Origin of the sequence: Enterococcus sp. DIV0358 (assembly GCF_051713465.1) — a bacterium.
Lineage (GTDB): Bacteria > Bacillota > Bacilli > Lactobacillales > Enterococcaceae > Enterococcus > Enterococcus faecalis.
In genome coordinates this window covers 217,501-275,171 of the sequence record NZ_JBIOPX010000001.1, presented here as the reverse complement: position 1 = coordinate 275,171, position 57,671 = coordinate 217,501, and the positions used below count along the sequence as shown (strand labels likewise).

Here is a 57,671-nt window from a genome sequence, read left to right as displayed (position 1 = left end):
GCTATTTTACAAAATACACCGCAAAATCCTGACGAGCTAAACAGTTTGCTTCGTGAAGTGCAAATGCAAGAGCTAGATTCTTACCAAGCGATTGCTTTTTCTACCAAAGACACCAATACACAACTCATGAAAGAACGAATTATTGCCTTACTTCGTACCCTGCGTGTGAAATCCATCTTCTTCGATCAGCTAAATTATTCGGCGGTCCTTTTTAACTTCAATGAAAGTGATGGAAAAATTACAAAGCTGCAATTAAGTCGTTTATTAGCTGAACTTTTAGAAGAAAACGACACGCTTACCGTTGCCGTCAGCAGTTTAAAATCACGAGAAGGGATTAAAGAGCTACTGATTGAATGTCTGGACATTCTGCGCTTTAATGAAACTTTTTATAACGGACCAATTGTCACCTTAGCCGATATCGGGGTATTTAAAAATTTTATCCGCGAAGACCAATTGGAAAATTTAGACGAATTAATTCCTCGCGCACTTTATCAATTAGCCGAAAACAACTACGATTTATTTGAAACTTTGTACAGTTTTTTCCAAAATAACCGCAACTATAAACAGACCTCTGAAGCGATGTTCCTCCATTCAAAAACGATTCGTTATCGTTTAAATAAAGTGGAACAACTTCTTGATATTGACTTAGCCAATCCCTTGCAATTGTTAAATTATGAAATTGCCACATACATTATAAAGATGAGGAGACGTGCACTTGAAAAACAATCAAACACTCGCTAATGGCGCAACAGTTACTATCTACCCCACTACGACTGAACCAACGAACTATGTCGTCTATTTACACGGTGGCGGGATGATTTATGGAACCAAAAGTGATTTACCAGAAGAACTGAAGGAGCTGTTTACAAGCAATGGCTATACCGTTTTAGCGCTGGACTATTTGTTGGCTCCAAATACAAAAATCGATCACATCTTAGGGACACTAACAGAAACCTTCCAATTGTTAAACGAAGAGATTATTCAAAACCAGCCATTTGGTTTGTGCGGGCGTTCCGCTGGCGGTTATTTAATGTTACAGTTAACCAAACAATTACAAACACTAAATTTGATGCCACAATTTTTAGTCAATTTTTACGGCTATACAGATTTAGAATTTATTAAAGAGCCACGGAAATTATTAAAGCAAGCCATTTCCGCTAAAGAAATAGCTGCTATCGACCAAACGAAGCCTGTTTGGGATGATCCTTTTCTTTCTCGCTATCTGCTGTATCATTACAGTATTCAGCAAGCGCTATTGCCGCACTTTTACGGATTACCAGAAAATGGGGACTGGTCTGCTTACGCACTGTCAGACGAAACATTAAAAACTTTTCCACCTTGTTTCAGTACAGCTAGCAGTTCAGACGAAGAAGTGCCGTTCCGCTATAGCAAAAAAATCGGACGGACCATTCCTGAGAGTACCTTTAAAGCGGTTTACTATTTAGAACATGATTTTTTAAAACAAACCAAAGATCCTTCGGTCATCACTTTATTTGAGCAATTGGATAGCTGGCTGAAGGAACGATAAGCAATCAAGAAATTTTATTAAAGTATTAGACTTGTGATAGAAACTTTTTTATGATCCATGATATACTGTATATACAATATATACGAAAGGTGGGTTACTAGTGGAAATCAAAGAAAGAAAACTTAGAAAAGTTGGGAATTCTGTTGTTATGACATTGTCAAAAGAGTTTCTAGAAAGCATTGGTGCGACTGCGACAGACATCGTTTATGTAGACGAAGAAAAATTAAAAGATATTATTGTTAAAAAAAATATGTCAGAACATCAAAAAAAATTACAACAAATGATGGAGAACTCAAAACAAAAACATAATGAGCTGTACAAAGAATTGGTTACTAAATGAAAAGTATTTATTATTTATCAGCGGATGATCTATTTCAAATGAATACTTTCTTGATTCAAACGTATTCTCCCGCAGAACAAATTGGCATCAAAGATCGTAATGCATTAGAAATGGCTAGCAACCAACCAGCACAATTCGTCTTTGACGTTGACCTGTACCCAACAATTGAAGAAAAAGCAGCTATTTTAATGATTAACATTGCAACAAAGCATTGTTTTTACAATGCAAATAAACGGACAGCTGTAATGGCAACCGACTTATTTTTACAATTAAACGGTTATGATTTCCAATTAGATACGCAAGAAGGCGTTGATTTATTGGTTTTTATTGCTACTTATAGATCAGATTTTGATCAGTTGAAAAACGATGTATCAAAAGTAATCAGAGCTAAATTAAATCATACTTCTTCTCACTAATTTCATCAATGAAATATAAGATGGATGTCGTTTTCAATTGTAAAATTAAGCGTCTAATCCAAATAAATTTAATAACAAAAAAAGAAGCGAGAAATCTCGCTTCTTTTTGTTATTTTTGATAAAGTGTGGTTCCTTTTACCACACTGATTTCCACCGGTGTCTGACGAGCGACAAAAGCCGCCGCACATTCTGCTTCAGTGAGTAAGTAAGTTGCTTCAGCACCAACTTGCGGCCAATTTGCTTGCCCTTGTTCGTCTAAAGTTGTGACACCATCTGTCACTAAGCCCAATAATTGGGTTAAAGCATCTTGATCTTTCACATTAAAAAGTTCACCTAAACGAGCCAATTTTTCTTGTAATGAACCATCACCATAGGGAGACCAGCAATCGTAGATATTGTCACAACCAAGATGAACATTGACTCCATGACTTAACAATTCCATAATTGGCGGAATCGTATTAGGTGTGATTGGCATGCTGGAATTAATATGAATTTTTTCTGCTGCTAAAGCGTCATAAACTTCGGCACGTTCTTCACCAATGAAATCATTTAACCCGAAGGCATGACTGATAAATACTTTGTCTTGTAGACCATATTCTTTCGTTAAACGAATAATTTCTTTAATCGTTGTTGTCCCAGCTTCATGACGGTCATGTAAATGAATATCCACACCGACACCATGTTTATCTGCTAAGCGGAATGTTTCAGCCAATGATTTTTTGTAATCACCATCCAATGAATAAGGATCCACGCCACCAATAAAATCGGCACCTTTTGCCAATGCTTGATCAACTAATTCAACGGAATCTGAACGTAGTAAGCCGTGCTGTGGAAAGACGACAATTTCTACCGCAAATGGTTTCGTTTGGGCCAATGCTTGGACTTCATCAAAATAACGTAAGTCTGTCATCGGTTCCACGTCAACATGTGTTCTGAAGGCTGTCGCGCCATGTGGTAATTCTAAGTCAATTAAATGATTGGCGCGTTCAGTTAAAGAAAGTTCTAAACTATCTAAATAAGGAATTTCTGCTTCGACACGTTCCACAATTGACTTCGCTGGCGTCACCGGATACCACGGAACACCTAGTTTACTTTTATCAAAGTGACAATGTTTTTCAATCAAACCTGGTAAAATCAATTGATGGTGACCATCAATAATTGTCAACCCAGGTTGTTCTACCAATTCTTCATTGGGAATGATTTTCGTAAATACTCCATCTGTTACTTCAATTGCCACTTCTTTGGTTACTGTCCCAGATAACCAGTCACCTTCTTTTTGATACCCTGTTTCAATTCGAACATTTTTTAACCAATAATTCATGCTTTCCTTCACTCCTACCTGTATTTATTCCTTCCCGAAAGGACACAATACTTAGTTGTACTGTGCTAAAATTTTACTAATTTCCGTATAACCTTTTTGATTGGCATAGTCCATTGCTGTTCGACCAGAATTGTCTTTAATGGATTGATCCGCACCATTTTCCATTAACAATTTTACAATATCTTGGTATAGTTGGTTCCCTTCACGTAACCCCACTGCCTCAATCAACGCTGTATAGCCAAAGTCATTTTGGAAATCTATGTCTTCTCGTCCATCTTCTAACAAGAGCTTCACATTGTCAATATGTCCTTTTTCAGCTGCCGGAATTAACGCATTGCCACCGTAACGGTTATGCTTATTTAAATCTGGTGTCGCATTTTTTAACATATACGCTAAAATCTCCGTACGTCCTTGCGCTCCCGCATAAAGATAGGGACTATCACTAATGCTGTTTTGCAGATTAATATCGGCACCCCGATCAATCAACGCTTTTGCAATTTCAATGTCATTATTGTGCACAGCGATATTGAGCGGTGTATTGCCTTCTGTGTCGACTTCATCCACTTGATAAGTAGTATCTTGTAAAATTTCCTTGACCTTCTTCGTATCTCGTTGATTGGCTGCTTCTAAAAGCGCACCCACTTCATAGGTCTTCATCGGTTCTTTCACTTCCTCTTTTGATGTTGTTTGAGCCACCGAACGGGTTGTACTGGTGCTTTCAGTTTTTGCACTACTTTGAGTAGTCACCGTTTGACTATTTTTTGACGCTGCGGAGGGTGTTTCTCCTCCTTGACACGCAGCAAGTAATGGAATGGTCACGACACTTAATAGCCCCATTAAAATTTTTTTTGTTCATTGTGCTCAACTTCCTTTCCTCGAGAGAAATATGAGATTTTTCTCCAGTGGTTCTAATCTAACGAATCTTTTTTTATTTGTCGATTAAAACGCTTTCTCTGTTTTTCTATTTTAAAAAGAGAGAAACCAAAAGAAGTCGAAACTTTTTTTGGTTTCCATTCGTATGTTTTGTTCTTAAAAGGTAAATTCAGGATTAAAAGTTCCTTGGTATGGTTCATGTTCCACATAGACTTGGATATCGTTTCCTTCGTTATCTTTACCCATTCGTGTGTACGTAAAACGATTATCATTCAATTCTGTTAACTCTAAGACAGCGCCATAGCGATTGGTTCCAATGGACACATGGGCACGGAATTTATTTTGATTCCCTACTTTAAAGTAGCCATAGTCGCCACGAGTTTCACCAGTTTGTAAATTGAAAAATTCATATTTGCTGCTATCTTGGTCAAATTTCGCTAAGCTGATAAAGTTTTGGTTGGCCGAAGTTACGTCATTGCCATCTTTATCCACTACTTTTGTGCCATTCCAAAGAAGTTGCGGTGTCCCATCAAAGGAAGTTTTACCAATAATTTCATCCCCTTGTCGATTTACATCAATCTGGCCTGTTTGTTCTGTCATGGCACGGCGTCCATTCGTGAATTCTAGTGTTCTGGGACGATTATTGGGGTATGGCTGCGGACGACCATAAACTGGTCCTGAGGTTGCTTTGTTTTCTACGAAAACTTCAATATCATTTCCGTTTTTATCTTTCCCCATCTGTCTATACGTAAAAGTATCTTGGTATAAAGTTCTAAGTGGGTATACACCTTGATAATTTTTGGTTTCAGAAATAATTACAAGACGGGAAACATCTGTAATACCCGCGGTCATAAAGAAGGTTCCTTCATCTCCTGTGGATTCTCCAGTCTCTTTATCAAAAAATTCATAGAAACTAGTGGTTGCATCAAACTTGATTGCATGCAATAAATCCTGATTTTCAGCGGTTAAGTCGGTCCCATTTTTATCATAGACACGTTGACCTGCCCAATCTTTTTCCGATAACATTTCATCTTGCCGAATACCAACCGAGCGTAAATACTCAGGTAAATCTCCTAAATTATTGGGATTAGCCATTGCTACAGGCGCATATGCCTGTGCTGTGACAGAACTCCCTACTCCACCAACTAACATTGCACTTAGGGCCAATAATGTAATTGTCCCCACCATTTTTTTCTTCATAAGCTACTACTCCCTTTCCTTTTGATAATTTAAGGATAGCAAGTAGTTATTAACTCCACCTGTCCATAATATGAACAAATTATTAAATAATAATCATTATAATTATCTTAATAATAATGTTTAATTGTAACTAATAACAATTTATTTATAGAAGAAGAGAAAACAAAAGAACGTTGGGGGACGTTCTTTTGTTAAATGAGAGAGAAGACAAGAGGAGACTAGAAAGTAAAGGCTGGCTGATATGTGCCTTGGTAAGGTTCATGTTCCACGAACACTTGAATATCATTACCAGCGTTATCTTTACCCATTCGAGTATACGTAAATCGATCATTGTTTAGTTCCGTTAATTCTAGCGCCGCACCGTAACGATTCGTACCAATAGATACATGGGCCCGAATCTTGTTATTGTCCACCACTTGGAAGTACCCAAAATCGCCGCGGGTTTCACCTGTTTGTAAATTGAAAAATTCATATTTACTTGTGTTTGGATCAAATTTCGCTAAACTAATGAAATTTTGATTGGCCGCTGTCACATCATTACCGTTTTTATCTACGACTTTTGTGCCATTCCACAAGGTTGTTCCTAAAATTTTATCCCCTGATTTATTTGTCACAATTTTGCCAGTTTGATTGGTTAATGCTTCACGTCCATTTGTAAAAGCTAATTTTTTCCCGTGATAAGGGATGTGTTCCACGTAAACTTCAACATCATTCCCCAGTTTATCTTTCCCTAAACGCTTGTAAGTAAATTTGTCTTTACTCACTTCGGTTAAATCCACTACGGCTTGATAATTTTGTGTCCGCGAAATTAAAATTCGTTTTGTGCCATCACCTGTCACAAAAAATGTTCCTTCGTCACCACGGGTTTCCCCAGTATTTTTGTCGAAAAACTCGTAAAAACCGGTTTCACCATCATATTTTGCTAAACCAATAAAATTAGCATTTTCTGCCGTTAAATCATTACCAGCAGCATCATAAACACGGGTTCCTTGCCAGTCCGTGCCAGATAAAATCTTAGTCGCCTTGTCGCCTCTTGTTTGGCCATTGTTTTGATGTTTGCCTAAATTTGCTGTAGCACTATTTGGATTGGCTGCATGACCTGCAAATGCTGGACTTGCATAACCTGCTATAAGTAACGTACTTAATGTTACTAAAGTAATCGAACTTAATACTTTCTTTTTCATAAAGCATCGCTCCTTTTCTTTGATAAACCTATCTTAACAAACGATTCTAAACTACCACTGTCAGAAAAATGAACAATTTATAAACGATTAAAAACAACTATAAACTATTTTTTTGTTAAAAATGAAGCGGTCAAAAGAATCCTTTACTTCCTTTTGACCGCTTCATCCACTCGTGATTGACTAATTAGAACGTGAAGTCTGGCGTAAAGTCTCCTTCATATGGTTCATGTTCTACAAAGACTTTAATTTCTTTGCCATTGTTGTCTTTACCCATTCGTGTATACGTAAAACGTTTATCATTTAATTCTGTTAATTCTAATGCAGCTCCATATTTATTGTCACCAATTGAAACGTGAGCACGGATTTTGTTATTATCAATTACTTGGAAGTAACCAAAATCTCCACGTGTTTTACCCGTTTCTAAATCAAAGAATTCATATTTACTTGTTTTATTATCAAATTTCGCTAAACTAATAAACATTTTATTTGCTTCAGTAACATCGTTACCGTCTTCATCTAAAACTTTCGTGCCATTCCATAATGTAGCCCCTAAAATGTCATCCCCAGGTTCACTGGTAACAATCTTGCCAGTTTCTGTTTCTAAATCTTTACGGCCATTCGTAAAGGTTAATTTCTCGTCAGAATAAGGGATATGTTCTACAAAGACTTCTACATCTTTCCCGTCTTTATCTTTACCCATTCGCTTATAGGTAAATTTATCTTTCGTCACTTCCGTTAAATCGACCACCGCTTGATAGTTTTGTGTATCCGAAATTAAGATACGCTTTTCGCCATCGTCTGTCACAAAGAATGTGCCTTCATCGCCACGGGTTTCACCTGTTTCTTTGTCGAAAAATTCATAAAAACCTGTTTCACCATCATATTTTGCTAAACCAATAAAATTAGCATTTTCTGCTGTTAAATCATTATTATTTTTGTCGTAAACTTTTGTGCCTTGCCAATCAGTACTGGATAAAATTTCTGTTAATTCTTGTCCTTTTGATTGCTCTTTAGCTGCTTCTTCTGAACTAGAGACTGCAGTGCTTGAGCTAGCTGCACTTGATTTATCTGTTGCAGAGTTGGCTCCGCCAGCACAGCCTGCAATCAACAACGTACTAAAGGTTAATAAGGTAAGCGCACTAAAAATTTTTTTCTTTTTCATGGTTGGTAATCCCCTTTTTCTTTTTGATATATTTAGAATAGCAAAGCCTTATAAACTCCTACTTGCCGAAAAATGAACAAATTATAAACAAATGAAAAAAAGTTAATAACAATACTAGCTTTTTTTTGTTCACTTGTAATACACTATAAGTAAGAAATAGATTAAAACCACTAGGAGGGACGCTTTTGACCATTAAACGCCGCTTTTTTATTTCTTATATTAGTGCCATCATTATTACTTTAGCCTCTGTTTTAGCTGTTTTATCCTTAGCTTCTTACATCACGTTAGGAACTGTTCCCAGCTTGCCCCAAGCTTACCGAATGATGAATAAGCAACGACCATTGACCGCTAACGAAGAAGAAAGTTATTTGGCCTTAGATCAATTGTTAAAAAAGTCACCGAAATTACTAGATACGCCTTTAAGTAAAGAATTAAAGGAAACGATTCAAACAATTGAGGCAAAAGGATTAAGTGTGATTATTCGAAAGAATGCACGGTTTCCTTATTATTCGGATAATTTAGTAGAAAAATCTTTGTCTGTACATATTCCAAACTACGAAATGAATAATATTATGCCAACTGGCACACTGGATAATGCAGGGCGTCTATATCATTATGTCAAATCCGATTTTCATTATTTAGATGGTTCTAACGGGAGCTTTATTGTCTTGAAACGCGAAAGCAGCCTTTTTGAATTCTTCACACGCTGGATTATCTGGATGATTTTGTTAATTATCCTTATAGCAATTGCGGCAGCTTGGCTCATCAATAAGCGCTTAACCAAAACCACTATCGAGCCATTAGAAGCATTAGAAAAAGCGACTAAAACATTGGGTAAGGATGCCCAAAAAGAAAATCCATTTACACCAACTAGCCACCAAACCGTCTCAACAGAAGTCAAACAGCTCCAACTTAGTTTTGAACAAATGTGGCAAGATTTAGAAGAAGCCAATGCGGAACGCGAAAAATATGAAGCTAATCGGAAAGAATTAATTGCAAATATTTCTCATGACTTAAAAACACCAATTACTTCTATTATTGGTTACGTTGAAGGTTTGATGGATGGCGTTGCCAATACTGAAGAAAAAAAACAGCGCTATTTAACGGTCATTCATGAAAAAAGTTTAGGCCTCAATGATTTAATTGAAGAATTATTTTTGTATTCTAAATTAGACCTAGACCGTGCTGTCTTTACAATGGAAAAGACCAATTTCACTCGTTTTATTGCACATATTCTTGAAGAATACCGTTTGGAACAAGAACTCGTGATCACTTCTGTACTTCCCACCGAAGCTTTATACGTTCAAATGGATCCCACGCAGATGAATCGCGTGATTACCAATCTAATTCAAAATAGCATTAAATTTGCGGATCCCACTAAAGAACAACTAGCCTTTACGATTTCTTTAACGCATAATCAAACAGACTTAGTTTTAACCATTACAGATAACGGCATTGGTATCGATAAAAAAGAATTACCTTATTTATTCGAACGCTTCTATCGTGTAGACAAATCTCGAACCCCAACAGTTAAAGGAAGCGGCTTGGGATTAAGTATTGTCAAACAAATTATTGACTATCATCAGGGAACAATCACTGTCACAAGTAAAAAAGGAGACGGCACCAACGTGATAATTACGCTGCCGTTGTTGGAGGATGAAAAATGAAACCACATGTATTAATTATTGAAGATGATCCAAGCATTGCTGATTTGCAAAAAGATTATTTAGAAATTAACGATATGACTGTCACAATTGAACATGATGGAAAAAAAGGATTGGAAGCAGCTTTAAATGAGCCCTTTGATTTAATTATTTTAGATGTGATGCTGCCAACTATGGATGGTTTTGAAATCTGTCGTGCAATTCGGAAAAAAAAGCAAACGCCGATCATGATTGTTTCGGCTAAAAAAGAAGATATTGATAAAATTCGTGGGCTTGGCTTAGGTGCGGATGATTATATAATCAAGCCGTTTAGTCCCAATGAATTAGTCGCTCGAGCAAAAGCCCATATGAACCGTTATCAATTGTTAAGCAAAGCAGAACAACCACCACAATTACTAAAAATCAATGAAATCGCTGTCGACACTGCCGCCCACAAAGTGTTTGTTTTAGAAAATGAAGTTATTTTTACTAGTAAAGAATACAAATTGCTGGTTTTCTTGATGGAACATCCTAACCGTGTGTGGAATAAAGAAGAACTTTTTGAAAGTGTCTGGGGGTTTGATGCCTTAGATACTGAGGTTTCGACTGTCGTTGTTCACATTAAACGGATTCGGGAAAAATTAAAAAAAGCCAATCTTTCTGACTCTCCAATTGAAACACTCTGGGGAAGTGGCTACCGCTTCAATCGATAAAGAGAGCAAAAATAAGTCGGAGCCTATTTCTAGGCTCCGACTTATTTTTTTATTAATTTACACGAGAAAATTTTTGATAAAGTTGGTTGAAAACAATCATAAATTGTTCAATCTCTGCCATTGTATTGCTTTCATCTAAACTAATGCGCACAGCGGAAGTCGCTAATTCCCCTGGCACATGCATGGCATATAAGGTGCTGCTAGCCATTTTTTTCCGACTAGAACAAGCACTCGTAGTAGAAATATAAATCTGTTTTTCTTCCAATGCATGGACTAGCACTTCGCCGCGAATCCCTTTCAAAGCAAAACATAAAATGTGTGGCGCAAAATGTTCATTATCTTGTGAAAAAACAGTCACATTTTGAAATTCTTCTAGCGCCTTTAATAAATAACTCCGTAATGTCGCCACATGTTGCGGCCGTTGTTGTTCGTTCTCTAAATGCAAACGCAACGCTTTGGCCATTGCCACAATTGCTGGTACGTTTTCTGTCCCACTGCGTTGGTTGTTTTCTTGCCCGCCTCCTGTTAAAAGCGGCGCTAAACGTTTTCCTTGTTTCCAATACATAAAACCAATGCCTCGTGGTCCATGAAATTTATGTGCAGAAAATGTTGCAAAATCCACCCGATCCGTTAACCACTCTGAGTCATTGACTTTCCCAATTGCTTGAACCGCGTCTACATGAAAATGAATTTTAGGAAACTCCGCTAAAACCTCGCTGATTTCTTTAATTGGTTGAATCGTTCCCACTTCATTGTTGACTGCCATAACAGAAACCAAAATCGTTTCTTTTCTAATTAATTTCTGTAATTCCTCGACTTTCACACGACCTTCTTTATCCACTGGCGCATAAGAAAGTTCAAAACCTAGTTCGACTAATTGTTCCGCTGTTTCTGTAACTGCTGGATGTTCCACTGCAGAAATAATAATATGATTACCAAATTCTCGTTTTTCGATTGCCGTTCCTTTTAAAACCCAGTTATCTCCTTCAGTTCCGCCACTTGTAAAATAGATTTCATTTGCTGAAACATTGATTAGCTCCGCAATCTGCTTCCGTGCTTGTTGTAAGAGCCGATTCGCTTGGCTGCCTAAGTCATGCAGACTAGACGGATTGCCAATAATCCGCTGACTGGTTTTTACATATGTATCTAAAGCCTGGGGGTAAATCGGTGTAGTTGCACTATTATCAAAATAAATCATTTGTCACCCTTCTTTTTTAAAATTCTTTCCCATTATATACTTTCTAAAGTATCACTTCAAGTCACCACCACGCCATAAAAACAGAGGCTTGTCTGTCGACAAACCTCTGTTTAGTGATTGTTTAATTAAATTGCTGTTAAATTAGGGTTATTGATATTTTTAAAATAAAAATCTTCGATTCGTTTGAACGCCCCTGGCTCAACAGCTTCCAATGCTGTTCCAATTTCATCTAATGCATCTTGATAACGGAATTCTGTCGAGAATAAATACATGCTTTTATCTAAAGCCGTTCGGATGTTCTCGTGAGTATGACGATAGCGGTTTGCATATTGCATCATTTGTTCTGTCAGAGCTGCTGCATTGACTAAATCTTTTGTTTTCTTATCTAATAACTCTAAATCATCTTCGCATAAGTCACACAAACGATTGATTTCATCCATGTTAATGCGCATTTTATTTAAGGCTCGGCTTAAATCTTCAATTCGATCCGTTGCCACATAGAAAAATTCTAAGTAATCAGCAGACAAACCTGGTAATCGTTGCTTTTCAACATACCGTTTGATACTCCGTAAACGGAATTCGTATTCGTCGACTTTTTCTTGGGCGACTTTTTCGCCTTTTCTTAGTTCTTTCAATGAAGCATCAATTTCTAATTGTTGATTTTCAATATCATCTAAAATCTTATAGCATTCTTTATAGAACGCTTGAATTTCAGAGTAAGGAACGGTATGTTCTTTCATTCGAGGTTCCAAGTCTTTTTGACGGCGGATAATTTCTTCAATTTCCGTTTGGAAGCCACGACTACGTCCTAGCTCGTTGTTGTTTAAGGTATAGCTTTGTGATACATGGTCCAATTCAATCATTAATTGACGGTTATTTTTTAAGGAATGAGAAATATAATCGTCAATAATTTTTTGATTGGTTACGACATATTTCTTCGCTTCAATCTCACGTTCCATCACTTCATATAATGCATCAATCGCCGTTGCTGTGTCGCGGTTCGCAACCTCTACTGCGGCAATCTCTGTTTTTTCTAAATCAGCCATTGAATTCTCGACACGTTTTTTCGCATGTTGAATTTCTTCAGCAAAGTTTTGTTCAGGGAACACGTAATCGTCAGCTAATAATTGGTTATAGCCTTCTTCGATTTCTTTTAATTGATCTGGGAAAGTTTCATTTAATTCTTCATACATTGGTGGAATCCGTTTCATTAAGTCTTCCAATTCATACGTATGACGTTCCGCATCTTCTAGGACTTCTCGAGCCTCGATTGGGTCCCCCGATGTATTTAGTGTGACAAATTGTGTGAATTCAATTTCGACGTTTCTTAATTGTTTTTGGATTTCGGAGTAAGCTGGACCAAAGCTAGCTTTATCATCTTTTAGTGATTTACTTAATTCTTCATAGACATCCAAAGCTTTTTGAACTTCTAATGAATTGCGCTCTTCACTTTCACGTAATTCTTTCAAGCCATTACGAATGACTTCCACTTCGGCTTCCATTTCGGTCATCGTTTCATTCGCTTCCACGACTGCTTTCTTCGCTTTCATGAAACGGAAAATTTCATTTTGATTTTCGACTTCATAAATTTGACTCTCTAGTTCGGCGAAAGAACGCGTTGATAGTTCTACCCAGCGTTGATTCCATTCACGGAAACTATTTTGACTCTGTCCAACTAGATGCATTTTTTTAATGTCATCGATTTCTTCAAAGACTGGCAAGTCAAACAGGGCTTCTTTACGAACTTCTAATTCATCTAATTGTTCTTGATTTTTTTTGCGCATAAAATAACCAATTAAGTATAGCACCGCAGCAATAATAACGATTACTAGTACTAAAATGATAATCCAATTATTCTTCATTTTGGCTCCTCCGATAATTTTTCTATAATAAAAGAAAGGTTGTTTGTTCTCTTCACACGGTTATCTATTGTTCCTGACCCTTGAAAAAGGGCATTCTTGCAGAAATACCTATAGAAAATTATAGCACAAACTGTATATTCATTCACTAGTTATAACAAACTTTTTTAAGAAAACCCGCGATCTTCTTACGAAGGGGTTGATTCACTGCCTTCATCGATCCGATTTTCACTAATTTTTTTACAAATATCACTTAGTTGTGTTAAGAAGGCATCCGCTTGACTTTGATCCATCCCAAAGTGTTCATCGCGCATAGCCCAAACTTCTAGCCCAGCTTCTTTGGCAGAGGCAATGCCTTTTTCTGAATCTTCAATGGCTATACATTCCTGTGGCGCAACAGCTAATTCTTGTAACGTGTGCAGATAAATATCCGGCGCCGGTTTACTTTCTTCGAAATCTTCCCCACTCACGACCGCATCAAAATAACTACTTAATTGCCCCACTGTCAAAACCTCTTCAATTGCGTCTTTTGTGGAAGAAGAAGCTAATCCGATTTTATAGCCTTGTCTTTTTAAAAATTGTAAAACACGTTTCGCATTTTCATCAAGCACAGCTAAATAATCTATCGGATGCGCTTTTTTATAGGCTATGTATTGTTCATTTAAAAAAGCAATATCTAGCTCTTTTTTGTTGACTTGTTCAATCTTTTGCCATAATGAACGCATATCCGCACCGACTAATTCTGGCAAGGTTAGGTCCTCAATGGTCAAATCAAATTCCGCTAAAAATGCTTTACGTCGCTCATAATAATAAGCTTCGCTATCTACTAGGACACCGTCCATATCAAAAATAATGGCAGTTTTGGATTCTGTCATACTATTTAACTCCTTCGTTACGACTCATATCTTTACAGTTTAACAAAATTTTAAGGAAAAATGAAGAACAAATATTTTCATGATTTCCTAACTTTCTGAAAATAAGTGGTTGCTTTTCTAAATGTTTTTCGGTATCCTTTTACTAATCTACAAATGAGAAAATAATTAAAAACAGGAGTGATAAACGTGAACGTAGTTAAATTCGGCGGTAGCTCGCTAGCATCAGCACCACAGTTACAGAAAGTCTTACAAATCGTCAAGGAAGAGCCGCGCCGAACGTTTGTCGTTGTATCCGCTCCTGGAAAGCGAACCCCGCAAGATATTAAAGTGACTGATTTATTGATTCAATACTATCAGCGCTACTTAAATAATGAGGAAATTGAATCGACAATCTCTGCCATCATTCGTCGTTATGAAGATCTTTTTGATGAATTACACTTGGATAAAGCAGTTTTAGCTGATATTGCTATTTCGATTCGCCAATTAGCCACTTTACCAAAAGAAAACAATGCTTTTTTATTTGACTATTTTTTAGCTAGCGGTGAGGACAATAATGCAAAAGTTGTTGCCAGTTTTTTCAAGCAAAATGGCTTAGATGCTCGCTACATTAGTCCAAAAGAATTAGGTCTCCTAGTGACACCTGAGCCAGGCAATGCCCGCATTTTACCAAAAGCTTTAGAGAAAATTAGTGTCTATCGTGAGACTCAACAAATCTTGGTTATTCCAGGTTTCTTTGGTTATACAGAAGCCGGCGAAATTTGTACTTTTTCTCGTGGCGGTTCCGATATCACAGGGTCCATTGTTGCCGCAGGTGTTCAAGCAGATTTGTATGAAAACTTTACCGATGTGGACGGAATTTATGTCGCCCATCCTGGAATTATTGAACAGCCTCAAACGATTCAAGAATTGACCTACAGAGAAATGCGGGAGTTAGCTTATGCAGGCTTTGCCGTCCTCCACGACGAAGCCTTAATGCCTGCCTATCGCGCAAATATTCCAGTCGTTATCAAAAATACCAACAACCCACATCATCCTGGCACCCTAATTACCACCTCTCGCAAAGTGAAGCATGCTCCTGTTGTAGGAATTGCTAGTGATCAAGGGTTCGCAAGTATTTACATTAGTAAGTATTTAATGAATAGAGAATTAGGTTTTGGGCGACGGCTCTTAGAAGTACTAGAAAAATTAGCCTTGAGCTATGAGCATATGCCCTCAGGAATTGATGACATCACGATTGTTTTAAGAGAAGACCAGTTAACAACTGAAATTGAAAATCGACTGATGGCTCAACTCCAAGAAGTTTTAGCGCCTGATGAGTTACGCATCACGCATCATCTTTCTATGATTATGATTGTCGGGGAAGGCATGCGCCAACGAATTGGGGTTACTGCTGAAAGTACAATGGCGTTAGCCAAAGAAAAAATCAACTTAGAAATGATTAACCAAGGATCTTCGGAAGTAAGTATTATGTTTGGTATCAAAAAAGAACAAGAGGAAAAAGCCATCAAAGCCTTATATCGGACGTTCTTCCATGATTAATGAAAAAGACGAATGAGTTTTCTCATTCGTCTTTTTCATTGGTTTCAGTAATTTTCAATTGGCGTTGAATTTCCGCTTTAATTTTAGCTTCTGGCGCAAAATCTTGTTCCCAATTTTCAGGTTTCAATACTTTATTTGTTTCTGGATCATAATGTGGCTGCCCATCTGGAAATAATTTCCCCATATTGGCTTGATGAACGATTTCAATAATTTTTGTTGGATTGACGCCCATTAAGCAAAACGAACCATAAGTAAAATACAATAAATCAACTAGTGCATCCACTTCCTCCACTAAAGGATCAGATACTGGTTTGCCTTTCGCCAAGACTTTCTGCTCTGCTTTATCGACAGATTTTTTTAATCCGTTGACCAATTGTTGAAAAAGCACTTGGTCATTATCAGCAGCACTATATAAAAATTCTACAAGTTCTTCGACTTTAAACTCTGCTCGTCGACTGGCTAGCTCTGGCGAAAAAGCAGTTGGTTGCTCTGGTTGTTGTGGATTAAAAACCTCGTGGAAGGCACAAGCCATTTCATAAGGGGATTGCTTTTCAGACATTCAGCTACCTTCTTTCTCAAAATAAATCTAATTGTTTTGGATTCAAATCATCGTAACTCAAATTCAAGACTTTTTGCATCTGTAGAGCGTTTTCTGCGGCATCGCCGCCAGAATTATTATTAAAAATTACGCCCACTTCTTTAGCTTCTTGCGACATTTTTAAAACAGCTTCGCTTAAATCAGCGATTTCCTGCGTATTATAATGATAAAGGGTTCTTTTTTTTCGCCACTCTGCATCATTGGCTAACCAGCCAGCCGCATTACGTCCGTGAAACCGGAAGAGCACGAGATTAGGATTCGTTACATAAGGATAAAAGGGCACTGGATTCGTAGGAATCTGCGGTTCATCTACAATCACAAGTGAAAATTGATTTTCTTTCATAAATTGCAACATTTGTTTTACAAAGTTTGGTTGATACCATGAATTATTTCGTAATTCAATGGCGATGGGTAGGTCTTTAAACCAGTGACGAATTTTTTGCAAGTAAGCGACATTTTCTTTCGTACAACCAAATGTTCCTGAAAATTGTACCAGAAAGGCAAATAATTTTTTACTTTCAATTAATGGGGCCATACTTTCTAAAAAGGCGGTGATCATTTCTTCTTCACTTGCATAATAAGTCTGCCACTCACCTTGACAACTGATTCCACTATAAACTTTCATGACAAAGCGAAAGCTTTCAGGAACTGCTTTGACCCATTCAGCTACTCGTTCTTTGGGAGGAATCCCGTAATACGCCGTGTCCATTTCAACTAGCGGTAAATGACTGGCATATTCATAAAGCGTGGCCCGTTTTTTTCCAGTTAAATAGTCGTGTTCACTAAAAGATGTTAATCCTAAGCGAATCATGTCCTTCCTCCTCTGCGTAACTTTTTATTTTTTAAATCGTCATCTTAACTTAGTTGGTCCAATCGATATTCGCTTCACAATAGGTTTGACCATCAATCCGAATCTCATGGCGCGTTTTCAACTGATTTTCTTGTTCGACAATTTCGTAATGACTTTCGACTTCTTGGCCGTATTCTACTTCTTTATCAAATTTCACAAGAATTTTTTTCGGTTGATGCGTTGTTAAAAAGTCATACCCTAACACATCCAATAACCAATTAAAGTAAATCGCATTATTAACATGTTGATTGCCATCAATATCAAAAAAACGCACACGATAAGGTAAAAAGTTCCCCTCTGTGACTTTTTCAATTTTTTCATGGCGATAAATTTTAGTGATTTTTTCAGAATCAAAAGGTGCAATAATTTCTGGTAACACACTACTGATTTTCCGATTTTTTTGATCCATTAAGACAAAGGTTGATTTCACAAAGACACATTCATTGCCTTTTTCATCATGAACCCAAAAGTTACGATAACAAAAATATTTGTTATAACTCATAGCTTGCGTTGTAATTGCTACTTTTTCACCAACTTTTGGTAAGCGGTGAATCTCTATTTCATAATTGGTGATGACCCAGCCTAGGCCAAATTGAGCGACATAAGCCGCATCTCTTCCTAGTAATTCTGTTTGTTCTTCTGATACTTTAATGACAACCGCTAACAAAGCCGGTATCTTCATTGCACCAGTAAAATCGCCGTCATAGTAGGCAACTTCATAAGAGGATGTATGTTTTTTTCCCACGAAATAATCTCCTTTTTCCAATGGCTACTTTCGTGTCATTGTTTCTTCTTAAAAGTATACCACGTGATTTCTTCAATTGCGATTCCGAATGAAAAATTAACAAAACTTTGAAAAACACTATTATTTATATTATTTAAAAACGTTCTTAATATTACTTAAAAAATATTGTTTTATTTTTAAAAATAACATTTCTTATTATTTGTATCCGAAAGATTATTATGTTATATCCCTATCTGTAAGAGCATACAAAATAATTTTTTAGGAGGTTTTTTCATGAAAAAGAGTTTATTAACAATCGTCCGGGCTTTTAGTTTTGTTTTAGGTGGCGCTGCATTGGCCCCTACTGTTTCAGAGGCTCATGGTTACGTAGCAAGTCCTGGAAGTCGTGCTTTCTTTGGTAGTTCTGCTGGTGGTAACTTAAATACAAATGTTGGTCGTGCACAATGGGAACCTCAAAGTATCGAAGCGCCCAAAAATACGTTTATTACTGGTAAATTAGCCAGTGCAGGTGTCTCAGGTTTTGAACCTTTGGATGAACAAACAGCTACTCGTTGGCACAAAACAAACATTACAACAGGTCCCCTTGACATCACTTGGAACTTAACTGCCCAACATAGAACTGCTTCTTGGGATTACTATATTACTAAAAATGGCTGGAATCCAAATCAACCATTAGACATTAAAAACTTCGACAAAATTGCTTCAATTGACGGCAAACAAGAAGTTCCTAATAAAGTTGTTAAACAAACAATTAATATTCCGACAGACCGCAAAGGTTATCATGTCATTTACGCTGTCTGGGGCATTGGTGATACGGTGAACGCCTTTTACCAAGCGATTGATGTGAACATTCAGTAAAAATACTCACATCTTAAACTAAATTAAAGGAGTTCTCAAAAAATGAAGCTAAAAAAAATAATCCCTGCTTTTCTGCTTCTTTCAACCGTAGCAGTTGGCTTGTGGTTAACGCCTACTCAAGCTTCTGCAGATGCTGCGGATACGATGGTAGATATCTCTGGCAAAAAAGTGTTGGTTGGATATTGGCATAACTGGGCCTCAAAAGGACGCGATGGTTACAAACAAGGAACATCAGCATCACTGAACCTTTCAGAAGTAAATCAAGCCTACAATGTCGTACCGGTTTCCTTCATGAAAAGCGATGGTACGACACGGATTCCTACGTTCAAGCCTTATAACCAAACGGACACTGCCTTCCGACAAGAAGTCGCACAATTAAATAGTCAAGGTCGCGCAGTTTTATTGGCACTTGGTGGAGCAGATGCACATATCCAATTAGTCAAAGGCGATGAACAAGCCTTTGCGAATGAAATCATTCGTCAAGTGGAAACATACGGCTTTGATGGTTTAGACATCGACTTAGAGCAATTGGCGATTACTGCTGGCGACAACCAAACCGTCATCCCTGCTGCGTTGAAAATAGTCAAAGACCATTATCGAGCACAAGGAAAAAATTTCATCATTACGATGGCGCCAGAATTCCCTTATTTAAAACCTGGTGCCGCTTATGAAACATACATTACTTCCCTAAATGGTTATTATGATTACATTGCTCCACAATTATATAACCAAGGCGGCGACGGTGTCTGGGTTGATGAAATTATGACTTGGGTTGCTCAAAGCAACGATGCTCTAAAATACGAGTTCCTCTATTATATGTCTGATTCATTAATCCATGGCACGCGCGGCTATCTACAGATACCAAACGATAAATTAGTCCTTGGTTTACCAGCAAATCGGGATGCTGCTGGTAGCGGCTATGTCGTTGAGGTTACCCCTGTAGCCAAAACTTTTGATCAGTTAGCAAAAGACGGTAATCCTATCCGTGGCTTAATGACCTGGTCTGCAAATTGGGACGTTGGTCAAGATGTCAACGGCAAGTCCTACAACAATGAATTTGCGACACGTTATAGTAACCTCGTAAAATAAAAGCTATTTTGAGACAGAACACCGCATTTGGTTCTGTCTCTTTTTAAATTTTACTCACCGATCTTTCAATAATCCAAACAATGTTCTCTCGCTTTCTAACCAATTAATTTTAAACCAATCACAGAAACAATGATTAAAAAAATAAAAAATATCCGGCGTGGGTCTTTTGATTCACCTAAGAGCATTCCTAAAATAGCGCCTCCTGCTGTACCAATTCCTGTCCAAACTGCATAAGAAACGCCCATCGGCAGTTGTCTCATCCCTAAATATAAAAATAAAAAACTACCACTAAACGCTAGAATTAAAATTAACAATGAACGTAAGTCTTTTTTTGTTGTAAATAATTTAATTGAACCTACGCCAAAGATTTCAAAACAGCCTGCAATAACTAAGTATAACCAACTCATCTTGTTTCCTCCTCTTTATTTCCAGTTACCATTTTTAAGCCAATTACACCTATTAATAACAGCAACAGAAAAAGAACTTTTCCTATGCCCAATGGTGTGTGGAATAAAAAATGATCTGTCACAATAGTTCCAGCGCTACCTAAGCCGACAAATACAGCATAGGCTGTGCCGACTGGCAATTCCTCTCCTGCTTTAATCAACGCATAGAAACTGATAAAGATTGCGATTACTGTCCCTAAAATCTCCCACCATGTTGTGCTATGCTTCATGCCAATGACCCAAATCACTTCACAAAAAGCGCCAAAAATAACTTTTAACCAAGCTTTACTCATCTTGTTTCCCTTCCCTTCCAAACAAAAAAAGTGCCAACAAACAGTTCAGCTATGGCCTAAGAACTGTTCATTAACACTTTAGTCGCAAGCATCCGGCGATGTTTACGAAAGTTTATGTATTAAAATATCTCAGGCTATTATATTCTTATTTTAAAAAAAAATCAACTAAAAAATAATAGTTCGAATTCGAGACATTTCTTTTGCATTTTTAGGACTAATCATTTAAACTTACTTTTAGTAAGTTAGTTAATTAAAAAATTATTTTTCTTTTAGGAGGATTTTTATTATGAATACACAAATTTTAGGTTTACACCACGTCACTGCCATGACTTCAAGTGCTGAAAAAATTTATCACTTTTTCACCGATATTTTAGGTCTACGTTTAATTAAGAAGACTGTCAACCAAGACGATATTGAAACATATCATTTATTTTTTGCTGATGATGCCGGCTCTCCCGGAACAGATATGACTTTCTTTGACTTCCCAGGCTTACCTAAAGGAACCAAAGGAACCAATACAATTTCTCGTACTTCCTTCCGTGTAAAAGATGATGCTGCTTTGGATTACTGGGTATCACGCTTTAATAAATATGAAATTGATCATGGAGAAATTCAAGAACGTTTTGGTAAAAAGTATTTAGAATTTGAAGATTTTGACAATCAACGTTACCAACTTATTTCTGATGAAAAGAACCAAGGTGTCGAAGCCGGCACGCCTTGGAAAAAATCTAACGTTCCTAGTGAACATGCTTTAATCGGCTTAGGACCAGCCTTTGTAACTGTCGAAAATTACGAACATCTGCAACTAGTTTTAACTGAAGTTTTAGGGTTCAAATTGATTGATGCTGAAGGTAGTTTCCATTTATTTGAAGTTGGCGAAGGTGGGAATGGTGCCAGCATTATCGTAGAGCATCGGGAAGATTTGCCAGCGGCTCAAGAAGGCTACGGCAATGTCCATCACTTAGCCTTGCGTGTTGCCGATGAGGAAGCACTACGTTTCTGGATTGAAAAAATTAATCGTTTGGAATTTCCTAATTCTGGCTTTGTGGAACGTTTTTACTTTAAATCTGAATATTTCTTGGCAGCAACACATGTTTTATTTGAACTGGCAACCGATGGTCCTGGATTTTTAGAGGATGAAACCTATGAACACGCTGGCGAAAAATTATCATTACCGCCATTTTTAGAACCAAAACGGGCAGGGATTGAAGAATTTGTGCGTCCTTTCGATACTTCAGATGCGAATATTCAACGAAATTAGTATTTTTTCTAGGAGGCTCCTATGATTCATTACAATAGTAACGAGTTATCTGCAAAAACAGCGTATAAATTTTTATCAGGAAGCATTATTCCTCGACCAATCGCTTGGGTTACGACACAAGATACAGCCACAGGTGTCGTCAACGCTGCTCCCTTTAGTTTCTTTAATGCGGCGGCAGCTGAAATTCCTTTAGCAACGTTGTCCATTTTACGACCAGACAAAGAGCCTAAAGATACGGCACGAAATATCTTGGCTACTAAAGAACTTGTCATCCATTTCGTTAACGAAGACGTTCTTACTCAAATGAATCAGACTTCGGCGTCTTTAGCAGCAGAGATCAGTGAAATTGACACATTCGGTATTGAAACCATTGCTAGCCAGACTGTTGCTGTTCCAGCAATCAAAGCCGCGCCGATTCGGATGGAAGCTCGCTTACATCAATATGTACCTATTGCTAACCATGAAGGTCAAATTATTACGGATTTATTCATTGTAGAAATTACCGATTTCTATTTTGATTCAGCCGTTTTTGATGAAGAACATCAGTACATTTTACCTGAAAAACTCCAACCGATTGCTCGTTTAGCAGGCAATGATTATACAACATTGGGCGAAATCCGTGAAGTTCGCCGCCCAACGTAAAAAGAAGGCCCCGCCATGACGGCGGGGGCCTTCTTTTTCTGTTTTATGCTAATGCTCCCATTGGATCCCAAGGTGCCAAAACAGTTGGCGCTTGTTCCCAAGCTTTTTTCTGTTCGTCAGTTAATAAATCTTTGTGCACAACGATTTGATAAGTGTATTCGTCCATCCACGCATCGCTCATAACGAAGAAGCCATTTTCACCGACTTTTTCGCCCCAGCTATTTTCCACTTTCCATTTTGTTGTTTGGCCATCCACGATATCAACACCTGTTAAAACCATGGCGTGTGTCATTAAGCTTTCACCAAAGTCTAAACGTTCTGCTTTAGTCATCGTAAAATCAATATCAAAAAGATCGTTCATATCGTAAACGTCTAATGCCATAATTCCTGTGTCACGTGTTGAAGATTGTCCGACATCACAACCAAACCAAACAGATTCGCCTTGTTCCAATTGTGCAGCAGCTAATTTTTTGAAAGCAGCCATTTCTACATTTAAATATTTAACTTCTTTGCCGCCGACAACATTCCCTAACATTTCAACAGTGTATGTTTTGTTGAAGGGTTTATCTTCTGTAGGAGCATTAATAATACTTACATAATCATGTAAATTAACGCCAACGTATTTTTCAAAGAATGTTTGCGGTGTTAGATTTTGATCCAAATGATAATTTTTTTCTTCGTCACGGTATTCAAAATCAAAGGTTTCTGGCGGCGTTCCTAAAGAGATTGCTAAGAAATTATAAATTTCTTGTAACATTGCTTCTTTGTTTTTTTGGACTTCTTCAGCAGAAGCGCCTTTTTCAATTAAACTACGTAAAATTGTTGCATCTTTGCGTAATTTTTTATTTAAATAGTTGTTTAAATCACGTGAATTGGAACTGTTGCTGCTTTCAGGCATTGCCGTTTTAGGCACTACGCCATATTTATCAAAAATTGAAACGATCATATCCCATTGCCCACCATCTTGTTGTGGTGTAGCTAATAAAAAGGCCACTTTACGACTAGTCAACGGTTGATCGGCTGTTGCAATAATATTTTCATAGAAATAATTTGATTTTTCATATTTATCCCAGAAAAATGTATAGTTTTGTGATAATTCAAAATCTTTTAATTGAAACGCATTTAACATTCTATGTCTAAATGTATTTAATGCCGCAAACATCCAGCAGCGACCGCTTTGTTTTTGATTGGCCACTTTTCCAGTAGCTAAGTCGACTGAAAAGACGGGTACGTTATTCACGGCTCCTTGTACAGATTCACCAGAAGCGCTGATACCATTTTTTACTACACTACGTTGTAAGGCATTTTGTTTATTATTGTTCAAGAAATCTTGATGGAATTTCTCTGTTAATTTTGGTTCAATTGCTGTCATATTTTCATCGTCCTTTCATTTTACGTTCTTCTTCATTATATGCTTCTCTTTAAACAGAAACAACCATTTACTCTAAATTCCTTGCTTTCCAACTCTTTTTGTATTAGTATATATAATACATATAGCACAAATAAGACAGGAGTGATTCGATGCTTTTAGAAATAGATGAACAAAGCGAACAGCCCATCTATCAGCAACTCATTGATCAAATCATTGTAGGCATTGCCAAAGGTGAACTGGTTCCCAATGAAAGTTTGCCTTCTATCCGACAATTGGCGGACGAAATCGGGGTCAATATGATGACTGTTTCAAAAGCTTATAACAAGTTAAAGCAATCAGGTTATATTGTGACTGACCGTCGTAACGGCACCAAAATTGCCGCAAAGTTACCTGCTACCGCTGTTTGGCAACAGCAATTGCATGAGCGTTTAGAACTTCTGTTGGCTGAAAGTTTTTTACATCAGCAATCCGAAGCAGAAATCCAAGCACTTATTCAGAAAATTTATCAAAATTTTGATTCGAAAGGGCGTGCACTATAATGGCGGTATTCTTTTATTTCATCCTAGTTTCTGTCGCTTTTTTTATGGCATTTACTATGGGGATTTATGCAAATCCTCACAAAAATATTATTTTGGAAAACACTTTACCAGAAGATAAACTACAAGATCCCAGCGTTCAAGCAATCCGAAAACGTTATAAAAAACGCTTGGTTCAACTAGCAGCCGTTTTTAGTGTTCTTAGTTTACCTTTGTTATTTATTCCTTATGATTCGATTTTATTGTTCCTTTTTCTGTTACTTTTATTTAGTTTTATTGGCAGTGGCTACTATCTGCAAATCGTTTATATTCGAAAAATGGCCGCTTTAAAAATGCAAAACGGCTGGTTGCTACCTAAGCGTCCTCTCTTAATCGATACGCAATTAGTTTTAAATAAAAACCAGAAACTTATTTCATTTTGGTGGTTTTTACCTGCAATTATTCTTACTTTTGCTGGGGGCTTTTATTCCTTGCAAACGGCGATTGGTTCCTGGATTCTTTTCTTAATTACTGTTTTGATGTTAAGTTTGTTCATTGGCGGCTATTATTTTATTGCGCGCTTACCTGTCAAACCGCTAACTAGCGACTCAAAAATTAATCAGCAAATCAATGACTTATTTCGGCATCATTGGTCTGTTTTAATGGTTTTATCCGCCTTAGTTTTTGCACCGCTAACCATTTTACCAACTTTCACAATTGTCATTGATTATACGGTTGCGATGGCCCTTACTTTTTGTTATTTTATTCTTTTGTTTGTTTATGTAGGCTTTCTCTTCTACTACCTATTTTCAATGCGCAAAAAACAAGATCAATTCGTTTTACAGGCTGGCGATTATCGCTATGGGGATGATGATCAATATTGGCGGTATGGGATTTATATCAATCCAAAGGACCCCAAAATCATGGTTCCTGATCGCATTGGTATGAATTTATCTATTAACCTAGGACGGCCTGCTGGGAAAATTATTCTAGCCGCTACTGGTATTTTAACGATTGCAGTGCTGTTCTTTGCCACAGTACCAATGTTTATAAATGATTTTTCTAGTCATGCCTTTCAAGCAACTATTGAAAAGAAACAAATTGAGTTATCTGCCCCATTAGCAAAAACAAGGTCAATTCCTTTTAACCAAATCACTGCTGTTTCTTTGATTGATGACTTACCTCAAGAACGCATCCGCACAATGGGTGCTGCGACAGATAGTTACTTAACAGGAGAATTTAAAGTCGCTGGAAAACCTGCTTATTTACTAATTTATACAAAAAGTCATCCGATTCTGAAAATAGAAACGCGGGAGAAAGTTTATTATTATACTGCGCGTGATGGTCAAGAAACGACTAAGATTTATCAGGAAATCAAAGCAAAACTTCCATAACAAAAAAACAGGGCCTACTCATGATGGTAGGCCCTGTTTTTTGTTATTCGCTGACAACCTTGAATTTTGTATCTGCCAACGTGGTATTCAGTTCATCCTGGCTTACTTCACGATCTGCTGTCACAACGGCTGTTTGATCTGCCAAGTGAACCGCAACATTCGTTACGCCGTCAATTCCACTAAATTTTTCAGTGACCGCTTGAACACAGCCATCACATTTCATCCCATCAATTTTTACTGTTTTTTCCATTTCACTTCATCCTTTTCAATTTTATTTTTGACTTCCACTAGTTCTTTTCACCGTCGAAGGTTTAAATCCTTTTAAGCGTAAAGCGTTTAGTAAGACAGAGACTGAACTAAAACTCATAGCTGCTGCTGCAATCATCGGACTTAACAAAGGTCCACCAAATAAGTGTAACACACCCATAGCCACTGGAATACCTAATGTATTATAGGCAAATGCCCAGAAAAGATTTTCTTTGATGTTTTTGATGGTCGCTTTACTTAATTCAACTGCTGTAGGCACATCCATTAAATCACTACGCATTAGCACAATATCGGCCGATTCCATTGCAACATCTGTGCCTGAACCAATAGCAATCCCCACATCCGCTTGGGCAAGTGCTGGTGCATCATTAATACCGTCACCCACCATCGCAACTTTTTTGCCTTCTGCTTGTAGTTTTTTCACTTCTAACGCTTTATCTTCTGGTAAAACTTCACTTAAGACACGATCGATACCTACTTGTTTCGCAATCGCCTCTGCAGTACGCTTGTTGTCTCCCGTAATCATCACGGCTTCGATCCCCATTTTATGCAAACGTGCAATGGCTGTTTGACTGCTATCCTTCACAGTATCTGCTACCGCAATGATACCCGCAAACGAACCATCTTTTGCCACAAACATTGGGGTTTTCCCTTCTTCTGCCAAGCGATCCGCTTGTTGAACAAACGTTGATAGCTCGATGGCCTCTTCTTTCATTAATTTTATATTGCCCAAAAGTAGGACTCGTTCGTTGACTGTCACACGGATGCCGTGACCTGGAATCGCTGAAAAATCGCTTCCTTCTGCTAATGGCAATTGACGTTCTTTAGCCGCCCCCACAATTGCTTCACCTAGAGGATGTTCTGATCCTTGTTCTGCAGAAGCTGCTAATGTTAGTAACTCAGCTTCTGAAAGTGCTGAATCAGCAACTAAAATATCCGTAACCACCGGTTTGCCTTCTGTAATAGTTCCTGTTTTATCAAACACGATTGTTTGAATTTTGTGAGTGGTTTCTAAAGCATCCCCACTTTTAATTAAAACGCCATTTTCAGCGCCCTTACCTGTCCCCACCATAATCGCAGTCGGCGTTGCCAAGCCGAGCGCACAAGGACAAGCAATCACTAACACAGAAATGGTAATTGTCAAAGCGAAAATCCATGACTCTTGTCCTAAAAAGAACCAAGCCAAGCCAGAAAGAACAGCCAAACCAATAACGATTGGGACAAAAACACCCGAAATTTTATCAGCTAATTGTGCAATCGGCGCTTTTGAGCCTTGCGCATCTTCCACTAATTGAATGATTTGGGCAAGGGCCGTCTCTTTTCCCACTTTTGTCGCCTTGAATTGAAAGCTGCCATTTTTATTGATGCTAGCACCAATTACTGCATCACCGACTTTCTTTTCAACAGGCAAACTTTCGCCCGTTAACATGGCTTCATCCACAGAACTACTGCCTGAAACAATCACTCCATCAACAGGGATTTTATCTCCTGGGCGAACAATCACAATGTCATCCAACTGAACAGCATCAACTGGCACTTCAATTTCTGCGCCATCACGTAAAATATGAGCAGTTTTCGGCGCCAAACCCATTAATTTTTTTATCGCATCTGAGGTTTTCCCTTTTGAAACAGCTTCGAAATATTTTCCTAATGTAATTAAAGTTAAAATAACACCCGCTGATTCATAATAAAGAGCCATTGTAAAACTTGTATCTCCTAAGAATATCATGACTGTGCCATATAAACTATACACAAAAGCAGCACTGGTTCCTAAAGCTACCAAAGAAAACATATTCGGATGCCCTTTAAATAATGCTTTAAAACCAACTGTGAAAAATTCTCTGCCGACATATAGAACGGGTAACGTCAAAATCAATTGAACCATTGCAAAGGTCGTCGCATGTGTCATTGGATTCAAAAAATCCGGCAATGGTAAGCCTACCATATGTCCCATCGCAATATAAAGAAGGGGTACTGTAAACACCGCTGAGATCCAAAAACGTTGCCACATCTCAGCAATATGTTTTTGTTTCTTTTCACGATCTTGGTCCGCTGTTGCACCTGCAGCGACTTCTTCTGTCGCTTGATAACCTGCATCCGTAACTGCTTTGATAATTTCAGCACTCGTTACTTGATGGTCGTCATAACTAACCACCAGTTTTTCCGTGGCTAAATTAACAATCGCTTGTTGAACACCAGATAATTGGTTCACAGCTTTTTCAATCGTTTGGGCACAGGAAGCACAACTCATTCCTTCAATCGCAAACGTTCGTTGCTGGGCTGGGCTAATCGCCTTGTAGCCAGCATCTGACACAGCTTCCTTAATTTCTTCTTCTGTGACTTCCGTCTGATCATACGTGACACTTAATTTTTCCGTAGCTAAATTGACACTTGCCTTTGCCATCCCAGGTAACTTCGTCGTAGCCTTTTCAATCGTTTGGGCACAGGAAGCACAGCTCATCCCTTCAATATCAAACGTTTTACTTTCCATTTTTTTCACTCCTTTTTAAATTAAATGACATTGGCATTGACCAGGAATACAGTTGCAAGGGACGGATTCAACCGCCGTCTTGCGCTTCTCTTTCAAGAGTTCCTCTAATCGATCCAAATCGTCATAACTCAACTGACTCTCTGTTAAAATTGTTTCTACCACGGAACCAACTTTACGGCTGCACACCTTAGCTAAAAGTTCGTCTGCCACCGTTTCAACGCTCCGACGTTCTTCTACTAGCGGATAATAAATATATTTATTGCCTGCTTTCTCCGTTCCAACTAACCCTTTATCTGTTAAACGACTTAGTAACGTCTTGACGGTCGTTGATTTCCATTCTTTCTTCTCATTTAAAAGTGTATGCACTTCACGACTCGTGGTCTTGCCTTGGGTCCAAATAACCCGCATGACTTCCCACTCTGCATCTGTAATTGTCGCTAATTTATCTTTTGCCATACTCGTTAAATTCCTCCTTCATCAATAAAAAAGAGTTCAAGGTTATCGACTACAAACGTAGTCGTTTATCTTGAACTCATCATATAGCTATTTTATTTTTTTGTCAACAACTTCTGCTCATCTTTTTTTATTGCAACGCAGATTCTTGTTTTTTAACAAAGTATTTCAATAAGAACGGTGCAACTAAGGTCGTTAAGATAATTACCACAATCATGCTCGTATAATACGCTTCTGAAAGTAATTTAGATTGGTAGCCAATTTGCGCAATGATTAATGCCATTTCCCCACGCGAAACCATCCCAGCACCGACCATTAAAGAACTTGTATTGGAGAAACCAACCATTTTCGCTCCCCAGGCGCCGCCCAGTAATTTCGTTAAAATCGCCATAATCGTCATTACCAAAATAAAAGGTAAATCTTTTCCTAACGTGTTAAATGTCACTGATAAGCCAATGCTGGCAAAGAAGACGGGAATAAACACGGCATAGCCAATAGCTTCAATATTGAAATCAATTTCTGTTTTTGCATCCGTTTGTCCCACAGCAATCCCTGCAAAAAAGGCACCTACGACAGAACTTAAACCAACTAAATCAGCCAAATAAGCCATGCCCAAACAGATAATCAATGACATGATAATAACAGACGACCCAATGTTCATTTTTTGACTTAAACGTAGTAAATAGGGAGCGATAAAGCGGACCAAAAAGAAAATCCCAATAAAGAATAAGCCTTGTTCAATTAACTTAACAATAAAGCTGACTTCTGTATTGCCGCCTGTACTTGCACCAATCATGCCGACAGCGACACTTAAAATAATCACGACCACGATATCGTCAACGACGGAAGCCCCAAGAATCGTTGCACCTTCTTTACTACTTAAAACATTCAACTCTCTTAATACTTCTACTGAAATGCTGACCGACGTTGCTGCTAAAACTAACCCAAGGAAAAAAGCTTCTTTCCAAGAAAAAGCAAACAGCTGACCAATCAACATAGTAAAACCAACCGGTAAAACGATGCCCAAAATAGCGACCATGACACTAGGTTTCGCATATTTTTTCAATAATTCCAATTCACATTCCATTCCAGCAATAAACATCAGCATAATGACACCAATTTCTGAAAAGTCATGCACAAACACATCTTGATGCACAATATTTAACATCGCTGGACCTAACACAATCCCTACTAGCAATTGCCCAATTACTGCAGGAATTCCTACTCTTTTACAAGCAACACCTGCTAAAGTCGTTGTAATTAAAATCAAACATAAAATACCTAAAAATTCCATTCTATTTCCCTCTTTCTCTATTAACCAATCATCACTGATTCTTTTGGATATTGAACTTTCGACTGACTTTCCAAGCCTTTCTTAATTAATGACAATAACACCGTGTACACACCCACACGACCGACGAACATTAGAAAAATAATCACCAGTTTACCAAAAACAGTTAAATCTGGTGTTAACCCCATTGTTAAACCAACCGTTCCAAATGCAGAAATCACTTCAAAAACAATATACTCAATCCCGTTTTTTAAAGGTAATGTTTCTGTAAACGAGAGAATAACCGAAGCAGTTACACATAAAAAAGTTGCCAAGAAGAACAAAGTAAACGCTTGGAGCACTACTCGCTCAGGAATTGTGCGTTCATGGAATTCCACTCGCTGTTTCCCTTTAAAAATTGCACGAAATTGTAAAAATAACACACCAAACGTAGTGGTTTTCAAGCCGCCAGCGGTTGATCCTGAAGTGCCACCAATAAACATCCACAAAATCGTGACAATCAGGCCTGGATTACTCATTTTCAAATAATCAACTGAATAAAAGCCAGCCGTTCTTGGTGTAACCGACAAGAACCAACTGTTGACAAGACGCTGCCAAAAAGACATGTCAGCTGGAAAATGGCGATATTCCGAAATGTAAAAAATAACGGTCCCTAAGACTAAAAAGGTGGCGGTCACCGTTAAAGCAAGGCGTGTATGAATACTAACACGGTGCTTAATTTTATTTTTATAACCTTTAATCATTGCAAAAATATCGCGCCACACAATAAATCCTAAGCCACCAGCTATAATTAAAAAGCTAATGACTAGTAAAAGATAAGGCGAATTTTGATAAGGAACCATACTATCCCCTAGCAAATCAAAGCCAGCATTACAAAATGCCGAAACGGCATGGAAGAGACTAAAAAACATCCCTTTTTTCCACCCAAATGTTGGCACAAATTGAAAGGACAACAAGAAGGCTCCAAGTAATTGAATAATGGCCGCAAACTTCATAATATATTTCATTAAACGAAAAACTCCGGAAACTTCACTAACATTTAAAGCTTCTTGATACAACATCCGTACACTTAGTGACGCTTTTTTCCGCAGCAAACTAAAGAAAATCGTGGCAACGGTTAAAAAGCCTAAGCCGCCTAATTCAATCAAAATCATAATAATAACTTGCCCGATAGGACTCCAATGTTCCGCCGTATTCAAAGGCGAAAGCCCTGTAACACAGACGGCGGAAGTTGCCACGAAAAAAGCATCAATCCATTGCGTTTTTTGTCCAGCTTGTGCAGAAAAAGGCATCATTAATAAGATTGTGCCTACAACAATTAATAGAAAAAAGCCTAAGACAATTGTTTGAACAGGTGAAATATACAACCTTCTTTTGATCTGATGTTTCATTTTTTTCTCCTCTACCATTTCTTTGTCAATCAAAAACAACACAAACGGCTAGACAACTGTTGCTTTGTTCCTCTCGCCCTATGAGAAACTCAAAACCTTGAAAGCAACTTGCCCAACCGAATAATTATTTTTTAATTTTTGTTTTCACGTTGATAAATCGAATAAACCAACTCATTTTTTTGATAAACCTGTTTTAAACGAACTGGGATTGATTGATCCATTGTCTCGTATAGAGCAATGCCCTCACCCAGAAACAGTGGTATTGTCGTCAAAATGAAGGTATCAATTAAATCAGCTGCCAAAAGCGGTTGAACCACTTTCGGGCCTCCAACAATCCAAATTCCCGCGCCGTCTTCTTCTTTGATACGACGAATTAATGTGACGGGATCTTCCTTTGTAAAAGTTCTTGAAGCAGTTGATGGTTCTGGATGAGAGGTAATGATATAAGAATGCTTGTCTTCATAAAAATACACATCTGGGGACAATTCTTGTGTCACTTGATCATAAGTAGTCCGCCCCATTACCACAGTGTCTATTTTTTCATACATTTCATCGTAACTACGATCTTCTTCATCGCCACGAATATTCTCTTCTAACCAAGCAACACCGCCCGCTTTGTCCGCAATGAAACCATCAATACTCGCTGCAATAAATAAAATTACTTCCCGTGCCACATCAACGCCTCCTTTTCTCTTCTTATCTATTTTAGCTTGTTTTCACAAAAAACTCTAGGGGTGCGCATTGTTATTTTTAAAAGAAAAAAGAGAAAAACTAGGATAATTGGGCTACTTTTTGTAAAATAGGAAATAAGAAACTTTTTATTGAGTTATTTTACATTTTTTTCAAGAAAAATAAGAATTGGTTTATTTGATTTACACAAAAAAATAACATATTCAGTTTTTATATAAAGGAGGATTACTTTGTTTGATTTAGAGAAGGTTCAGACCTTGAATGAATTAGAAATGCTCGTTTACCATTATGTATTGGAACACCTGCACCAAATCCCTCAACAGACCATTCGCCAACTGGCTACTTCCTGTCATGTCTCCACCTCAACGATTCTACGATTTTGTAACAAAATGGGTTATGCTGGTTTTTCCGAATTAAAATATGCAGTGAAAGAAGAAGCCAAACAAACACAAACGTTTGAAAATTTTTATGATGCCACAGTTCACGTCGATGCTTTTTTGAAAAAATTAAACCAAGAAACCTATTACGAAATGCTTCGTCCAGCAATTCAAATGATTGTTCAAGCACGTCACGTTGCCTTTACTGGCATTGGTACCAGCGGAATTTTAGGTAGTTATGGCAGTCGTTATTTTGCCAACTTAAATATCAATTCTTACAGTATTGCTGACCCCTTTACGCCTATCCCCAAGCGCGGATTTGAAAATACATTAGCCTTGATTCTGTCTGTATCTGGGGAAACCAATGAAATGATTAAACAAATGACCGACTTTAAAACAGCTGGCGCCAAAGTGCTAAGCATTACCAACAATCAACATTCAACTATTGCCCGCTTGGCTGACTACAACATCTCCTATTATATGCCCGACGAACGTTCTCCATTTGCAGATAAATCAGTTAATACAACCACTCAAATCCCTGTCATTGCTTTAATTGAACTCCTAGCTCATCAAGCAAGTCAACTTTTAAAGGAACTAGATGAAACACCTTTCTAGTTGTTTTTCACAAAAGCTCATGCTGTCTAAAACACCATGAGCTTTTTTGTTTTTTTTCTTGGTACATGTTTCTCATTCAGGCAAAAGTCTATTTTTTCTTCAAATAACCTTATATAGTAAATATGTAAACGGATACATTTGCATTTATATTATTCTTCAAAGGAGAGATTTTTATGAACGAATGGATTAACGAGAAATTATTACCTCCAGTACTAAAATTCGTCAATACCAAAGCAATTACTGCCTTACGGAACGGGATGCTTTACACGATGCCTTTTACCATTGTTGGTTCCGTGTTTCTTCTATTAGCGAATTTCCCAGTTACAGCTATTTCTGAATGGGTTAACGCAAGCGGTCTGGCTGTTTATTTCAATCAAGCATATGGGGCATCTTTTGCGATTATGTCTTTATTTGCGGTCATCGGTATTGCCTACTCGTATGTAAAAAGCGAGGGATTTGAAGGCCTCCCAGCGGGCATGATTGCCATGGTAGTTTTCATTTTGTTTATGTCATCTGAAGTCAAAGATGCGGTTTCTGGCGCAGTAGTTGGCAATGTCATCAACAAAGATTGGACAGCTGGTAAAGGGATGATTACAGCTATTATTGTTGGTTTGTTAGTCGGCGTTGTATATAGTTGGTTTTTACGTCATGATATTCGTATCAAATTACCAGAAGCTGTACCAGAAAATGTGGCCAATTCCTTTACTGCGTTAATTCCTGCCAGCGTCATTGTAACTGGTGCAATGCTAATTTTCATTCTTCTAGATAAAGTCTTCAATACGACATTCTTTGACTTTATTTACGAAGTGCTACAATCACCACTTCAAGGAGTCACAGATTCACTAGGTGGCGCATTACTATTAGGTTTTGTCATTCCCCTCTTTTGGTTTTTCGGTGTTCACGGGTCAACAATCGTTGGCGGCATCATGGGTCCTATTTTACAAGCAAACTCTTTAGAAAACACCGAAATTTTGAAATCTGGAAAAGACTTAACACTGGCTAATGGTGGCCATATTGTTACACAACAATTTTTAGATCAATTTTTAACGGTCACTGGTGCGGGCATGACAATCGGGTTAGTCGTGTTCATGGTTTTCTTTGCCAAATCAGCTCAGTTTAAGCAATTAGGTCGGCTTTCAATTGGGCCAGCTGTTTTCAATATTAACGAGCCAATTGTCTTTGCTACACCTATCGTGATGAACCCAATCATGGCTGTGCCATTCATTATCACACCGATTGTTTCTTCTGTTGTGACATATTTTGCCTTGTACACAGGACTGGTTCCTCTCTTTACTGCGGTACAAGTTCCCTGGACTACTCCTCCAATCATTTCTGGACTTTTAGTTGGTGGTTGGCAAGCCGCGTTGCTTCAAGTAGTAGTACTGACGATGAGTTTCTTTATCTATTTACCGTTTGCTAAAAAAATGGATGCACTTAACTACGCAGAAGAAACCAATCAACCGATTACTGAAGAAACCCTTGAAAAAGTCGAAGCACAAAACGTATAAAAATTTGAACAAAGGACTGAAACGATATGTCAATTTTGAAAAATGATTTTCTTTGGGGCGGCGCTGTCGCTGCTCATCAATTAGAAGGAGGCTGGGACCAAGGCGGTAAAGGGGTGAGCGTGGCGGATGTAATGACTGCCGGTGCACATGGCGTCCCTCGTAAAATTACCGCAGGCGTTTTACCAGATGAACACTATCCTAACCATGAAGCGATTGATTTTTACCATCGCTATCAAGAAGATATTCAACTATTCAAAGAACTTGGTTTAAATTGTTTCCGAACCTCTATTGCTTGGACACGAATTTTTCCTAACGGAGATGAAGAAACGCCCAATGAAGAAGGTCTCCGTTTTTATGATGCACTTTTTGACGAGTGTTTGAAAAATGGTATTGAGCCAGTCGTGACACTGTCTCACTTTGAAATGCCTTATCATTTAGTCACAAAATATGGCGGCTTTCGCAATCGCCAGGTCATTGATTTTTTTGTCAAATTTGCTGAAGTCTGTTTCACTCGTTACCAGAAAAAAGTCAAATATTGGATGACCTTTAACGAAATTAACAACCAAGCCAATTATGAAGAAGATTTTGCACCTTTTACTAACTCTGGTATTGCTTACCAGGAAGGAGAAGACCGCGAAGCAATTATGTATCAGGCTGCTCATTATGAACTAGTCGCTAGCGCACGTGCAGTGAAAATTGGCCACGCTATCAATCCCGACTTCCAAATTGGCTGTATGATTGCGATGGTGCCTATTTATCCTTATTCTTGTAATCCTGAGGATATGATGATGAGTGTTAGCGCAATGCAAAAACGTTATTGGTTTACCGATGTTCATGTCCGCGGTCATTATCCAAGTGCAATTCAATGCTATTTGAAACGAAAAAACATTTCATTAGATGTCACAAAAGAAGATTTAACTGATTTAGCTAATGGCTGTGTTGATTATATTGGCTTTAGCTATTACATGTCGTTTGCTGTAAAAGGTGCAGAAAAGGCCCCTACTTTTGACTACAATGAAGCAAAAGACTTGGTGCGAAATCCTTATGTAGCAACATCTGATTGGGGCTGGCAAATCGATCCTATGGGCTTACGCTATGCAATGAATTGGTTCAATGATCGGTATGAATTACCACTTTTTATTGTCGAAAATGGCTTTGGTGCTATTGATGAGTTAGAACCAGACGGAACGATTAACGACACTTACCGAATCGCTTATTTACGTGAACATATTGAGATGATGAAAGAAGCCGTTGCGTATGACGGCATTGATTTGATGGGCTACACACCTTGGGGATTCATCGATTTAGTGAGCGCTAGTACAGGCGAAATGAAGAAACGGTATGGCTTCATTTATGTAGATAAAGACAACGATGGTCACGGAACGTTGGAGCGGCGAAAGAAAAAATCGTTTGCTTGGTATCAACAAGTGATTGCTACGAATGGAGAAGAATTATAAACAAAAGGCCTTCGTCTAAAGACGAGGGCCTTTTGTTTATGCTTGTAATCCCTTTTCTAAATCAGTCAACAAATCTTCGACTGCTTCAATTCCTACAGATAAACGAATGAGTCCATCTTTAATTCCCACGGCTTCACGATTTTCTTTGGGGATAGATGCGTGAGTCATAATGGCAGGTACTTCAATTAAACTTTCTACGCCACCTAAACTTTCCGCTAAAGTAAAAATTTCCAACGCTTCTACGAAAGGAACGACTTGCTCATCCTTGGCTAATTCAAAAGAAATCATGCCACTAAATCCCGACATCTGTTTTTGCGCAATTTCGTGACCAGGATGACTCGCTAGTCCTGGATAATACACCGTTGCTACCGCTGGATGCGCTTCTAAAAATTCTGCGATTTTTTGAGCATTTTGGGCATGCGCTGCCATCCGGACGCCTAATGTTTTTAAACTACGTTGGACCAACCAACTATCATGTGGTCCTAAAACAGCGCCAATCGCATTTTGTAAAAAGGCAATCTTTTCTGCGCTTTCTGGATGATTCGTTACGACTAAACCAGAAACTACATCACTATGGCCCCCTAAATATTTTGTCCCGCTGTGAACCACAATATCAGCACCTAACGCTAACGGCCGTTGAAAATAAGGCGTTGCAAACGTATTATCGACAATGGTTAACAACTGATGTTTTTTAGCAAGCTTAGCCGCCGCTTCAATATCTGTAATTTTTAACAGTGGATTACTTGGTGTTTCCAAAAACAAGGCTTTTGTATTTGGCTGAATTGCGGCTTCAATTGTTGATAAGTCACTGGCGTTTACAATCGTGTAGCTTAACCCATTTGCTACAAATACTTTGTCCAATAAACGGAAACTGCCCCCATAGACATCGTCACCTAATAAAATATGATCTTCGGGTCCAAACATAGAAATGATTGCATGGATACCAGCTAAGCCTGAGCTAAACGCAAAGCCATGGCTCCCACCTTCTAACTCAGCGATTAAGGTTTCTAACGCGTGACGTGTGGGATTACCTGAACGAGAATATTCATATTCTTTTGGCTGGCCCACGCCATTTTGTTCAAAGGTTGACGTTTGATAAATAGGAACACTCACTGCACCTGTTGTTGTGTCTTTGCTAATGCCGCCATGAATTAATTTGGTATTGAATTTCATAAAAGTTTTCCTCCTAAGAATAAATATTTTTTGATAAATAACGGTCACTACCGTCAGGAAAAATAGTTACAATTGTGCTGCCTGCTGGTAAGCGGCGCGCCTCTCTTAATGCCGCCGCAAATGCTGCGCCGCTGGAGCTTCCCACCAGCAAAGCGCTTTTCTTGGCTAATTGTTTGACCCAGAAAAAACCATCCTCGTCTGAAATGGTATAAAAGCCGTCCACAGGAATCTGTTTAAGAAAAGGCGGCACGAACTCCACGCCAATGCCTTCGATTTCATGTCCGTGTGCAGGTCCGCCATTTAAAATTGAACCTTCTGGCTCCACGCCCCATAATTGCGTCTTACTATTTTGTTCTTTGAGATATCTGCCAACACCTGCAAACGTTCCACCACTGCCTAAACCTGCGACAAAGCTAGTAATCTTTCCGCCTAAGTCTTGAACAATTTCAGGCCCTAATCCTTCGTAGTAAGCAGCAGGATTATCCGGATTTTCAAATTGTAACGGCACGTAACTATTAGGAATTTCCTTGGCTAAGTCTTGGGCACTAGTTATCGCTCCGACAATCCCTTGCTCTGTTGGCGAAGGGACAATTTTAGCACCTAACGCTTGCATCAGCTGTTGTTTTTCCTGACTAAATTTTTCTGGCACAACAAAGATTGTCTTGAGGCCCAGTTGACTGGCAGCTAATGCAAGTCCAATCCCTGTATTCCCAGCTGTCGGTTCAATAATTGTTGTGGCTTGATTTATCTTTCCCGTTTTCATTGCCTCTTTGAGAAGATGCACACCAAGCCGATCTTTGACACTGCCACCTGGATTCAAATATTCTAGTTTCGCATAAATTTTAGTGCCTTCTGGCATAGGATATTGTTCACTTGTAAATTCAAATAATGGTGTTGCTCCGATTGTGTCTAAAATTGACTGAACAATCATAGCGAATTCCTCCTTCTAATACATGTACATAAAACAAAAAGGTGCTGATCGCATCAGCACCTTTTTTGTTTATTTCTGGTTGTCTAGATTCAGAGAGGAATCGTGTTAGGCAATTTTTCAGAAATAACGGAGGTTTTCCCCATCACAAAAGAGTATGCTGCACTATTTTGCACCATACAACAACAGCTTTCCGTTTCTAAAAAAGGGCTAGCTTGTTTTTTCGTCATGGTTGATTTCCTCCTTCGTCATGTGTTGACCAAACTATACCATTTCCCATTTTCTAGTGTCAACGATTCTAACGATTGCTATTTCCTATCACACCAATGGTTTTCTTATAGGTAAAAGAATTAATAGACCAAAAAAAACAGAAGGCTAGCCTTCTGTTTTTCTGCTACTTATTTAGCACGTTTTAAATACGTACCTTCCGCAGTATTGATTTCTAATAATTCGTCTGCTTCAACAAAATCTGGAACGTTAACAACTAATCCTGTTTCCATTGTAGCAGGTTTACCAGAACCAGTTACTGTTGCGCCTTTGATTGAAGGTTGCGTTTCAGCAACACGTAAGATTACCGTTGTTGGTAAAGTTAAACCAATGACTTCTTCACCATAAAATTGAATTTTTACTTCCATATTTTCTAATAAATATTTTAATTCTTCTTCAATTAAAGCAGTTGGTACTTCATATTGTTCATATGTTTCTAAATCCATGAAAATAGCCATATCATCTTGGCTGTATAAATATTGAACCGGTTTTGTATCGATGTGCGCTTTTTTCACTTTTTCATCTGGGCGCATTGTTGTATCTGTTGTTGAACCCGTACGAACATCTTTTAATTTCATACGCATAACTGTGTTACCTTTACCTGGTTTGTGGTGGCTAGCTTCCATTACTTTAATTAATTTGCCGTCTTGCTCAAAAGTCATACCGGCTTTTAAATCGCTTGCTGCAATCATTGTAATTTCTCCTTTTCTCTGGTTAATTCTTCATTATTGTAGCAAATAACCTAGGATTAATCTAGGAAATCACGTATCTTTTTTAGAAGTTTATCACTCCCCAGACATTGAATTGGGAAATAAAACGAGTTTAACTTGCCTTTTTTCTTGAATTGCGTTAGAATTACCAAGCTTTCATCAATTATTTTCACTTTTTACATAGAAAAAATCAATCATTAAAGGGGGTGATGATATGATACGTCAAACGCTATCTTTATCAAAAACACATGAGGTTGTCTGTCACTAAACATACGTTGGTGAGACAAATTGCCTTTCAGCGTATGTACTCGGTCTATTTGAAAGGAATTTAAAATCATGAACCCAACTATTCAACCTTACCAATTTAACATAATTAAAGAACAAGTCGCTGTGTTACTAAACACCTATACGTCTGTTAACGATGCTACGACTGTCAAAACTGTCCAGGCCCTATGTGCCGAAAAAATCAATGGGTTATTTCCAGAAGAACACCCTGCTGTTACGATTTTGTTGGACAAAGTGATGGATCGTCGTTTAACACGCGCACGTGCTGAAAAATATTTAGACGAATTAAAAGAAACCGTGCTGCCCTTTAAGGAACCTTCAACACCACAAGTCACGAAAGTCTTTCGCAAAGTGAAAAAGTTAAAGATTCCTGAGTGGGAAAACATGGATTTACGGAACAATACCTATGTCGGTTGGAACGACGCTGGGACTCAGAAAAAATTTATCTTAGCTTATCGAGAAAATAAATTAATCGGCGTCCACGGCACCCTTTCACCCACCATTGTTAAAGGTGTTTGCTCCATCTGTCAAACAATCACGAATGTGTCTATGTTCCTAGCTACCACCAAATCAGGCGGTGACGGAACCTACACGAAAAAAGGCAATTACATTTGCCATGATAGCGACACCTGTAACCAACAATTAACACAACCTGAATATTTGGAAGCCTTTATGGAAAATGTTAAGGCTGTGAAATAACAAAAAAGAGCGTGGGACAAAAATCACTTTGGATTTTTGCTCCACGCTCAAAAACTGATAAACGGCGGGAACAGAACCAACTCCTTCGGAAATAAGCCGAAATTCTCCAAAAATTAAAGAGCAATTTTCGGAAATTTCTTCTTATTTCTCGGAGCTAAACGGTTCTGTCCCGACCTCTTTTTTGTTACATCTCTTTCAATTTCCCACGAAATTCTTCAATACTTTCATAACCTTTTGCTGCCATGATTTCTTGTAATTCTTTGGCTAGACGCTCAAAAACTTGTGGACCTTCTTGATGCAATTGTGTGCCGACTTGTACTAATGTCGCACCACATAAAAGATGCTCAAAAACATCTTTTCCACATGTAATACCGCCCGTTCCAATAATTTTGATTTCTGGTTTCAAACGTTGCGCAAACGCACGAACATTGGCTAACGCTGTTGGTTTGACATATTCGCCGCCCAGTCCACCGAAGCCTCCTTTTGGTTTAATGACCACTTCTTCCTTGTCACTGTCAATATATAAACCATTACCGATGCTATTAATACTATTCACGTATACTAAAGGGAATTTATTTAAAATTTCAGCCATTGCGTCAAAATGTGCAATATCAAAAAATGGGGGTAATTTTACACCTAATGGTTTAGTAAAAAATTGGAAAACTTCTGTTAAAAGCTTTTCTGTTAATTCAAAATCATAAGCAATTTGCGGTTTACCAGGCAAATTGGGACAAGACAAATTAAATTCTGTCACTCCTGTGTATTCACTTTCTTGCACTTTTTTTAAAATAGCGATATTTTCCTCATAATTCATACCAGATACAGATAAAAAGCGTAACTCCTCAGGAAATTCCTTTTGACGTGCAATCTGATAATCTAAATAATAATCAATCCCTAAATTAGGCAAGCCCATTGAGTTAATACTTCCTAATGGTGTATCAAAATACCGAGGCTCCTCATTGCCCTGACGAGGATTAGGTGTTGCCGTCTTAGCGACAAAAGCACCTGCTTGAGAAGCCGCTAACTCGTCCATTTCCTTAATTGTCATACAATGAATGCCTGATGCGTTCATTAACACATTCGCCAATTTATGTCCCGAAAACTCTACTGAAATATCCAAAAGAAAAACCCTCCTGTAAATTGTTTTACTCATAAGCTTACCACCTTCACGTAAGCTTTTTATGATTATAGCATGTTTTTTTGCGTTAGTGTTATTTATATAAATTTAAAAAGGAATAAGCCATTGTGACTTATTCCTTTTCTTAGGGAAACTAACGTATCCAAAATTGATTGATTCTTATCGTCCCACAATAAACGTCAATTCACATTCGCAGACCTTTTTATCTTCCACATAAGCAGTCGCTTTGCCGATGCCGACAAAGTCACGTAATTTGACGATTTCAAAATGTAATTTCAAGACATCACCAGGGACCACTTTTTGACGGAATTTGGCTTTGTTGATACCGCCAATATAGGCTGTTTCACCTTCAAATTGATCCATTTTTAAGATTAAAATCGAACCTACTTGTGCCAATGCTTCAATAATCAAAACGCCTGGCATTGTTGGATTTCCAGGGAAATGTCCTTGGAAAAATTCTTCGTTAATTGTTACATTTTTTGTTGCAATAATCTTTTCATTTGGAATAATTTCATCCACATAATCAATATAACAAATCGGATAGCGATTAGGAATCATTTCCATAATTTCTGTTGCAGTCATTACTTTTTTCATACTAGTTTTCCTCCCATTTCTTCAAGCAAATTACACCATTATGGCCACCAAAGCCAAACGAATTACTAATTGTATAGTCCGCTGTAATGTCACGTGCACCTTCTGTGACATAATCTAAATCACAATCTGGATCAGCAACTTGGTAGCCTACTGTCGGATGAGCTTTTCCTTCTTGCAATGTTTGCACACAAGCGATCGCTTCGATACCGCCAGCCGCGCCCAATAAATGTCCAGTCATACTCTTTGTACTTGAAATTGGAATTTGCGATGCTCGCTCACCAAAGACACGCTTGATGGCCGTTGTTTCCGCAGCGTCATTCGCTGGGGTTGACGTACCATGAGCATTGATATACCCAATTTGTTCCGGCGTAATCCCTGCTTCCGCAATCGCCATTTCCATCGCAGCCGCCGCGCCACTACCGTCTTTTAAAGGAGCGGTCATGTGGCTAGCATCACAGTTGCTGCCATATCCAACAATTTCGCCGTAGATAGTTGCGCCACGTTTCTGTGCATGCTCGAGTTCTTCTAAAACCAGCATTCCTGCGCCTTCACCCATCACAAAACCTTTTCGTTCTTTATCAAAAGGAATCGAAGCCCGAGTCGCATCTTCTGTTGTATTTAAAGCATTCAATGCTGCAAAACCGGCAATCCCAATTTCACATACTGTGGCTTCTGTGCCACCAGTTACCATCATGTCCGCTAAACCATATTTAATCGTGCGAAAAGCTTCACCAATCGCATTCGTCGCAGAAGCACAAGCAGTCACGATAGTTTGAGAAGGTCCTTTTGCACCTAAACGAATCGAAATATTTCCCGCTGCCATATTAGCAATTACCATGGGCACGAAAAATGGTGTTACGCGTTTTGCGCCTTTTTTATCCATTACCCGTACTTGGTCTTGTAAGGTAGTCATCCCGCCGATCCCACTACCGACAATCACACCTAAACGAGTCGGGTCAATCGTTGCTTCTGTTAAACCACTCATTTCCCATGCTTCTAAAGCAGCGACCAAACCATATTGAGAAAATAAGTCCATTCTTTTTTGCTCTTTGCGTTCTAAAACAGCACTTGGGTCAAACTCTTTCACTTCGCCAGCCAAAGCTACCCCAGTATCTTCAGAATCAAATTTAGTAATTTTGCCAATTCCTAGCTTGCCATCCACTAGATTATGCCAAAATTCTTTTACGGTATTGCCTAATGGTGTTACGGCACCCATGCCGGTTATAACCACTCTTTTCATACTGTACCTCCGAGTTTATTTTGATTATCAAACTATTATTTCATGCGGTTTCCAGCACTTTTTCTTAAAAAATAAGAAAAATAGTTTGACTTTCAAAGTATTTTGGTTAATAATTCAGACATCAGGAAAAATGTCTGTTTTTTTCAAGATTAGAAAATTGAGAAGATTTTGTTATCATTCTCACACAGATAATACCAGTTGAAATTTTATTCGTCAACTCAATAAATGTAACTTTTACATTTTGATGAAGAAAAGCCTATTCTATCAACAAAAATTTTTTATTAAAGGAGATTTTATATGTTTTTACAAAATAAGAATGTCGTCGTAATGGGTGTTGCCAACAAAAAAAGTATTGCTTGGGGCTGTGCAAAAGCATTAAAAGATCAAGGGGCCAATGTTATTTATACGTATCAAAACGAACGCATGAAAAAGCAAGTGGTTAAATTAGCAGATGAAAATGATTTGTTGGTGGAGTGCGATGTTGCTTCTGATGCGTCCATTCAAGCAGCCTTTGAAACAATTAAAAACGAAGTGGGCACAATCGATGGACTAGTCCATGCGATTGCTTTTGCCAAAAAAGAAGAATTGTCTGGAAACGTTAGTGACATCACTCGTGATGGTTTCCTATTAGCACAAGATATTAGTAGCTACTCTCTTTTAGCAGTCACTCATTATGCGAAACCTTTGTTAAATCCTGGTTCAGGAATTGTCACATTGACGTATTTAGGTTCCGAACGTGCGATTCCTAACTACAATATGATGGGGATTGCTAAAGCTTCTTTAGAAACTGCCGTGAAATATCTAGCTTTTGAATTAGCTGCAGATAAAATTCGTGTCAACGGAATCTCCGCAGGAGCGATTAAAACATTGGCTGTGACTGGTGTAAAAGACTACGATCAATTGATTAGTATTTCTAATGAGCGGACACCAGATAAAACAGGTGTAACCATTGAAGAAGTCGGAAACACTTGTGCCTTTTTAGTCAGTGAACTAGCTAGTGGTGTGGTCGGTGACATCATTTATGTCGATAAAGGCGTTCACTTAACTTAATCATTTTTTGTCTTTATTTTCTATTTATACATTAAAAAACAGAGATTGGACAATCTCTTTCACTCATTGATTGTCCAATTTCTGTTCTATTTTTTACTTTATTCTATAATAAAATTGACAGTTTCAATTCCAAAAACAGTTGTTAGGATTTGATTGACTTGTTCAAAAAGTTTTGGTAAATCTTCCAGTTTATTTTTAGATTGGATTTTTTCAGAACCGTTATCGTAGCTTAAATGATTGTACGTTTCTTTAAAGGTTACTGCTGTGTCTTCTTTTCGATAAAGGATATATTCGTCATCTAGCATATCCATTTGCAGCTCCTGTTTAAATCCATTTCTGGCAACAACAGCAGAAACTAGATGAGCAACTGTCAAGCCATCTAACGGAATGTCCACTCCATTCATTGCTAATGTGTAGACGGTATCTTCCACTAAACCACAGGCGTTGCAACCACCACTGGTTAAATCTACTGTACTTGTTATAATTGCCTCTTGCATCGTTTCTTCCCCCATATTGTTTTTTAAAGTTATTCTTTCATTTGTTATTTACGAACGTAATTCACATCATAATCGTCAACTTCAATATAGATATAGATTTTTTTATCAGGCATTTTACTGCGAATGTCTCGTTCAATCGCATTCACAACATCAGGTGCATCTTCTTCCATTGGTTCTACTACATCAATTTTTGCCGCTACTAAAATTTCAGTTGGGCCTAAATGAACGGTTTTTACATCAATTAGTTTTTCAACATCCGCCCGATCAAATGCAGTTTTAATTTTTGCTAAATCTTTAGCGGTCACACTTTCACCAATAATCAAACTATAAAATTCTTTCGCTAAGAAAATGGCTGCACACATTAATAGTAAACCAATCAGTAAACCACTGATAGCATCAAATGCAGCAATCCCAGTTACCATCGTTAAAAGGGTCCCCACCAAAGCTAAACACAAACCAATAACCGCACAAAAGTCTTCCGTAAAAATAATTAAAATTTCACTGTGACGACTTTCTCGCAAAAATTTTAAGAGCGATAACTTCTCTGTATTCAATTCTTTGATTTCTTTCATCGCTACACGCAACGAGCTACCTTCCACAAGCAAACCAAAAATTAAAATACCAATGACAATAGCCACATTTTCTACTTCGTGAGAGGGATGCAGTAACTTCTGAATAGCCTCCATTACGCCTAACGCACCCCCACCAAAAAAGAGCATCGTTGCAACAATTGTACTAAAAAAGTATTTTGCACGGCCTTCTCCAAATTGATGTAACGCACTTTGTCCACGAGAAGCGCGCTTATTCCCAAAAAGTAATAACACCTGATTACTACAGTCCACGACACTGTGGATACTTTCATTCATCATAGCGGTACTACCACTTAAAGCAAAACCAACAAATTTACTAATCGCTACTAAAATATTCGCAATCAGTGCGGCAATAACTGCAAACATGCCACTCGATTTTTTTGTCTCCATAATTACCTCCTATATGTAACGTAAAACTAAGATAAACCACCCGTTTATTCATCCATCATTTTACCACTTCTGAGGTATTTGTAAAAAAGAGTTCTCTTAAAATTCAAAAAGAAATGTACTGACTGTTTTAGTTGGCCCTCATTTATCGGTGTCCGTCCCACTCTTGATAAAATTCCTCCAGATAAAGTTCCATAAATTGATGACGCTTTTCCGCCAATAAGCGACCATAATTTGTATTCATTTGTTCCTTTAACTTTAAAAGTTTCTCATAAAAATGCATAATGGCAGTATCTTCCCCATTCCGGTATTCTTCTTGGGTTAACTGTTCACGAGGTTGTTTGTGAGGATCGTGAATTAGACGGCCTTTATTTCCCGAATAAGCCATCACCCGTGCAATTCCAATCGCGCCGATGGCATCTAATCGATCCGCATCCTGGATCACTTTTCCTTCTAATGTAGTAACTGTTTTCCCAGTATTTCCTCCTTTAAAGGACATATTAGCAATAATAGAAAGGATGTGATTCGTTTGCTCTGTTGATACGTCATTCGCTTCCAGCCATTGTTGCACCTTTAGTAAGCCAGCCTCTTCACTTTCGTTAAATTTTTCATCGCCAATATCATGTAACAATGCTGTTAATATACATAAAAATAAATTTGCTTGTTCTTTCTCTGCAATTGTTTTTGCTAATTGTGTCACCCGATAAATATGCCACCAGTCATGGCCACTTGCTTCGTTGGCTAATTCTTGTTGAACATAACGCTCTGCTGCTTGAATAATTATTTTTTCTTCAAAACTAAGAGATTCATTTTCAAACATCCTAACACTCCTTTATTCTGGATTTAAAATTTCCACTTGGATAATCCCACTAGCTTTCAGAAACATATTGGTGACAATCGGACCTACAAAAGAAAATCCTCTTTTTTTTAAGTCTTTTGCTACGTTATCTGACAAAAGCTGTGTGCGTGGGACTTGGTATGCTTCTTCATAAATAGATAAAACGGGGACGTTTTTTACAAATTGCCATAGATAATTGGCAAAACTGCCAAATTCTTCTTGTACTTTTAAAATTGCTTGCGCATTTTTAATGGTTGCTTCAATTTTGCGCCGATTGCGAATCATATCTGGATCAGCTACTATTCGATCGACTTCGTCAGGCAACAGCGCGGCAACTTTTTCCGGCTTCATTTGGCAAAAATTTTTCATGAATGCTACTTTTTTCCCTGCTGCTGCTTTCCAACTTAAACCAACTTGAAAAACACCCACCGTCAACAATAAAAACAGCAAATCATCCTCTCTTGTAGGTTTTCCCCATTGTTCTGTATACCATTGATAGTTGTTCATCGCCGCCTCCTTTTAAGACTGTTCAAATGTTAATAATGCTTGTTTCATTGCTAAACCACCACGGTAACCGGTTAATTGTCCCTTGCTGCCGATGACTCGATGGCAAGGAATGACCATTAATAAAGGATTTTTCCCAATCGCTGTGCCAACTGCTCGAACCGCACGTGGACGCCCAATTTTTTCTGAAATTTCTTGATAGGTCATTGTCTCACCATAAGGGATTTCTTGCAACGCCTGCCAAACTTCTTTTTGAAAGGGCGTTCCTTCGATGTCTATGGGGCAAGCAAACGTTGTCGAATGTTGGTTAAGATAACTTATTAATGCTTCTTTATAAGGCGCAGTTTTCTTTTCAGAAGCTTCTAATTGTGCTTGAGGGTACCAGTTTTTCAGCTCTTCTATCGATTGATTGGCTGAACCTACAAAAGCTAGTCCAGCGTCTGTCACACCAAGATAATAGTGATCGTTCTGCCATTCTTGTTGCGCATAATAAATCTTTTTTACCATATGTCTACACTTCTTTCTCGTGTTTTCTTATCTTCATTATAATTCTTTTGGCTTTCAAAATCTTGCGCTCCTATCACTTTTTACTTGTTTTTATTAGGGATTCTTTTACAATGAAGAAAACGGGAGGTGTGCTTACAATGAAAACAACGTATCGACTTACTCAGAAACGTTGGGAAGCCATTCAAAATAATAATACGCAATTTGATGGTGATTTTTTTTATGGTGTGACCACAACTAAAATTTTTTGTCGTCCTTCGTGCCCTTCCCGTGTGCCCAACAAGAACCACGTTCTGATTTTCAAAACGGCTCAGGAAGCTTTAACACTTGGTTTTCGTCCATGTAAAAGATGTCAACCAACCGGGCAAGTCGTTCCTAACGAGGAATGGGTTGCTCAAATTAAGCAATTTATTGATCGGCATTCAGCGGAACCTTTAAGTTTAGACTATTTAGCGCAAGCCTGCCACGGTAGTCCCTTTCATTTGCAGCGAACCTTTAAGGAACAGACGAAACAAACCCCATTAGCTTATTTAACAAGTGTCCGAATTAGGCAAGCCCAAGAATTGCTTCTCCATTCACCCCTTACGATTCAACAAATCGCGAAAAAAGTTGGCTTCCAAACCGCAGCATATTTTGCCACCACTTTTAAAAAAGAAACAGGCGTAACCCCCTCTGTTTATCGCAGTAAAAATGAGCCGAAAAAATAACATTTCGGCTCATCGGATTATTTATTGGGGCGTGATTGTAGCCACGCTACAATCAATTGACTGATTTCTGTTTGCTGTTGCTCGTTAGAAATTGTCGCTTTGTTGTCTCCTTTTTGGACACCGTAATTACCAAACCCTGCATGGTTACCACCTTTGATAGATACATACTGCGTATCTTTTGGCAAAAACTGTTTGGCTTTTTGGTAGCTAGTCCAATTTAAAACACCATCGTTTGTGGCTGTTATTGACAGAACCGGCAGTTTTTGCTTGTTTAGTGCACCTTTTTCGTCAGGATAGCTGGCTAAATAAATCATGCCTTTGATTCGTTGCTCATTTTCCGCTACAAAACGACTAGCCATCACACCACCCAGGGAATGCCCAGCCAAAACGAAGTTTTGTTGTGGATGATCCTTTATAATTTGTTCTGCAGCATTTGGTGCAAGAACCGCTAAATTCAAAGGAAAATGAACAACATAGACATCATAACCTTTCGTAGCAACTTCTTGCGCCCATTCACTATAACTAGCTGGCACAACCAATGCACCTGGATAAAAAATCAGTGCTGTATCATTTTTTTGCCCGTTTGTGTAATAATCATAGTTTTTTTCTTGCGTGGCACTTTGACTTATTTTTAAGGCCGAATCGGTCGCTTGATACGTACTATTTTTAATAAAAATAGTCAGGCCGATGACTAAGATTACTAAAAAAAGCCCAAGTCCTAGGACAATTTTTTTCCAGCGTGATTTTGTTCTATTTTTCATCTCATTTCCTCCCAATGAAAAAATTCTTCTTTCTGATTCTACCTTTAATAAAAAAAGAACACAACAATAGGAGTTGGTGGAGCAACCCTTTTCTTGCTCCACCAACTCCTAAATAAACTGTTTCTCGACGCCTTAGATTATTTTGATTCTTTTTTGCCTGCTTCTAAGTAGCTGACATCATTGACTTTATCCAAAGTATACTCGCCATTTTTGTAATGAATCGTTGTAACACTAGCATTCTTCAAACCGCCTTCTGGGACTTTAAAATCATCAAATAAAGTTGCTAACAACGCTGAAATACTCAAGCCATGAGAGACCACTAAAACATTGCCATTTCCGGGATTGGCTGATTCTGTGGCAACAATTTTATCTAAGCCTTTTTTCAAACGTTTGGTAATTGTAGCATAGTCTTCTGCAGGCCAGTTATTCTTGCTTTCCTCGCGCTGTTGATCCAGTTTAGCTACACTGTTGGCAAAGGATTCAGGGGTCATGTTTTTCATAAATTCTTCTAAGGAAACACCTTGATCATCAGCAATATCCTGCCACATTGTCTTGTTTAAATCCCCTTCATAGCTACCAAAATTAAATTCACGTAAATCTGGGTCACGCACGGCTTCAAGGTCTTTGCCTGCTTTATTTTGATCTAAAATAAGTTGAGCAGTTTGCAAGGCGCGGCCACTATCACTACTATATGCATTTTGAAAGGCAACATCTTTCAGGCCAATCCCAGTTGCGGTCACAACTTTTTCACCTTCTGGTGTTAGGACCGCATCTGACCATCCTTGTACGCGGTCCGTCGTATTTAACATGGTTTTTCCGTGGCGCACAATGTAAAGAGTTAGTTCTTCAGGTTTTGTCTCTTTTTCTTTTGTCGTTGCTTGCTGATTTTTACCACAACCAACCATTACTAAAATGGCCAGAAAAAGCATCCCCACAATCGTCAATCGTTTTTTCATTTTTTATTTCCCCTCATTTTCTACTCAGTTGTTAAGTTTTCACCATTACTAGCGATAACTTGTTTGTACCAATTAAATGATTTTTTCTTAGTTCGTTTCAAGGTTCCCTGACCTTCGTCATCCATATCTACATAGATAAAACCGTAACGTTTTTTCATTTCGCCAGTCCCTGCTGAAACTAAATCAATACAACCCCAAGGCGTATAACCAATTAAGTTAACTCCGTCTTCTTCTACTGCGGTTCTCATGGCTTCAATATGTTGTTTAAAATAATCAATGCGGTAATCGTCGACAATCGAGCCATCCTCTTGCAATGTGTCCACCGCACCAAACCCGTTTTCAACCACAAACAATGGCATATTGTAACGATCTGACAGCTGACACAATGAAATTCTTAACCCTAAAGGATCGACAGCCCAGCCCCATTCAGATTCTTGCAAATAAGGATTTTTAACCGCAGGCATTTGGTTGCCTCCGACATATTTTACTTCTTCGGGATAAGCAGTCGAAACAGTCGACATATAATAACTAAACCCGATATAATCAACTGTTCCTTTTTGAATAATCGCTAAATCCTCTGACTCCATTTGAATTGTCATTCCTTCACGCTCAAATTCTTTGAGCTTATGCGCTGGATAATAGCCCTTAGCCTGGACATCCATATAAAATTCTTGCTCTCGGTTAAATTGAACAGCTGCCATCACGTCCTCAGGTTTGCAGGACAAAGGATAACTTGGAATATAAGCCACCATCATACCAATTTGGAAATCTGGATTGATGGAATGTCCTAATTCAACTGCTTTCGCACTTGCTACAAATAGATGATGCGCTGCTTGATATTTACTTTGTTTATCATTATTGTGAATCCCAATTTGCGTCCAACTTCTTAAAAAATTAATTTCATTAAAAGTCATCCAATACTTCACTTTATCCTGATAACGTGTAAAAATGGTTTCGCAAAAGAAAACAAAGAAATCAATCACTTCACGATTTTTCCAACCATCATATTCATCGGCCAAATACATCGGAATATCAAAATGGTTAATCGTCACAACGGGCTCAATTCCATGGCGCAGCAAAGTATCAAAAACTTTATCATAAAAGGCTAAGCCTTCTTCATTAATCTCTTTTGTTCCATTTGGGCAAATCCGGCTCCAGGCGATAGACAGCCGAAAACATTTGAAACCCATTTCTGCAAATAAGGCGATATCTTCTTCGTAATGATGGTAAAAGTCCGTCGCTACATGACTAGGGTAGTATAACTCTTCATCGATATAGCCAATCGCTCCTTCGGGTAATGCTTGATCGCGCGTACACGAAGCCTTTTGGCCCTCTTTAGTTAGATACGTAATCCGTCGCGGTTCTGTTTGACTACCACCAGTAATTGCATCTAATGTACTCAGACCTTTGCCTCCTGAAAGGTAGCCACCTTCATATTGGTTAGCAGCTGTTGCGCCGCCCCATAAAAAATTTTCTGGAAATCCCATAAAATCCCTCTTTCCCTCTGTTTTTAGGCATCACAAAGAAACCATCAAGGGAATTGACGCTAGCAGAAGAGTCCTTGTTTTTTCTGCCAACGTCAAACGCCCTTTAATAGTTGCTAATTTTATTAATTACTTAAATCTTCACCATTTGTTGCGATTACTTTTTTGTACCAATCAAACGATTTCTTCTTGCTTCGTTTTAACGTCCCATTTCCTTCGTTATCGCGATCCACATAGATAAAGCCATAGCGTTTTTTCATTTCACCTGTTCCAGCTGATACTAAATCAATACAGCCCCAAGTCGTATAGCCTAACAAGTCGACACCATCTTGTTCAACGGCATCTTTCATCGCTTGAATATGCGCCGCCAAATAATCGATACGATAATCATCGACTACATAACCATTTTCGTCTGGTGTGTCTACCGCTCCTAAGCCATTTTCAACAATGAATAGTGGTTTTTGATAACGATCATATAAGTCATTCATCGTAATTCTCAAACCAAGTGGATCAATTTGCCAACCCCATTCACTGGCTTTTAGATAAGGATTTTTCACAGAGGCAAAGATGTTACCAGCTGTTTGTTCATTAATTTCTGGATCTGTTGATGTGACACGAGAAGAATAATAAGAGAACGAAATGAAGTCCACCGTATGTTCTTTTAAAAGTTCTTCGTCGCCTTCTTCCATTTCAATTTGAATACCTTTACGGGCCATTTCTTTTAAAGCATACGCAGGGTATTCCCCACGTGATTGGACATCAATAAAGAAATAATTTTCACGATCTGCTTGTCGAGCAGCGAAAACATCTTCTGGTTTACAAGTATAAGCGTAGTTGGAACCAGCCGCTAACATACAACCTACTTGGTTTTCAGGATCTACCTCATGAGCAATTTTTGTCGCAATTGCACTTGCTAGTAGTTCATGATGAGCCGCTTGGTATTTCACTTGTTCTTTGTTTTCGCCTTCTTCAAAGTATAGACCTGCTCCCATAAATGGTGCATGTAAAATCATATTAATTTCGTTAAATGTTAACCAATATTTGACTAATCCTTTATATCGGTTGAAAATTACACGGCAAAGATTTTCATAGAAACCTACTAACTTACGACTACGCCAAGCGCCATATTCTTCCACTAAGTGCATTGGACAGTCAAAGTGTGTAATCGTTACTAGTGGCTCAATCCCATATTTATGACATTCTTTGAATAAGTCTTCATAGAACTTCAAGCCTTCTTCATTCGGCTCTGTTTCATCTCCCATTGGAAAAATTCGACTCCAAGCAATGGATAAACGGTATGTTTTAAAACCCATTTCACCAAACAAGGCGATATCTTCTTTATAGCGATGATACATATCAATCGCCTCTTGTGCAGGATAGAAATGTTCCTCATCAAAGTTAAACATTTTCTTTTCACCAGTGATTACTGGAAAACGATCTGGACCAGTTGGCGCTAAATCGACGTTTGCCAAACCGCGTCCGCCTTCGTTATAGCCACCTTCACATTGATTGGCTGCTGTTGCGCCACCCCATAAAAAGTCTTTTCTAAATGCCATAAATTCTCTTCCTCCACATCTTTTTATATTAAAGCGGTCAGCAAATCATCGCTTGTTGAAACTTCATTACTGCCGACTTCCAAAATATCTAAATAATCCGCTGTATTCGTCACAACGATTGGGATTTGTGTACTAAACCCAGCTTTTTTAATTCCTTCTAAATCAAAGGTTACTAATGTTTGACCTTTTTTCACGCGATCACCTTGTTTTACAAAAGCTTCAAAGCCTTCGCCTTCTAATTGAACTGTATCAATCCCAATATGAATCAATAATTCTGTGCCGTTATCTGAAATCAAACCTAATGCGTGTTTTGTTGGGAATAGTGTGACAATCGTTCCATCAAAGGGTGCAACCACTTTGCCTTCCGTTGGTTCAATCACGACCCCATTTCCTAATGCTCCATTTGCAAAAGCAGGATCCTCTGCATTTTTTAAAGATAACACTCGTCCTTTGACTGGACTTGTAATATTTTCTTTTTTAATCGTTGTTTTATCAATAATCACTTCTTCTTCCTCAACTGTATTGTCTTTCCAGAAGAAGAATGTTAGACCAAAACCAACGACCGCTGCAATGGCAATTGCAATAAAGGACTGAATCATCCCACTTGCATCATCACCATTGATAAAGTTTAGCACACCGAAAATTCCTAAACCACCCATTGTATAAGCTGTCACATTGTTGATCATCAAATATAAACCACCGACAGCGCCACCAATCATTGAATAAATAAATGGCCATTTTTTCGGTAAAGTGATTCCATAAATCGCTGGCTCTGTTACACCAAAAATACCAGAGATAATTGCTGGCGGACACAAAGCTTTTAACTTTTTATCTTTCAATTTGAAGAACATCGCTAAAACAACCGCTGTTTGCGCAAAACTAGCTGCAAATGATCCCGTTAATACTTGGCTTGAGCCTTCTTGTGTCACTTGCATAATAGCTAATGGCACAACGCTCCAATGTAAACCAAAAATAACTAAGACTTGCCAGAAGAAACCAAGAATCAAACCATACAAAGCTGGTGAGAAACTCATTAATGCTGTAAAGCCAGCGCTTAATAAATCTGTTAGCATGCTAACGATTGGCCCAATTACTAAGAAACCAATTGGTAAGGCAATCAACAAGACGAAAAACGGTACTAAGAACGTTTGAACAACTTCTGGAATAATCCGTTTAAACACTTTTTGAACTTGTGCCGCAAAAGCAATAATGAAGATGATTGGTACGACACTACTTGTATAGTTCGCACCGACCCAAGGAATCCCCATAAATGTATTATAGGCAGGTAAGCCGAATAAATTATACGGTGCTGCGGCTCCGGCACCCGCTGTTGTTTCAAAGGCCGTTTGTAATGCACTTCCTTGAATCGTTGGGTAACATAAAGCTGCGCCAATCACGATCCCTACCATCGGATGCAACCGGAATTTTTTAGCTGCTGTATAACCTAAAATAACTGGCATAAAGTAGAAAATTGCATCGCCAATCCCATTTAACATGGTATAAGTCCCTGACGTAGCCGTATAGAGCTTTAAGAAAACCAATAAGGCATTTAACCCTTTGACCATCCCAGCCGCTGCTAACGCCCCTAAAAAGGGTTGGAAACAACCACTTAAAATATCTATTAAGCGATCAAATAAATTCCCACTGGAAGCTTCTTCTTCACGTTCTCCTGACAAGCCTGCAATACTAACTACTTCTTCATAAACGGCTGGAACATGGTTCCCAATAACGACTTGGTATTGTCCACCGCTTTTCATAACAGTTACCACACCGTCCATATTTTTTAAGACATCATCATTCGCTTGACTCTCATCTTTTAATTTGAAGCGAAGACGTGTGATACAATGTGTCAAACTATTAATATTCTCTTGCCCACCGACATTTTTTACAATTTTTTCTGCTAGTTCATGATATTTTCCCATCTTTTTTTCCTCCAAAAATTTATTTTCATTTGAAGGTTTAGCCAACTGAATGTCACTATCCAAAGTGGTGCGTTTATTGTTCCGTTGTTTGTACAATTCGTGCAATGTGAATCGTTAGGTACAAGCGTTCTTCATTTGAAACTTGATAGTCATAGTTCTCATTTAAATACAAGCTGATCTTTTCCACGCAACGATAGGCGTTGAGATATTTCTTTTTAATTACCGCATACAGTTCTTCATCATCATTTTCGACAACTTCACGTTGGTGTAATAAGCGATAACAGAAAAATTTTAAATGTGTGCTAAATCGATAAAAGTAGACAGAGTCCTCATCAAAACTTACCTTAAAATAGTATTTGACGATATTTGTAATCTCTTGCATCAACTTTGTCAATTCGTAAATATTACCGACTTCTTCCTCCATCTCCGCATTCACCAAGTGCAATGCGATAAAACCTGCCTCATCCGTTGACAATTCCATTCCTACGCGCTTTTGTACCATTTTTAAAGCATTTACTCCTACTTCGTACTCTTCAGGAAAAAAACGTTTAATATCCCATAATAATAAATTCTTAATTGCAATTCCTTGTTTTTTTCTTTCTAAAGCTGTGTACAAATGATCCGTCAGAGAAATATAAATGGTATCATTCAAACTCTTTTTCAACGTTGATTTTGCATAAACAATAATGTCATCCGAGAGTTTCATCATCTCTAAAGGAATATTTCCTAACAATTCTTGAAACTTAAGTGATGTTTCTTGATTGGCTAAATAAAAAACTTGATCGATACTTTCATCAGGAACCCAATCACCAATGCGTTTCTTAAAAGCAATTCCTTTGCCCATAACAATTTGCTCTCGTTTATCATCATCTAATGTAATAACCACATTATTGTTTAAAATTTTGTGAATAATCAATGCCCCACCTCCTTTGTGTTTCGTTGAAAAAAGAAAAACCCAATTTCTTCAAAAAGAACGACACATATGTCGCTTCATGAAGAAATTAGGTTTAGCTTGTCTTTAAACAATCACTATCCATCTATTTACTTATCCCTACATCCAAAGAATAACATATTTACAACAAATGTCAACGCTTTCAACAACATTTTTTTGTAATAAAAATAAAAAAAGCATACAAACAATGTTTGTATGCTTCACTATGACCCGTACGGGACTCGAACCCGTGTTACCGCCGTGAAAGGGCGGTGTCTTAACCGCTTGACCAACGGGCCATTAAAAAGAAAAAACGGAGAAGGAGGGATTTGAACCCTCGCGCCGGTTTCCCGACCTACACCCTTAGCAGGGGCGCCTCTTCAGCCACTTGAGTACTTCCCCAAGAAATAAATGGGCCTAAATGGACTCGAACCATCGACCTCACGCTTATCAGGCGTGCGCTCTAACCAGCTGAGCTATAGGCCCCAAATAAGAAAAAAGCGGGTGACGAGAATCGAACTCGCGACAACAGCTTGGAAGGCTGTGGTTTTACCACTAAACTACACCCGCAAATTTTTCTTGGATGGCGCGGGACAGAATCGAACTGCCGACACATGGAGCTTCAATCCATTGCTCTACCAACTGAGCTACCGAGCCAAAAACGGTCTGGACGGGACTCGAACCCGCGACCTCCTGCGTGACAGGCAGGCATTCTAACCAGCTGAACTACCAAACCAATTCGTTTTTGCTTTATGCAAATGTATGCTTTAAAAAATAAAAGCAATTGCGGGGGCAGGATTTGAACCTACGACCTTCGGGTTATGAGCCCGACGAGCTACCTGACTGCTCCACCCCGCGATAATTAGACTAAGGAAATTTAATTCCTAAGAAAGGAGGATAAGGGATTCGAACCCTTGCACGGTTTTACCCGCCTGACGGTTTTCAAGACCGTTCCCTTCAGCCGGACTTGGGTAATCCTCCGTAACAAAACTATGACCCGTACGGGACTCGAACCCGTGTTACCGCCGTGAAAGGGCGGTGTCTTAACCGCTTGACCAACGGGCCATTTTATAAAATTATGGGCCTAAATGGACTCGAACCATCGACCTCACGCTTATCAGGCGTGCGCTCTAACCAGCTGAGCTATAGGCCCAAAAAGAAAAGCGGGTGACGAGAATCGAACTCGCGACAACAGCTTGGAAGGCTGTGGTTTTACCACTAAACTACACCCGCATGGCGGTCTGGACGGGACTCGAACCCGCGACCTCCTGCGTGACAGGCAGGCATTCTAACCAGCTGAACTACCAAACCATACTTTTCTTTTTATGTGCTTTTGAATTCAAAAGCAATTGCGGGGGCAGGATTTGAACCTACGACCTTCGGGTTATGAGCCCGACGAGCTACCTGACTGCTCCACCCCGCGATAATTAGACCAAGGAAATTTAATTCCTAAGAAAGGAGGATAAGGGATTCGAACCCTTGCACGGTTTTACCCG

Annotated in this window: 57 protein-coding genes and 14 tRNA genes (2 of these 71 only partly in view); 19 read left to right on the top strand and 52 right to left on the bottom strand. The window is 38.4% G+C overall.

The genetic code is table 11. From position 1 onward, the window contains the following. The 4 genes from IGK70_RS01455 to IGK70_RS01440 form a co-directional block, all read left to right on the top strand. Nucleotides 1-741, top strand: partial view of a PucR family transcriptional regulator gene (locus IGK70_RS01455; protein WP_002355248.1) — the end only. 852 nt of this gene lie to the left of the window's left edge; 741 of the gene's 1,593 nt are visible here — the last part of the coding sequence; its start codon lies off the left edge, out of view; the stop codon is at nt 739-741. Further along, the gene (locus tag IGK70_RS01450; RefSeq protein WP_002397026.1) at nt 716-1,528 is read left to right on the top strand and encodes an alpha/beta hydrolase; all 813 of its coding nucleotides are present in this window, start codon (nt 716-718) and stop codon (nt 1,526-1,528) included. The genes IGK70_RS01455 and IGK70_RS01450 overlap by 26 nt, the downstream gene beginning before the upstream one ends. 100 nt (nt 1,529-1,628) lie before the next feature. After that, the gene (locus tag IGK70_RS01445) at nt 1,629-1,868 is read left to right on the top strand and encodes an AbrB/MazE/SpoVT family DNA-binding domain-containing protein (protein ID WP_220421670.1); all 240 of its coding nucleotides are present in this window, start codon (nt 1,629-1,631) and stop codon (nt 1,866-1,868) included. Continuing rightward, nucleotides 1,865-2,284: a type II toxin-antitoxin system death-on-curing family toxin gene (locus tag IGK70_RS01440; RefSeq protein WP_002355245.1), complete on the top strand. Its 420-nt coding sequence runs from the start codon at nt 1,865-1,867 to the stop codon at nt 2,282-2,284. The genes IGK70_RS01445 and IGK70_RS01440 overlap by 4 nt, the downstream gene beginning before the upstream one ends. 109 nt (nt 2,285-2,393) lie before the next feature. On the opposite strand, the gene IGK70_RS01435 is transcribed toward IGK70_RS01440, so the two are convergent. From IGK70_RS01435 to IGK70_RS01415, 5 genes are all read right to left on the bottom strand, one after another. Further along, nucleotides 2,394-3,605, bottom strand: a complete 1,212-nt coding sequence (locus IGK70_RS01435; protein ID WP_438775149.1) for an amidohydrolase family protein — start codon at nt 3,603-3,605, stop codon at nt 2,394-2,396. Nucleotides 3,606-3,656: 51 nt separating this feature from the next. Continuing rightward, nucleotides 3,657-4,442, bottom strand: coding sequence for an ankyrin repeat domain-containing protein (locus IGK70_RS01430; RefSeq protein WP_202573303.1), 786 nt, complete (start codon nt 4,440-4,442; stop codon nt 3,657-3,659). A gap of 192 nt (nt 4,443-4,634) precedes the next feature. Next, complete coding sequence (locus IGK70_RS01425; protein WP_104855595.1) at nt 4,635-5,678, bottom strand: DUF4822 domain-containing protein; 1,044 nt, start codon at nt 5,676-5,678, stop codon at nt 4,635-4,637. A gap of 218 nt (nt 5,679-5,896) precedes the next feature. Then, a complete protein-coding gene (locus IGK70_RS01420; RefSeq protein WP_104855594.1) occupies nt 5,897-6,862 on the bottom strand; it encodes a DUF4822 domain-containing protein in 966 nt (321 codons plus the stop codon). 184 nt (nt 6,863-7,046) lie between these two features. After that, nucleotides 7,047-8,024 (bottom strand): DUF4822 domain-containing protein, encoded by a 978-nt coding sequence (locus tag IGK70_RS01415; RefSeq protein ID WP_002380015.1) that lies wholly within the window; start codon nt 8,022-8,024, stop codon nt 7,047-7,049. 323 nt (nt 8,025-8,347) lie between these two features. Here IGK70_RS01415 and IGK70_RS01410 point away from each other — a divergent pair, with 323 nt between their 5' ends. Beyond that, a complete protein-coding gene (locus IGK70_RS01410) occupies nt 8,348-9,691 on the top strand; it encodes a sensor histidine kinase (protein ID WP_025190950.1) in 1,344 nt (447 codons plus the stop codon). Continuing rightward, entirely contained in the window at nt 9,688-10,380 is a 693-nt protein-coding gene (locus tag IGK70_RS01405; RefSeq protein ID WP_002355236.1) for a response regulator transcription factor, read from the top strand. The genes IGK70_RS01410 and IGK70_RS01405 overlap by 4 nt, the downstream gene beginning before the upstream one ends. A gap of 52 nt (nt 10,381-10,432) precedes the next feature. On the opposite strand, the gene IGK70_RS01400 is transcribed toward IGK70_RS01405, so the two are convergent. The 3 genes from IGK70_RS01400 to IGK70_RS01390 form a co-directional block, all read right to left on the bottom strand. Then, entirely contained in the window at nt 10,433-11,578 is a 1,146-nt protein-coding gene (locus IGK70_RS01400; protein WP_002375791.1) for a cysteine desulfurase family protein, read from the bottom strand. Nucleotides 11,579-11,703: 125 nt separating this feature from the next. Then, nucleotides 11,704-13,440, bottom strand: a complete 1,737-nt coding sequence (ezrA, locus tag IGK70_RS01395) for a septation ring formation regulator EzrA (protein ID WP_002375789.1) — start codon at nt 13,438-13,440, stop codon at nt 11,704-11,706. A gap of 185 nt (nt 13,441-13,625) precedes the next feature. Continuing rightward, nucleotides 13,626-14,312, bottom strand: coding sequence for an HAD family hydrolase (locus IGK70_RS01390; RefSeq protein ID WP_104855593.1), 687 nt, complete (start codon nt 14,310-14,312; stop codon nt 13,626-13,628). Between the two features lie 186 nt (nt 14,313-14,498). Between IGK70_RS01390 and IGK70_RS01385 the strand changes: the two genes are divergently transcribed. Next, complete coding sequence (locus tag IGK70_RS01385) at nt 14,499-15,851, top strand: aspartate kinase (RefSeq protein ID WP_002391510.1); 1,353 nt, start codon at nt 14,499-14,501, stop codon at nt 15,849-15,851. Between the two features lie 22 nt (nt 15,852-15,873). Here IGK70_RS01385 and IGK70_RS01380 read toward each other — a convergent pair whose 3' ends face one another. From IGK70_RS01380 to IGK70_RS01370, 3 genes are read right to left on the bottom strand one after another with little or no spacing between them, the layout of a single operon-like run. Next, nucleotides 15,874-16,410 carry a haloacid dehalogenase gene (locus IGK70_RS01380; protein ID WP_002355230.1) on the bottom strand — a complete coding sequence of 179 codons (537 nt, stop codon included), beginning with the start codon at nt 16,408-16,410 and terminating at the stop codon, nt 15,874-15,876. Nucleotides 16,411-16,426: 16 nt separating this feature from the next. After that, entirely contained in the window at nt 16,427-17,260 is an 834-nt protein-coding gene (locus IGK70_RS01375) for a DUF72 domain-containing protein (RefSeq protein WP_104855592.1), read from the bottom strand. Nucleotides 17,261-17,309: 49 nt separating this feature from the next. Next, nucleotides 17,310-18,044, bottom strand: coding sequence for an acyl-ACP thioesterase domain-containing protein (locus IGK70_RS01370; protein ID WP_010826316.1), 735 nt, complete (start codon nt 18,042-18,044; stop codon nt 17,310-17,312). Nucleotides 18,045-18,317: 273 nt separating this feature from the next. Between IGK70_RS01370 and IGK70_RS01365 the strand changes: the two genes are divergently transcribed. Together IGK70_RS01365 and IGK70_RS01360 are read left to right on the top strand one after the other, a co-directional pair. After that, nucleotides 18,318-18,902: a lytic polysaccharide monooxygenase gene (locus tag IGK70_RS01365; protein WP_220421666.1), complete on the top strand. Its 585-nt coding sequence runs from the start codon at nt 18,318-18,320 to the stop codon at nt 18,900-18,902. Nucleotides 18,903-18,944: 42 nt separating this feature from the next. After that, nucleotides 18,945-19,991 carry a chitinase gene (locus IGK70_RS01360; RefSeq protein WP_104855591.1) on the top strand — a complete coding sequence of 349 codons (1,047 nt, stop codon included), beginning with the start codon at nt 18,945-18,947 and terminating at the stop codon, nt 19,989-19,991. 95 nt (nt 19,992-20,086) lie between these two features. Here the strand turns inward: IGK70_RS01360 and IGK70_RS01355 are convergent, their stop codons facing one another. Then, nucleotides 20,087-20,398, bottom strand: a complete 312-nt coding sequence (locus IGK70_RS01355) for a DMT family transporter (protein WP_002361148.1) — start codon at nt 20,396-20,398, stop codon at nt 20,087-20,089. Further along, nucleotides 20,395-20,751 carry a DMT family transporter gene (locus IGK70_RS01350; protein ID WP_002397559.1) on the bottom strand — a complete coding sequence of 119 codons (357 nt, stop codon included), beginning with the start codon at nt 20,749-20,751 and terminating at the stop codon, nt 20,395-20,397. Before IGK70_RS01350 ends, IGK70_RS01355 begins: the two co-directional genes overlap by 4 nt. Nucleotides 20,752-21,016: 265 nt before the next feature. Here IGK70_RS01350 and IGK70_RS01345 point away from each other — a divergent pair, with 265 nt between their 5' ends. Next, on the top strand, nt 21,017-21,991 hold the full coding sequence (locus IGK70_RS01345) for a ring-cleaving dioxygenase (RefSeq protein WP_438775148.1): 975 nt from the start codon (nt 21,017-21,019) through the stop codon (nt 21,989-21,991). A 21-nt stretch (nt 21,992-22,012) separates the two neighbouring features. Next, a complete protein-coding gene (locus IGK70_RS01340) occupies nt 22,013-22,633 on the top strand; it encodes a flavin reductase family protein (protein WP_002375773.1) in 621 nt (206 codons plus the stop codon). A 43-nt stretch (nt 22,634-22,676) separates the two neighbouring features. On the opposite strand, the gene IGK70_RS01335 is transcribed toward IGK70_RS01340, so the two are convergent. After that, a complete protein-coding gene (locus IGK70_RS01335) occupies nt 22,677-24,005 on the bottom strand; it encodes an aminopeptidase C (RefSeq protein WP_002358357.1) in 1,329 nt (442 codons plus the stop codon). Nucleotides 24,006-24,154: 149 nt separating this feature from the next. On the opposite strand from IGK70_RS01335, the gene IGK70_RS01330 reads away from it, so the two are divergent. Together IGK70_RS01330 and IGK70_RS01325 are read left to right on the top strand one after the other, a co-directional pair. Further along, nucleotides 24,155-24,544, top strand: coding sequence for a GntR family transcriptional regulator (locus tag IGK70_RS01330; protein ID WP_002358356.1), 390 nt, complete (start codon nt 24,155-24,157; stop codon nt 24,542-24,544). Further along, nucleotides 24,544-25,914, top strand: coding sequence for a PH domain-containing protein (locus tag IGK70_RS01325; protein ID WP_010715002.1), 1,371 nt, complete (start codon nt 24,544-24,546; stop codon nt 25,912-25,914). Before IGK70_RS01330 ends, IGK70_RS01325 begins: the two co-directional genes overlap by 1 nt. A 43-nt stretch (nt 25,915-25,957) precedes the next feature. Here IGK70_RS01325 and IGK70_RS01320 read toward each other — a convergent pair whose 3' ends face one another. The 6 genes from IGK70_RS01320 to IGK70_RS01295 form a co-directional block, all read right to left on the bottom strand. After that, nucleotides 25,958-26,164 carry a heavy-metal-associated domain-containing protein gene (locus tag IGK70_RS01320; RefSeq protein WP_002355215.1) on the bottom strand — a complete coding sequence of 69 codons (207 nt, stop codon included), beginning with the start codon at nt 26,162-26,164 and terminating at the stop codon, nt 25,958-25,960. Between the two features lie 21 nt (nt 26,165-26,185). Beyond that, complete coding sequence (locus IGK70_RS01315) at nt 26,186-28,672, bottom strand: heavy metal translocating P-type ATPase (RefSeq protein WP_104855590.1); 2,487 nt, start codon at nt 28,670-28,672, stop codon at nt 26,186-26,188. 15 nt (nt 28,673-28,687) lie between these two features. Then, nucleotides 28,688-29,128 carry a CopY/TcrY family copper transport repressor gene (locus IGK70_RS01310; RefSeq protein WP_002358353.1) on the bottom strand — a complete coding sequence of 147 codons (441 nt, stop codon included), beginning with the start codon at nt 29,126-29,128 and terminating at the stop codon, nt 28,688-28,690. 127 nt (nt 29,129-29,255) lie between these two features. Further along, on the bottom strand, nt 29,256-30,419 hold the full coding sequence (locus IGK70_RS01305) for a cation:proton antiporter (protein WP_002355211.1): 1,164 nt from the start codon (nt 30,417-30,419) through the stop codon (nt 29,256-29,258). Nucleotides 30,420-30,439: 20 nt separating this feature from the next. Then, nucleotides 30,440-31,807 carry a TrkH family potassium uptake protein gene (locus IGK70_RS01300; protein ID WP_002362943.1) on the bottom strand — a complete coding sequence of 456 codons (1,368 nt, stop codon included), beginning with the start codon at nt 31,805-31,807 and terminating at the stop codon, nt 30,440-30,442. Between the two features lie 131 nt (nt 31,808-31,938). Beyond that, nucleotides 31,939-32,481: a dihydrofolate reductase family protein gene (locus IGK70_RS01295; protein ID WP_002419241.1), complete on the bottom strand. Its 543-nt coding sequence runs from the start codon at nt 32,479-32,481 to the stop codon at nt 31,939-31,941. A 246-nt stretch (nt 32,482-32,727) separates the two neighbouring features. Here IGK70_RS01295 and genR point away from each other — a divergent pair, with 246 nt between their 5' ends. The 3 genes from genR to genA all read left to right on the top strand — a co-directional run bounded on the left by genR (nt 32,728) and on the right by genA (nt 36,454). Next, a complete protein-coding gene (gene genR, locus IGK70_RS01290; RefSeq protein WP_002355208.1) occupies nt 32,728-33,489 on the top strand; it encodes a MurR/RpiR family transcriptional regulator in 762 nt (253 codons plus the stop codon). A 173-nt stretch (nt 33,490-33,662) separates the two neighbouring features. Next, nucleotides 33,663-34,997, top strand: coding sequence for a PTS sugar transporter subunit IIC (gene genB, locus IGK70_RS01285; RefSeq protein WP_002355207.1), 1,335 nt, complete (start codon nt 33,663-33,665; stop codon nt 34,995-34,997). 26 nt (nt 34,998-35,023) lie between these two features. Further along, nucleotides 35,024-36,454: a 6-phospho-beta-glucosidase GenA gene (gene genA / locus IGK70_RS01280; RefSeq protein ID WP_002358345.1), complete on the top strand. Its 1,431-nt coding sequence runs from the start codon at nt 35,024-35,026 to the stop codon at nt 36,452-36,454. A gap of 36 nt (nt 36,455-36,490) precedes the next feature. Here genA and IGK70_RS01275 read toward each other — a convergent pair whose 3' ends face one another. The 4 genes from IGK70_RS01275 to efp form a co-directional block, all read right to left on the bottom strand. Beyond that, nucleotides 36,491-37,627 carry a cystathionine gamma-synthase gene (locus IGK70_RS01275; RefSeq protein WP_002370176.1) on the bottom strand — a complete coding sequence of 379 codons (1,137 nt, stop codon included), beginning with the start codon at nt 37,625-37,627 and terminating at the stop codon, nt 36,491-36,493. A 13-nt stretch (nt 37,628-37,640) separates the two neighbouring features. Next, nucleotides 37,641-38,558, bottom strand: coding sequence for a PLP-dependent cysteine synthase family protein (locus IGK70_RS01270; RefSeq protein WP_002361143.1), 918 nt, complete (start codon nt 38,556-38,558; stop codon nt 37,641-37,643). A gap of 89 nt (nt 38,559-38,647) precedes the next feature. Beyond that, nucleotides 38,648-38,785, bottom strand: a complete 138-nt coding sequence (locus tag IGK70_RS01265) for a hypothetical protein (protein ID WP_002355203.1) — start codon at nt 38,783-38,785, stop codon at nt 38,648-38,650. Nucleotides 38,786-38,953: 168 nt separating this feature from the next. Continuing rightward, nucleotides 38,954-39,514, bottom strand: a complete 561-nt coding sequence (gene efp / locus IGK70_RS01260) for an elongation factor P (protein WP_002355202.1) — start codon at nt 39,512-39,514, stop codon at nt 38,954-38,956. A 354-nt stretch (nt 39,515-39,868) separates the two neighbouring features. On the opposite strand from efp, the gene IGK70_RS01255 reads away from it, so the two are divergent. Further along, nucleotides 39,869-40,516 (top strand): FusB/FusC family EF-G-binding protein, encoded by a 648-nt coding sequence (locus tag IGK70_RS01255; protein ID WP_002355200.1) that lies wholly within the window; start codon nt 39,869-39,871, stop codon nt 40,514-40,516. A gap of 184 nt (nt 40,517-40,700) precedes the next feature. On the opposite strand, the gene IGK70_RS01250 is transcribed toward IGK70_RS01255, so the two are convergent. The 3 genes from IGK70_RS01250 to fabF form a co-directional block, all read right to left on the bottom strand. Beyond that, nucleotides 40,701-41,669, bottom strand: a complete 969-nt coding sequence (locus IGK70_RS01250) for a dihydroorotate oxidase (RefSeq protein WP_002386045.1) — start codon at nt 41,667-41,669, stop codon at nt 40,701-40,703. Between the two features lie 144 nt (nt 41,670-41,813). Next, nucleotides 41,814-42,248, bottom strand: coding sequence for a 3-hydroxyacyl-ACP dehydratase FabZ (gene fabZ, locus IGK70_RS01245; RefSeq protein WP_002355197.1), 435 nt, complete (start codon nt 42,246-42,248; stop codon nt 41,814-41,816). Nucleotide 42,249: 1 nt separating this feature from the next. Further along, nucleotides 42,250-43,488, bottom strand: coding sequence for a beta-ketoacyl-ACP synthase II (fabF, locus tag IGK70_RS01240; protein WP_002358339.1), 1,239 nt, complete (start codon nt 43,486-43,488; stop codon nt 42,250-42,252). Nucleotides 43,489-43,785: 297 nt separating this feature from the next. On the opposite strand from fabF, the gene fabI reads away from it, so the two are divergent. After that, nucleotides 43,786-44,538 (top strand): enoyl-ACP reductase FabI, encoded by a 753-nt coding sequence (gene fabI / locus IGK70_RS01235; protein WP_002358338.1) that lies wholly within the window; start codon nt 43,786-43,788, stop codon nt 44,536-44,538. Between the two features lie 98 nt (nt 44,539-44,636). Here fabI and IGK70_RS01230 read toward each other — a convergent pair whose 3' ends face one another. The 5 genes from IGK70_RS01230 to IGK70_RS01210 all read right to left on the bottom strand — a co-directional run bounded on the left by IGK70_RS01230 (nt 44,637) and on the right by IGK70_RS01210 (nt 47,861). Beyond that, nucleotides 44,637-45,050, bottom strand: coding sequence for a DUF4809 family protein (locus tag IGK70_RS01230; protein ID WP_002389555.1), 414 nt, complete (start codon nt 45,048-45,050; stop codon nt 44,637-44,639). A gap of 29 nt (nt 45,051-45,079) precedes the next feature. Beyond that, the gene (locus IGK70_RS01225) at nt 45,080-46,015 is read right to left on the bottom strand and encodes a cation diffusion facilitator family transporter (protein ID WP_002358335.1); all 936 of its coding nucleotides are present in this window, start codon (nt 46,013-46,015) and stop codon (nt 45,080-45,082) included. Nucleotides 46,016-46,157: 142 nt separating this feature from the next. After that, complete coding sequence (locus IGK70_RS01220) at nt 46,158-46,832, bottom strand: HD domain-containing protein (RefSeq protein ID WP_220421661.1); 675 nt, start codon at nt 46,830-46,832, stop codon at nt 46,158-46,160. Between the two features lie 12 nt (nt 46,833-46,844). Next, complete coding sequence (locus IGK70_RS01215; RefSeq protein ID WP_002355189.1) at nt 46,845-47,357, bottom strand: DNA-3-methyladenine glycosylase I; 513 nt, start codon at nt 47,355-47,357, stop codon at nt 46,845-46,847. Nucleotides 47,358-47,369: 12 nt separating this feature from the next. Continuing rightward, nucleotides 47,370-47,861: a methylated-DNA--[protein]-cysteine S-methyltransferase gene (locus IGK70_RS01210; protein ID WP_002366052.1), complete on the bottom strand. Its 492-nt coding sequence runs from the start codon at nt 47,859-47,861 to the stop codon at nt 47,370-47,372. Nucleotides 47,862-47,971: 110 nt separating this feature from the next. Here IGK70_RS01210 and IGK70_RS01205 point away from each other — a divergent pair, with 110 nt between their 5' ends. Continuing rightward, nucleotides 47,972-48,565 (top strand): bifunctional transcriptional activator/DNA repair enzyme AdaA, encoded by a 594-nt coding sequence (locus tag IGK70_RS01205; protein WP_002383918.1) that lies wholly within the window; start codon nt 47,972-47,974, stop codon nt 48,563-48,565. Nucleotides 48,566-48,582: 17 nt separating this feature from the next. Here the strand turns inward: IGK70_RS01205 and IGK70_RS01200 are convergent, their stop codons facing one another. From IGK70_RS01200 to IGK70_RS01105, 20 genes are all read right to left on the bottom strand, one after another. Continuing rightward, complete coding sequence (locus tag IGK70_RS01200) at nt 48,583-49,326, bottom strand: alpha/beta hydrolase (protein WP_010816270.1); 744 nt, start codon at nt 49,324-49,326, stop codon at nt 48,583-48,585. A 137-nt stretch (nt 49,327-49,463) separates the two neighbouring features. Further along, nucleotides 49,464-50,282, bottom strand: a complete 819-nt coding sequence (locus IGK70_RS01195; RefSeq protein WP_104855682.1) for a histidine phosphatase family protein — start codon at nt 50,280-50,282, stop codon at nt 49,464-49,466. A gap of 20 nt (nt 50,283-50,302) precedes the next feature. Continuing rightward, on the bottom strand, nt 50,303-51,769 hold the full coding sequence (locus IGK70_RS01190) for a glycoside hydrolase family 1 protein (protein ID WP_002373156.1): 1,467 nt from the start codon (nt 51,767-51,769) through the stop codon (nt 50,303-50,305). Between the two features lie 122 nt (nt 51,770-51,891). After that, a complete protein-coding gene (locus IGK70_RS01185) occupies nt 51,892-53,322 on the bottom strand; it encodes a 6-phospho-beta-glucosidase (RefSeq protein WP_002355183.1) in 1,431 nt (476 codons plus the stop codon). A 23-nt stretch (nt 53,323-53,345) separates the two neighbouring features. After that, complete coding sequence (locus tag IGK70_RS01180; RefSeq protein WP_002358327.1) at nt 53,346-55,244, bottom strand: beta-glucoside-specific PTS transporter subunit IIABC; 1,899 nt, start codon at nt 55,242-55,244, stop codon at nt 53,346-53,348. Between the two features lie 73 nt (nt 55,245-55,317). Further along, entirely contained in the window at nt 55,318-56,160 is an 843-nt protein-coding gene (gene licT / locus IGK70_RS01175; protein ID WP_002355181.1) for a BglG family transcription antiterminator LicT, read from the bottom strand. 242 nt (nt 56,161-56,402) lie between these two features. Further along, nucleotides 56,403-56,474: transfer RNA gene (locus IGK70_RS01170), tRNA-Glu, on the bottom strand. A 15-nt stretch (nt 56,475-56,489) separates the two neighbouring features. Continuing rightward, nucleotides 56,490-56,577, bottom strand: a tRNA-Ser gene (locus tag IGK70_RS01165). 10 nt (nt 56,578-56,587) lie between these two features. Beyond that, nucleotides 56,588-56,661 (bottom strand) — tRNA-Ile (locus IGK70_RS01160). A gap of 13 nt (nt 56,662-56,674) precedes the next feature. Further along, a tRNA-Gly gene (locus IGK70_RS01155) sits at nt 56,675-56,745 on the bottom strand. A gap of 14 nt (nt 56,746-56,759) precedes the next feature. Further along, nucleotides 56,760-56,832, bottom strand: a tRNA-Phe gene (locus tag IGK70_RS01150). A 5-nt stretch (nt 56,833-56,837) separates the two neighbouring features. Continuing rightward, a tRNA-Asp gene (locus IGK70_RS01145) sits at nt 56,838-56,911 on the bottom strand. A 48-nt stretch (nt 56,912-56,959) separates the two neighbouring features. Then, a tRNA-Met gene (locus IGK70_RS01140) sits at nt 56,960-57,033 on the bottom strand. A gap of 33 nt (nt 57,034-57,066) precedes the next feature. Next, nucleotides 57,067-57,156: transfer RNA gene (locus tag IGK70_RS01135), tRNA-Ser, on the bottom strand. Nucleotides 57,157-57,168: 12 nt separating this feature from the next. Next, nucleotides 57,169-57,240 (bottom strand) — tRNA-Glu (locus tag IGK70_RS01130). A 14-nt stretch (nt 57,241-57,254) separates the two neighbouring features. Continuing rightward, nucleotides 57,255-57,328: transfer RNA gene (locus IGK70_RS01125), tRNA-Ile, on the bottom strand. A gap of 9 nt (nt 57,329-57,337) precedes the next feature. Then, a tRNA-Gly gene (locus IGK70_RS01120) sits at nt 57,338-57,408 on the bottom strand. A 1-nt stretch (nt 57,409) separates the two neighbouring features. Beyond that, a tRNA-Asp gene (locus IGK70_RS01115) sits at nt 57,410-57,486 on the bottom strand. Nucleotides 57,487-57,524: 38 nt separating this feature from the next. Then, nucleotides 57,525-57,598, bottom strand: a tRNA-Met gene (locus IGK70_RS01110). A gap of 33 nt (nt 57,599-57,631) precedes the next feature. Beyond that, nucleotides 57,632-57,671, bottom strand: a tRNA-Ser gene (locus IGK70_RS01105) (it continues 50 nt past the right edge of the window).

Coding starts and splice junctions, on each gene's coding strand:
- IGK70_RS01440 (WP_002355245.1), top strand. CDS start 1,865: ATGAAAAGTATTTATTATTTATCAGCGGATGATCTATTTCAAATGAAT.
- IGK70_RS01435 (WP_438775149.1), bottom strand. CDS start 3,605: ATGAATTATTGGTTAAAAAATGTTCGAATTGAAACAGGGTATCAAAAA.
- IGK70_RS01430 (WP_202573303.1), bottom strand. CDS start 4,442: ATGGGGCTATTAAGTGTCGTGACCATTCCATTACTTGCTGCGTGTCAA.
- IGK70_RS01425 (WP_104855595.1), bottom strand. CDS start 5,678: ATGAAGAAAAAAATGGTGGGGACAATTACATTATTGGCCCTAAGTGCA.
- IGK70_RS01420 (WP_104855594.1), bottom strand. CDS start 6,862: ATGAAAAAGAAAGTATTAAGTTCGATTACTTTAGTAACATTAAGTACG.
- IGK70_RS01415 (WP_002380015.1), bottom strand. CDS start 8,024: ATGAAAAAGAAAAAAATTTTTAGTGCGCTTACCTTATTAACCTTTAGT.
- IGK70_RS01410 (WP_025190950.1), top strand. CDS start 8,348: ATGAATAAGCAACGACCATTGACCGCTAACGAAGAAGAAAGTTATTTG.
- IGK70_RS01405 (WP_002355236.1), top strand. CDS start 9,688: ATGAAACCACATGTATTAATTATTGAAGATGATCCAAGCATTGCTGAT.
- IGK70_RS01400 (WP_002375791.1), bottom strand. CDS start 11,578: ATGATTTATTTTGATAATAGTGCAACTACACCGATTTACCCCCAGGCT.
- ezrA (WP_002375789.1), bottom strand. CDS start 13,440: ATGAAGAATAATTGGATTATCATTTTAGTACTAGTAATCGTTATTATT.
- IGK70_RS01390 (WP_104855593.1), bottom strand. CDS start 14,312: ATGACAGAATCCAAAACTGCCATTATTTTTGATATGGACGGTGTCCTA.
- IGK70_RS01380 (WP_002355230.1), bottom strand. CDS start 16,410: ATGTCTGAAAAGCAATCCCCTTATGAAATGGCTTGTGCCTTCCACGAG.
- IGK70_RS01375 (WP_104855592.1), bottom strand. CDS start 17,260: ATGATTCGCTTAGGATTAACATCTTTTAGTGAACACGACTATTTAACT.
- IGK70_RS01365 (WP_220421666.1), top strand. CDS start 18,318: ATGAAAAAGAGTTTATTAACAATCGTCCGGGCTTTTAGTTTTGTTTTA.
- IGK70_RS01360 (WP_104855591.1), top strand. CDS start 18,945: ATGAAGCTAAAAAAAATAATCCCTGCTTTTCTGCTTCTTTCAACCGTA.
- IGK70_RS01355 (WP_002361148.1), bottom strand. CDS start 20,398: ATGAGTTGGTTATACTTAGTTATTGCAGGCTGTTTTGAAATCTTTGGC.
- IGK70_RS01345 (WP_438775148.1), top strand. CDS start 21,017: ATGAATACACAAATTTTAGGTTTACACCACGTCACTGCCATGACTTCA.
- IGK70_RS01340 (WP_002375773.1), top strand. CDS start 22,013: ATGATTCATTACAATAGTAACGAGTTATCTGCAAAAACAGCGTATAAA.
- IGK70_RS01335 (WP_002358357.1), bottom strand. CDS start 24,005: ATGACAGCAATTGAACCAAAATTAACAGAGAAATTCCATCAAGATTTC.
- IGK70_RS01330 (WP_002358356.1), top strand. CDS start 24,155: ATGCTTTTAGAAATAGATGAACAAAGCGAACAGCCCATCTATCAGCAA.
- IGK70_RS01325 (WP_010715002.1), top strand. CDS start 24,544: ATGGCGGTATTCTTTTATTTCATCCTAGTTTCTGTCGCTTTTTTTATG.
- IGK70_RS01320 (WP_002355215.1), bottom strand. CDS start 26,164: ATGGAAAAAACAGTAAAAATTGATGGGATGAAATGTGATGGCTGTGTT.
- IGK70_RS01315 (WP_104855590.1), bottom strand. CDS start 28,672: ATGGAAAGTAAAACGTTTGATATTGAAGGGATGAGCTGTGCTTCCTGT.
- IGK70_RS01310 (WP_002358353.1), bottom strand. CDS start 29,128: ATGGCAAAAGATAAATTAGCGACAATTACAGATGCAGAGTGGGAAGTC.
- IGK70_RS01305 (WP_002355211.1), bottom strand. CDS start 30,419: ATGGAATTTTTAGGTATTTTATGTTTGATTTTAATTACAACGACTTTA.
- IGK70_RS01300 (WP_002362943.1), bottom strand. CDS start 31,807: ATGAAACATCAGATCAAAAGAAGGTTGTATATTTCACCTGTTCAAACA.
- genB (WP_002355207.1), top strand. CDS start 33,663: ATGAACGAATGGATTAACGAGAAATTATTACCTCCAGTACTAAAATTC.
- genA (WP_002358345.1), top strand. CDS start 35,024: ATGTCAATTTTGAAAAATGATTTTCTTTGGGGCGGCGCTGTCGCTGCT.
- IGK70_RS01275 (WP_002370176.1), bottom strand. CDS start 37,627: ATGAAATTCAATACCAAATTAATTCATGGCGGCATTAGCAAAGACACA.
- IGK70_RS01270 (WP_002361143.1), bottom strand. CDS start 38,558: ATGATTGTTCAGTCAATTTTAGACACAATCGGAGCAACACCATTATTT.
- IGK70_RS01265 (WP_002355203.1), bottom strand. CDS start 38,785: ATGACGAAAAAACAAGCTAGCCCTTTTTTAGAAACGGAAAGCTGTTGT.
- efp (WP_002355202.1), bottom strand. CDS start 39,514: ATGATTGCAGCAAGCGATTTAAAAGCCGGTATGACTTTTGAGCAAGAC.
- IGK70_RS01255 (WP_002355200.1), top strand. CDS start 39,869: ATGAACCCAACTATTCAACCTTACCAATTTAACATAATTAAAGAACAA.
- IGK70_RS01250 (WP_002386045.1), bottom strand. CDS start 41,669: ATGAGTAAAACAATTTACAGGAGGGTTTTTCTTTTGGATATTTCAGTA.
- fabZ (WP_002355197.1), bottom strand. CDS start 42,248: ATGAAAAAAGTAATGACTGCAACAGAAATTATGGAAATGATTCCTAAT.
- fabF (WP_002358339.1), bottom strand. CDS start 43,488: ATGAAAAGAGTGGTTATAACCGGCATGGGTGCCGTAACACCATTAGGC.
- fabI (WP_002358338.1), top strand. CDS start 43,786: ATGTTTTTACAAAATAAGAATGTCGTCGTAATGGGTGTTGCCAACAAA.
- IGK70_RS01230 (WP_002389555.1), bottom strand. CDS start 45,050: ATGGGGGAAGAAACGATGCAAGAGGCAATTATAACAAGTACAGTAGAT.
- IGK70_RS01225 (WP_002358335.1), bottom strand. CDS start 46,015: ATGGAGACAAAAAAATCGAGTGGCATGTTTGCAGTTATTGCCGCACTG.
- IGK70_RS01220 (WP_220421661.1), bottom strand. CDS start 46,832: ATGTTTGAAAATGAATCTCTTAGTTTTGAAGAAAAAATAATTATTCAA.
- IGK70_RS01215 (WP_002355189.1), bottom strand. CDS start 47,357: ATGAACAACTATCAATGGTATACAGAACAATGGGGAAAACCTACAAGA.
- IGK70_RS01210 (WP_002366052.1), bottom strand. CDS start 47,861: ATGGTAAAAAAGATTTATTATGCGCAACAAGAATGGCAGAACGATCAC.
- IGK70_RS01205 (WP_002383918.1), top strand. CDS start 47,972: ATGAAGAAAACGGGAGGTGTGCTTACAATGAAAACAACGTATCGACTT.
- IGK70_RS01200 (WP_010816270.1), bottom strand. CDS start 49,326: ATGAAAAATAGAACAAAATCACGCTGGAAAAAAATTGTCCTAGGACTT.
- IGK70_RS01195 (WP_104855682.1), bottom strand. CDS start 50,282: ATGAAAAAACGATTGACGATTGTGGGGATGCTTTTTCTGGCCATTTTA.
- IGK70_RS01190 (WP_002373156.1), bottom strand. CDS start 51,769: ATGGGATTTCCAGAAAATTTTTTATGGGGCGGCGCAACAGCTGCTAAC.
- IGK70_RS01185 (WP_002355183.1), bottom strand. CDS start 53,322: ATGGCATTTAGAAAAGACTTTTTATGGGGTGGCGCAACAGCAGCCAAT.
- IGK70_RS01180 (WP_002358327.1), bottom strand. CDS start 55,244: ATGGGAAAATATCATGAACTAGCAGAAAAAATTGTAAAAAATGTCGGT.